This window comes from Streptococcus sp. LMAG:39, assembly GCF_008680485.1.
Classification (GTDB): Bacteria; Bacillota; Bacilli; order Lactobacillales; family Streptococcaceae; genus Streptococcus; species Streptococcus pasteurianus.
This window is the reverse complement of record NZ_NALE01000001.1, coordinates 1,529,226-1,586,896: the sequence shown is the minus strand read 5'-3', so window position 1 is coordinate 1,586,896 and position 57,671 is coordinate 1,529,226. Positions and strand designations below refer to the sequence as shown.

The window sequence follows — 57,671 nt, the reverse complement described above, 5'->3', positions numbered from 1 at the left end:
ATCAAAAATTGTACAAGTGCTATAAGTTATTATACCACCTTTACGCAACGTTTGACAAACGCTATCAAGTATTTGCAGTTGAATTTCTTGCAGAGCTGAGAAATCTTGATTTTCTTTATTGTACTTAATGTCCGGTTTACGGCGGATTAAGCCGATTCCTGAGCAAGGGGCATCTACCAAAATCTTATCAAAAGAATCTGGTGCAAAATGCTCATGAACGGTTGTGGCGTCCATTTTTTGTGTGCTGATTTTATCAGCGACACGCAGACGCTTGGCATTATCCATGACAAGCGTTAATTTATGGTCATATAAATCGAGCGCTGTGATGTGTCCTTCTTTTAAATACGAAGCCATATGAGTTGTCTTGCCACCTGGGGCAGCGCAGGCATCTAAAATGTCTTCATTTCCTTGAATATTGAGCGTTGGAGCAACTAGTTGACTAGATTCATCTTGAATTGTGATATTACCATTAGCAAAATAATCTGTCCCAGCAAAATGTCCTGATGTTTTCACCAAACCAACTGGCGATAAGATAGATTGCTCTGCACCAGTCGCAGCTTTAATATCAGCTAATTTATCAAGATTTGTCACACGAATACTTGCCTTATTGCGGACAAAAAGGCTTTGCATAATAGCTACCGCGCGTTCTTCGCCGAATTGATCAATTAATTTTTTGACTAACCAAACTGGCAATGAATAAAGAACAGAGTAACGTTTATTCTTACGTTTAATCGTTTCAGGATTTGGTAATTCTTCCTTGGTAAAACGTCTTAGAACAGCGTTGACAAATTTTTCTGCACCTTTTTTGTTACCACGATTTTTAGCAATGTTAACCGCGTCATTTACCACAGCGTGGGCAGGAATTTTATCAAGATACAAGAGCTGATAAAGGCTCAACATTAATAGGTAATAAACCCAAAAATCTAACTTATCACGGTCTTTAATGTAATGAGCAAGATACCATTCTAAGGTAATTTTTCGTGCAACTGTTCCATAAACGATTTCTGTCACTAAAGACTTATCTTTTGGCAATAATGTCGTATGGCTTAATTCTTGATTAAGAGCAATATTAGAATAAGCTCCGTCTTCAAAGACATTTTCAAGGACAAGAAGCGCTAAACCACGTGCCTGATTTTTCCAATCATTCGCCAATAAGGTCACCTACTTCGAGCTTACGTCCTACACCATTAAGGAAATCAACAATATTCATGCGTGGCTTCCCAGCTGGTTGCACTGTTTTAAGCGAAATTGCCCCGTCACCTGTTGCTACGACAAGTGATTTCTTACCTTTTTCGATAATTTCACCTGGTTTTCCGTGACCTTCAGCTAAAGTAGCTTCATAAATCTTGAAACGTTTGCCGTCAAGAAGGGTATGAGCTACTGGCCATGGGGACAAGCCACGAATGTGATTAAAGACATCACGTGCTGATTTATTCCAGTCAATGCGTTCTTCTTCTGGTGTAATATTTGGTGAGAAAGTGGCTTTACTTTCGTCTTGCGGTTCTGGTTTAATATTGCCTGCAATGTAATCTGGTAATGTTTTTAACAACAAATCACGTCCAATAACAGCCAATTTTTCAAACATTGTTCCAACATTATCATCGTCAGTAATCGGTGTTGAAGCCTTGGCAATCATATCACCAGCATCCATTTTCTTAACCATTTCCATGATTGTCACGCCAGCTTCTTCTTCTCCGTTAATGATTGCATAGTGAATTGGTGCACCGCCACGGTATTTGGGAAGAAGCGAAGCATGAACATTGACCGCAAAATCAACAGAATCAAGCAATTTGGTTGGTAAAAATTGACCAAACGCAGCTGTCACAATGCCATCAGCACCCAAAGTCATCAGCTCTGCCATTTCTTCTGAACCAGACATTTTTTCAGGTTGATAAACTGGTAAATTATGTGCTAATGCAACTTCCTTAACAGGTGTCATTTTGATTTCTTTTTTGCGTCCAACAGCACGGTCAGGTTGCGTTACCACCGCTAGGACGTCGTAGTTGCTATCATCTAGCAAACCTTTTAGAACAGCCGCTGAAAAATCAGGTGTTCCCATAAAAATTAATTTTGTCATTTCAGTTCCTCTCAAAGGATTTTCTTACTTAAATTTTCTCTATTATAGCATAGTCATCCGCTACATGAAATTTTGTGGCTCATAGTCAATGACTAAGCGTAAATCTTTATTTTCTGGTAATTGTGTCAGATCTAAAATCTGGTTCAAGACATTCTCTAAATTGTCCTCAAAGCGATATTTAACGATAATTTGATAATGATAAAGATTATGCGTTCTGGCAATCGGTTTTGGTGTCGGACCGAGAATTTTGATTTTATCTGATAATTGCTGGCGCAATAATTGCAAGAGTTCAAATGATTTACGGACAACGGTCTGCTCATCTTTATGTGATAAGGTCAATCCGACCGTGAAATAATAAGGCGGATAAGCTAATTGCCTACGGATTCCCATTTCATAAGCGTAAAATGCCTCGTAGTCTTGCTTTTGTGCTAGCTGAATAGCATAGTGCTGTGGATTGTAAGTCTGGATAAGAACCTCACCTTCTTTTTCTGCACGTCCTGCACGCCCTGCAACTTGTGTCAACAATTGGAATGTGCGTTCAGAAGAACGAAAATCAGGTAAATTTAAAGACGTATCCGCATTTAAAACTCCTACCAAAGTAACATTTGGGAAATCAAGTCCCTTAGCAATCATTTGTGTGCCAAGTAAAATATCGGCTTCATGGTTGCCAAACTTATCCAAAATACGTTGATGAGCCCCTTTTTGACGTGTGGTATCAACGTCCATTCGTAAAATACGAGCTTGTGAAAAAACTTCCACGAGTTCATCATAAGCCTTCTGTGTTCCTGTTCCATAATACCGAATACTACGGCTATGACAATTCGGACAAGTGTGTGGAATGGATTTTTCAAAACCACAATAATGACAATTCATGGTTTTGGTATCCATATGCAGCGTCAAGGAAATGTCGCAATTTGGACATTCATCAACATAGCCACAATCACGGCACATGATAAAACTAGAGTAACCACGACGATTGAGCATGAGCACGACTTGCTCATTTTTTTCTAAGCGGTCAGCAATTTTTTCTAAGAGATACGGAGTAAAGTTGCTAACCTCTTGCTGCCCGACATAATCGCGAAAATCGACAATTTCAACTTTTGGAATCTTTGCCATAGGATTAGCACGATGTGTCAATTGTAGGAATTGGTAAACACCTCGACTAGCCCGAGCACGGCTTTCGATACTTGGTGTTGCAGAGCCCATTAACAACACAGCTTTATGGTATTTAGCACGAAGCAAAGCCACATCACGCGCATGGTAGCGCGGATTGGATTCTTGCTTGTAAGTCGCCTCATGTTCCTCGTCAATGATAATGGCACCAATATTTTCAATAGGAACAAAAATGGCAGAGCGTGCCCCAACAACGACACGTGCTTGTCCAGACTTGATTTTTCGCCATTCGTCAAACTTTTCACCGTCTGACAAAGCAGAGTGCATGATAGCCACTTGCTTGCCGAAACGTGAAATAAAACGATTGGTCATTTGTGGTGTCAAAGAAATTTCAGGCACCAAGACAATGGCTGTTTTACCGAGTTTCAAAACCTTGTCAATGATATGCAGATAAACTTCAGTTTTTCCTGAACCTGTCACACCTTCCAGTAAAAACGGATTACTTTCCTGAGCAATTTGGCTAGTTACTTGTTCAACGACAGCCGCTTGTTCAGCATTTAAATCAAGAAAATCTGTTGTTGCTACATCAAAATAAGCGTCTGAACGTTTTTTCTCTCTTTCAAGGACAGTTATCAACTGATTATCCACAAAAAATTTGACAACATCACGTGAAAAAAGATGATGCAAATCTGACAGTCTTCCTTCTTCAGGATGCTCTAACAAATAATCACGTAATTCCAATCTTTTTTTAGCACGATTGGAGATGTCTGCGGCAGCCATTTTTTCAGCTTGAATGTAATAATATTTTTCCGTTTTGATATTTTTCTTATCTTTAGCTAAATAATCAACGGTAATTTTTCCTGCTTGAACCAAGCGAGCGACTTTTTTCGCTTCTTCCTCAGTGAATGACGAATAAAGTCGGCTCTCTTTCTCACCAAACAATGCCAAACGTTCTTCGCTAGATAAGCTTTCTGTAGGCGTTAAACGTTTATCATACTGCGAATTCAGCAGATTAGGAATCATCGATTTCAGAATGGAAATTTTATAAGAAAACACGGTATGACGCATCTGCTCTGCCAATTCTAGCTGTTCTACATTCAACACAGGCTCAAAATCCAAAACTTCACTAATAGCTTTTAAGTCAGTCACAGTATTATCAAAAGTATCAGAAAAACCGACAACAAAGCCTTGCAAAAGCCGATTACCACGTCCAAAAGGGACATGAACTCGTGAACCGATGGTCACTTGGTCTTCAACATCTTTCGGAATGATGTAAGAGAAAGGTTTATCTGTTTGCATAAGTGGGACATCAACGATGACCTGAGCAATTTTTACCATAAATTTCCTTTCTATCTAGTCCTTAGCTATCCATGAAAAAGAAGAATAATCATGATAGCGACCAATGTTTGTCTAGCTTATCACAATGATTTATTACAAGAAAAATCTAAGATAAAACACCTTAGATTTTTTCTCCTTCTTCTTTTTCTTTAGCGATTTGTTCTTTGATTTTACGTTCTTCTTCTTCTTTAACTAGACGTTCTGCTTCGATACGAGCAAGAACAGCTGTGCGTTTAGCTTCTGGGTCTGGGTGAATCACAACATTACCAGACTCAATTTCTTCAAGTGCTTGTAAAGTTGCTTTTACAGATTTGAATTCTTGAGTTGGTTTAGCACCTGCTTCAAGTTCGTGAGCACGTTTGGCTTGAAGAATGCAAAGTGAATATTTTGAAGGTACTTTATCAAGCAAAGTATCGATAGAAGGTTTTAACATCATAGTTTTTTCTCTTTTCTCTTTTTTAATCAATATCTTTAATCATGTCGTTATATCGTCCGATAACACGATCAACACGGAAATGTTCTGCCTCGATAATGCGCTTAACGCGTTCAGCTGCCAAAGGCACTTCATCGTTAACAACAGCATAATCATACTCACGCATCAAAGCGATCTCTTCTTTAGCACGTTCGATACGTTGGCGGATAACTTCCTCGCTATCTGTACCACGTCCTACCAAACGATCTTTTAATTCGTCCAAATCAGGTGGCGTTAAGAAAATAAACACCCCATCTGGAACTTTCTTCTTAACTTGAAGCGCTCCTTGCACTTCGATTTCAAGGAACACGTCAATCCCCTTATCAAGAGTTTCATTAACATAAGTCAGTGGTGTGCCATAGTAGTTTCCTACGTATTCAGCATATTCCAACATTTGACCATTTTTAATAAGCTCCTCAAATTCTTCACGAGTTCGGAAGAAATAATCAACGCCATCGACTTCTCCTGGCCGTTTTTGGCGTGTTGTCATAGAAACGGAATATTCAAATTTATGATCCGGTGTTGAAAAAATTTCTTGGCGAACTGTTCCCTTACCAACCCCAGAAGGTCCTGAGAAAACAATTAACAAACCACGTTCGGTCATGCCACTCTCCTTATTATAGACTACAAGTTAAGACTTGCTTTTTATCAATTAGACTACAAACTAGTGTATCAAAAACATAGCCATTTTTCAAGGAATTTTAAAAGCTTCCGTGGCTCTTTCCGCATAAAAAATGCTGTTTAAATCTTAGTTAGACATTCTACTTAAGTTCTAGTAATTTCAGCAACTATTTCTTAGTAAATAAATATCGATTAAAAAAGAAGCGCTAAGATTAGCACCTCCTTTAAAAATTGTTTTATTTTGCATAATCAACTGCACGAAGTTCACGAATAACGGTAACTTTAATGTTACCCGGGTAATCAAGATTACCTTCAATTTTTTCACGAACTTTGTGAGCTAAGATTGTTACCTCATCATCAGAAACTTTAGTTGGTTGCACCATGATACGAATTTCACGTCCTGCTTGCAAAGCATAGCTATTTTGGACACCTTCAAAGCTTGTGGCAATTTCTTCCAAATCACGAAGGCGTTTGATGTAATTTTCCATTGATTCGTTACGAGCACCTGGACGAGCTGAGCTAAGCGCATCTGCAGCTGCAACAATCACAGCGATAACACTTTCCGGTTCTACATCACCGTGGTGACTAGCAATGGCATTAACGACAATCGGATTTTCCTTGTATTTATGAGCAAGTTCCGTTCCGATTTCAACGTGGCTTCCCTCAACCTCACGGTCAACGGCTTTCCCCATATCATGCAAGAAACCGGCACGACGAGCAAGTGTTACGTTTTCTCCAAGTTCCCCTGCGAGAATACCTGCCATCTTACCAACTTCGACAGAATGACGTAAGACGTTTTGACCGTATGATGTTCTAAATTGCAGGCGTCCCATGATTTTAATCAAATCAGGGTGCAAGTTAAGGGCTCCAATTTCAAATGCAGCAGCCTCACCATATTCACGAATACGGTTATCCATTTCCAAACGATTTTTTTCAACCAATTCCTCGATACGAGCTGGGTGAATACGTCCGTCCTGAATCAAAGCTTCCAAAGTCATTCGAGCGATTTCACGACGAATCGGATCAAATCCTGAAAGAACAACAACTTCAGGGGTATCATCAATGATAACGTCAATTCCTGTCAAACTTTCAAGTGTGCGGATATTACGTCCTTCACGTCCAATGATACGACCTTTCATGCTATCGTCTGGTAAGTGAACTGTTGTAATAGTTTGTTCAGTAACATATTCACCTGCCATACGTTGCATAGCTTGCGCGAGAATATTTTTAGCAAGTTTGCTAGATTTATCTCGGACTTCACGTTCAGCATCTTTGATACGAGTAGCAATTTCGTGCGTCAAATTAGTTTCTGTTTCCGTTAAAATAATTTCACGCGCTTCAGCAATCGTCATGAGCGCTACACGTTCAAGTTCTGCTTTTTTCTGTTCTTCTAGTTCTCCGATTTGTTTTTCACGCTCATTAATGTGTCTAGATTTATCGGTTAGACTTTGTTCTTTACTATCCAACACTTTTTCCTTGCTGGTTAGGTTTTCATCCTTGCGGTCAAGAGAAGAAGCTCGTTCTGTCAAACGAGTTTCCATTTGTTTTAACTCTTGCCTTTCAGATTTAAATTCTTTTTCAATCTCTTCACGATATTTTCTAGCCTCTTCTTTTGCCTCGATTAGTAATTCTTTACGATATGATTTACTTTCTCGTTCGGCTGTTTTTCTGATTTGCTCAGCTTCTAACTCCGCTTGACCACGTAGATTAACAGCGTCTTGTTCTGCATTTAAAAGAGTGAGTTCTGCCGCTTCTTTCGCAGACTTAAGTCTAACTGAAATCAACGCATAACCAACTATCAAACCAATGAGGGCAAAAACAATCAAGATAATAATATTTGGCATGTTTTTACCTCAATAAAAATTTTAGATTTCATCTATAGAAAGCTACTTTTAAGTTTATCATAAAATAAGCTTTTTCACAATTTAAAATTGTAAAGCGTTTTACTAAAATTTGTGTTATGATATTTACAAGGAACAAAAAAGGAGTGTACTATGTCTAAAAAAGAAGTTACTGTGGAAAGTTTTGAACTTGACCACACTATCGTTAAAGCCCCTTACGTCCGCCTTATTTCAGAAGAAGCTGGACCTCTAGGCGATGTTATTTCAAACTTTGATATTCGTCTTGTGCAACCTAACGAAAATGCTATTCCAACAGCTGGTTTACATACTATCGAACACTTGCTTGCTAAACTTATTCGTGAACGAATTGACGGAATGATTGACTGCTCTCCGTTTGGTTGCCGTACTGGTTTCCATTTGATTATGTGGGGGAAATACAATACAACTGAAATCGCCAAAGTTATCAAATCAAGTTTAGAAGAAATTGCCAACGTAACATCATGGGAAGATGTTCCAGGAACAACCATTGAATCTTGCGGCAACTATAAAGACCATAGCCTTTTTACCGCTAAAGAATGGGCAAAATTAATCTTAAAAGACGGTATTTCAGACGACCCATTTGAACGTCATGTCATCTAAATATTAAAGTCAGCTTAGCTGGCTTTTTTAATAACAAAAGGCAAAGAGAAGCATTTCTCCTTGCCTTTTATTCATCGATTAATGAAACTGCATACCGCAATCAACAATGATTGTTTGACCTGTAATGTAATCGGAATCAGGTCCTGCTAAAAAGCTAACAGCTTTTGCAACGTCTTCTGGTTCTGACAAACGTTTTAAAGTGATGTCCTTTGCAAAAGTTTGCATTCCCCATTCATCATCTTTACCAGCATTTTTACCGACTTCATGCGCAATGTCAAACATCATTGGTGTTTTAACAATTCTAGGTGCGTAAGCATTTACTGTAATGCCATCCTTAGCTAAATCACGTGCTAAGGTTTGTGTGATGCCACGCACCGCAAATTTACTACCACCGTAAACAGTCAAGTTAGGATTACCAACAACACCTGCTTGTGAAGTTGCATTAATAATCTTACCACCGTGTCCTAATTTTTTGAACTCTGCCAAAGCTGCTTGGGCTCCCCAAATCGTACCTCCGACATTAATGGCAAAAGTACGTTCAAACACTTCCTCGGTAATCGTATCCAAAGGTGTCGTTGGAGCTACGCCAGCGTTATTAACCACAACTGATAAATCTCCAAAGTGTTCAACAACTTTTGCGAAAGCTTTTGCTACTTCGTCACGTTTTGACACATCTGCAACCACAGCAAAGGCATCTGTTGGAGAAATTTCCTGAACAGCCTTTTCAGCTGTTTCTTGATTGTAATCAAGGATTCCCACCTTAAAACCATCGTCATGCAGACGTTTTGCAATAGCAAAGCCAATTCCTTGGCCTGCACCTGTAACAATAGCGACTTTTACCATAATATCACCCCTTATCTTTAAGTTAACTTGATTATAGCGCTTACAATATTTTCTGTCAATTTTTTGAAACTTTTTTCAATCAGTTTTCATTACTTTTATTTATCAAATAAAAAATGCCCTCCGTAAGGAGAGAGCATTTTGTTTTTAATAATCAAGTGCATCCGAATTACCAGAAGCATTCCCAACAAAGTAACCTGTTTTACAGTTAATTGAGAAAAGGTATGTTCCGTCAGCCTTGAACATATTGTAGTAACCATTTCCATTAATGATATTAACTTTTTCAAGAATGTAATCATTTCCTGAGAAGTAACCACGTGATTGAGATGTTGCCACAATTTTATCAAGTACACCGTCCGCAAATGTCCAAGCAGAATTGCTTGAATCCGCAATCGCTGAATCACTATAAGGAACACGGCTCAAGCTACGTTGAAGTGTAGAAGCATCATAAGATGTGATACCATATCCACTAGCTCCAGAGACAGTTGGTGTTGTTGACGTATCAGATGATGATTGAGTTGCACTTTCTGTTTGGCTTGAGATACTTGCACTTGCTTCTTGACTGCTTGATGATGCCAAAGCAGCTAACTGATTCTTACCATCAGTAATCGCTGATTGCAACAATGTATCTAGATTAGCATTGCCTGTATTCAAAAGGTCACTTGATAAATTATCAAAGTTAGCATCAGATTTTACAGTTGCTGAAGCTTTTTCACCATTTACAATAACATTTGATTCAAATAAGGCATTGATTGTTTGGATAGCTGTAATTTGAGCTGCCAAAGTATCGTATTCTTTCTTAGCATCGTCATAGTAATCTGTGTCTTTCAAGTCATCAAGTTTTTCTTTTAATGATGAAATATTGTCAAATTCACTATTTTTCAATTTTGTTTTAGTATCATCTGTAAAGAAGGCTGCATAGGCATCGTCGAATGCCCTTTTCGCCTTTTTAGCTACTGCAGACGAACTAGATGATGTTGATTTCTTAGTTGTAGATGTTGATGAGCTAGCAACACTCGTGCTTGGTTCTTTAGTATAATTCAAACCGTAAGCCACAGCAAAAATAGCGACAACAAGAACCGCCAAGCCACCAATAATCACACGTTTATTTTTATAAGTTGGTTGCTCATCTGCCGTTTCAAGAGCAATAGCTTCACTGTTTTTGTCATCAGCAACCACAGCTGATGCAGCTTCTGGAGTTGGCTCTGAAACTGCTGAATCAGCATTTGGTATTTCAATACTAACATTTTCTTGCTGAATTGTTGAGTCGTTTTCAGATGCTACATCTTCTGATACTGGTACTTCTTGCGAAGTCTCTTGAGTGTCCTCAACTTTTTCTGCTTCAAAATCAACAGCTTTAGGCGTAGCTTCATTTTCTTTCAAAGCAGACTCACCAACAAGCCCGCTGTTGACCAATTCTGCACGTTGTTTCTTAATGAAATTGTCCAAAGCTTTGGTATCTAAATTGTCAAAGTCAGATAATTTAGCCTCAAACTTTTGTGATGTCACTTCGTCTCGGTGTTGTTTAATGTATTTATCCAAAACACCGTCAGACTCAGTCACTCCAGCTTTTAACTCAGAATCTTTCCGAACAGCTTCTCCAATGGTCATATTTTTTACATCTTCTAAATTAAGTCCTTTTTGTTCTTCAGAAGACGGCAATTCTTTCTTGTCTGACACGCTTGTTCACCTCTCTAAATCAGATTGTCTTTTTTATTAGGCTGTTTAACGCCGTATTTTACTTTTCTTGTGTTGGCGTGGTAACTAAACGTTTAACACGTTCGCCATAGAATTGGTACAAATCAACTCTTAGTGTACCGTTGTACAGTTTACGTTTTTTATCAGCCTGTGAACCATAGTTTTGTTCAAATTGTTCATCACTTGTTAGGATAAATTTACTCCATGTTTTTAGCGGAGCAAAAGTCTGTCCCATTTCATTATACAAGATGTCCACAGCTTTGTCATCCAGCAATCGTTCACCATAAGGGGGGTTAGACACGATAACACCGTTGATTTTATCAGTTTTTAAATCTTGAAGTCGCATTTGTTTCAATTTGATGACATCTGCAAGTCCAGCTTCCTCAGCATTCTTTTTCGCAATGTCAATCATGCGTCCGTCAATATCAAATCCAGAAATATCAAGTTCAATGTCATAATTAGCTTTTTCTTCAGCTTCATCACGAACTTGTTGAACCAAATCGGCGTCAACCCAATTCCATTCCTCAAAAGCAAAGTCACGATTAAAGCCTGGCGCAATGTTCATGCCAATCATAGCCGCCTCGATACAGAAGGTTCCCGAACCACATGTTGGGTCGATAAAAGGTTTATCTGGATACCAGTTTGACAACTCAATAATTGCTGCTGCCATATTTTCCTTAATCGGTGCCCCACCTTTTTCCACACGGTAACCGCGTTTGAAAAGACTTGCTCCTGTTGTATCAATCATAACTGTTGCTTTATCTTTTAAAATGGAAACTTCTATTCTAAACTCTGCCCCACTTTCTTGCAGTGGAATACCTTCTGGACGATGATAAACTTTTTGAAGTTTTTTAACAACAGCTTTTTTACTAATAGCTTGAACACTTGGCTCATTATGTAGTTTAGATTTCACACATTTTGCCTTTGAAATTGGAAACTTAGCACCAAGTGGTAAATAATTTTCCCAATTTAATTTGTAAACACCTTGAAATAACTCCTCAAAAGTACGAGCCGGAAATTCACCGACTACAATTTTAATACGGTCAGCTGCACGTAACCAAAGGTTGGTTGTCGCAATCGTTCTAACATCTCCTTGAAAGCGGACTTTTCCATTTTCGACTTGGCAGTCAATGCCTAAATCACGGATTTCACGCCCTACAACCGCTTCAAGTCCTGCTGCCGCTGTCGCTACTAAATTAAACGTTTTTTTCATTCATTAATTCCTATTTCATCAAATTCTTATCTATAAGTTTAACACGTTTTACTGGCTTTAAGCTAGTAAAAATCAATTAATTTTCAAACACCATTATTAGCCAATATCTAGTATTAAAATACAACCAAAAATAAAAGCTAGCCTAAGCTAGCTATATACCTATATGCAATTTTCTATAAGCCATGTTTTGTTCCAGAGATAACTAGGTCTTATCTCCTTCGATAATCATCTGTCTACTGTTTCCAGTCAGGATAGATTGTTCGGATTCCAACTATCCCATGCCCCTACCAAAGTTTGGGTTGCTAGCTTGAGGGGTTTACCGCGTTCCACTTCTTAGGTTTCCCTAAGAACTACGTCACTGTGGCACTTTCAGGGCTATTCAGACATATCCATAAAGAACTTAGCCTTTTTGCCCGCCGTAACATCAAAAAAGATGCCCCTAGGCTTATTGATTCACCTAGCACAAACACTACCGGCATCACAGCCAGTGCTAGCATGGACTTTCCTCATGGTATAAAAATACCACGCGATTATCCAAAAATTGCAATTTATAAACTCACTTTGACAAATTTCCAAAATAAGTTAAACACAAAATCAAAACAGCTTACTAACTGTCGTTAGTTAGGCTGTTTATTCAGTGATTTGTTTTCCAAATACTTCTTTTTCCAATCGGCTAATACGTTTCAAAATATCAATATTTGTTGCTGATTGAGCAACGCGTGTTTGTTGCTCTGCATTAACCGTATGTGAACCAACATAAGATGGTGTTGGCGCTGATTTTGGTTTTGAAGCGAGTTGTTGTTTTATTTTTTCATTTTCAGCGCGTAGTTCTTGAACCTGCGAAATATAACTTTCATAATCCTTGATGATGTCATCAAGGAATTCATCCACTTCTTTCTTATCATAGCCACGCATACTGGTTTTAAATTCTTGTTCAAAAATGTCCTTAGGACTGTAAATAATACTTGCCATTCTATCTCTCCAAACAAAACTATTCTAGTTAAAAGTAAGAATATGAAATCATCATATCAAGGTATATGTTACAGAAAATTTAATGAAAAATCAAGCATTTACCTTTATTTCATTATTAAAATTTTATTACCATTCTTCTAAGAATTCATTAAGACGGTCAAAGGTCAGAAAATTAATCGGATAGTCCTCTTTTTCTTGCATCACTTGTAACAAATATTTTAAATTTGTTTCATTTTCACTATCGTAAAAAAGATAGGCTCCTTCTGTATTATCTACTAAAAATTGATTATAGTTTTTAAATTGACTTGGATTTTCATAACTTTTATAAGTATACTTGACAAAATCAACCTGCTTAAATTCACCTAATTTTACTTGGTTAGCTTCATTCCAATTTTGACCATGATTTTCAAAAGCAAAAATCGTTGCTATGCTAAACTCATACTCTTCATGCAATTCCTTGGCAACTTGTAAAGCCCAATATTCAAAACCAAGATTTCCCATAAAAATCAGCCAATCAATTCCTTCTTCAAAATAACGAATCAAATCATGGCGGATAGCTTTTTTTATAACACTAATGCGCTCATCCTTATCTTGAAAGATTCCTAATTCAAAACTCTTATAACCCGTCACGAGAATTGCAGCCATATTCTGTTTCCTTTCTAAAAATATGTTATAATAAGATTGCTTATATTGACTTAAGCATGAATGTTAGGAGTTCTATGGTTAATTACCCTCATCATCTTATTCGAAAACAAGCAGTTCCTGCTTCTAAAAAAGTGAAAAAATCAACGGTTAACTTTGCTAATCGTGGGATGAGTTTTGAAGCAGCAATTAATGAAACCAATAATTATTACTTGTCTCGTAATATTGCTGTCATTCATAAAAAACCAACACCGATTCAAATTGTTAAAGTTGATTATCCGAAAAGAAGCCGTGCCAAAATTGTAGAAGCGTATTTTCGACAAGCTTCCACGACCGATTATTCTGGTGTCTATAAAGGACGCTATATCGACTTTGAAGCCAAAGAAACGCGGCAAAAGACATCTATGCCATTAAAAAATTTCCACGCTCACCAGATTGAGCACATGGCAAATGTTTTAAAACAAGACGGCATCTGCTTTGTTCTACTTCATTTTTCGACACTTAAGGAAACTTATTTTCTACCTGCTAGTGCTCTAGTAGATTTTTACCAAATCAATCTCGGCACCAAATCCATGCCACTTGATTATATCAGAAAAAATGGTTATGTAGTGACAACAAGTTCACTACCTCAAGTTCCTTATTTAGATATTATTGATCAAAAAATTTTAGGCGGTGATCACAATTAAAAAGAAAATAACAAGAAAACAAAAGAAAACTAATCCTACTACTTCTTCAAGAAAAACAACTGCTCTTAAAGTCTTAAAATATGGCTTGATTGCAGGACTAACACTTATCATTGCAGCTGTTTTGGCTGGTGGCTCTCTCTTTGCTTACTATGTAAGTAGTGCCCCAAAATTGTCTGAAAGCAAGTTATCATCTACTAACTCCAGTTTAATTTACGATTCAAGCGGCAATTTGATTGCGGACCTTGGTTCTGAAAAACGTGAAAGTGTTACGGCTGATAATATTCCTTTGAATTTGGTAAATGCCATTACTTCTATTGAAGATAAACGTTTCTTCAAACACCGTGGTATTGATGTTTACCGTATTCTTGGAGCTGCTTTTAACAACTTCACTAGCTCGAGCACCCAAGGTGGATCCACACTTGACCAACAGCTGATTAAATTGGCTTACTTCTCAACGAGTGAATCCGACCAGACCTTAAAACGTAAGGCTCAAGAAGCTTGGCTTGCTCTCCAAATGGAACGCAAATATACTAAGGAAGAAATTTTAACTTTCTACATTAACAAGGTATATATGGGAAATGGTAACTACGGTATGCTTACCGCTGCTAAATCTTACTACGGTAAAGATTTGAAAGATTTGTCCATTGCCCAACTTGCCTTACTTGCAGGAATTCCTCAAGCTCCTAGTCAATATGACCCTTATACTAATCCAGACGCAGCACAAAGTCGTCGTGATATCGTTTTGGCAGAAATGTACGAGGACGGTAACATTACAAAAGGCGAATACGATACTGCAGTAGCAACTCCTGTTACAGACGGCTTACAAACACTCACGGAGACTTCAAGTTATGATGCTTACCTTGATAATTATATTAAGGAAGTTATCGAAGAAGTCAGCGATAAGACAGGTCAAGATATTTATTCAGCAGGACTCAAAGTCTATACAAACGTTGATACTGATGTCCAACAATATCTCTGGAATGTTTACAATACTGATTATTATGTCTCTTATCCAGATTCTGATCTTCAAGTTGCCTCAACTATCATTGATGTGACAAACGGTAATGTTATTGCTCAACTTGGCTCACGTAACCAAGATACTTCTGTCTCACTTGGTACAAACCAATCTGTTCTAACAGATAGGGACTGGGGTTCTACAATGAAACCTATTACTGATTATGCACCTGCTATTGAAAATGGTATTTACACAAGTACCGCAGCTACGACAAACGATAGTAAATATTACTGGCCAGGCACTTCTACTCAGATTTACAACTGGGACCGTCAATACTATGGTACAATGACCATTCAAACAGCGATTCAACAATCACGTAACGTACCTGCCGTTAAGGCTCTTGAAGCTGTTGGGTTAGATGCTGCTAAAGAATTCCTTGAGGGGCTTGGTATCTATTACCCACAACTTTACTACTCAAATGCCATTTCAAGTTCTACTAGTGATTCTGATGAAAAATATGGCGCAAGTAGTGAAAAAATGGCTGCTGCCTATGCGGCATTTGCCAACGGTGGTATCTATTACGAACCTCAATATATTAATAAAATCGAGTTTAATGATGGTACTACTCAAACCTACAGTTCTTCTGGTACACGTGCCATGAAAGAAACAACAGCATATATGATGACATCAATGCTGAAAACTGTTTTAACCTACGGTACAGGTACTGAAGCTGCTATTTCTGGTGTTTACCAAGCTGGTAAGACTGGTACTTCTAACTATTCTGATGATGAATTAGAAGAAATTGAAGAATCAACTGGTATTTACAACAGCGTTGTTGGTACAATGGCTCCAGATGAACTCTTTGTTGGTTACACCACACAATACTCAATGGCAGTTTGGACAGGTTATAAGGATAGGATGACACCAATTTATGGTGATGGTTTGAATGTCGCAGCTGATGTTTATAAAGCAATGCAAAGCTATCTAAATGAAAAATATGGTAGTGGCAGTAAAGACTTCACCGTACCAAGTGGTGTTTATACTAGCGGTAGCTATGTTTACCTAAGTGGTTCAAGTAATAACTACACTTACTCATCAACATCAAGTTCCGTTTACAGTAACATCTACGGTTCAAGTTCAACTTCCTCTGAAGAAGAGTCATCAACCGCTGAATCTACTAGTGAAAATAGTTCTTCAACCGAATCATCAAACGAAGCTGACAACAATTTAGATAATAGTAGCACAGAATCTAGTAATGATTAGCACAAAAAACTCTCTCTGAACGACCTGCACTCTGATCGTTAGACACGACATCTAACGATTGGAGTGCTTTTTGTATGACATTAAGTTATGAAGATAAGGTTCAACTCTATGAGTTACGCCAAAATGGAGAGTCGATTAACTCCTTATCAGAAAAGTTTAGTATTGTTAAGGCTTATATCAAATATATGTTTCGACTGATTAATCGGTATGGAATAGGTATCGTCTAGAAAAGGAAAAATATCTATTACTCTCCAGACTTAAAGCAGGAAATGATTGCTAAAGTTTTGTTTAAAGGTCAATCCCAAAAGCAACTAGCTCTTGATTATGCCTTACTCAATTATAGTCAGCTGGCAAAGTGGCTGGCACAATATAAGAAAAATGGGGGTACTATTGTTGAGAAAACTAGAGGGAGCCCACCAAAGATGGGGCGAAGCAAGGCTCAAAGAGCGACAAAAATCATTCAAGAATTAATTGATCACTTTTCTCTAGAAACTTTGCTTAAAATTCTTGATTTATCCCGTTCAACTGATTACTATCAAGTCAAACGACTAGTTCAAGAAGATAAGGATACAGAACTAAATTCTTTCACCAATGATTTGTCTAGATTTTTGAGGACAGTACAAAAACTGGAGGGAGTATTTTATTCTTATATGCAAAATGACATCAGCCAAACAGCTGATGTCATTCTTTTTATTTACTTGCAAGAGCTCCCATTGGATCCCATGGTGCAAGGACGATTGGTTCTGCTTCATAAGCTGCGCGTTCTTCTGCTGTCAAAAATTCTTTACGTACAACGATTTGGTAAGTAAATTCATCCATCCAAGCGTCTGAAGCGACAAAGTAACCTTTGTTACCAACTTTATCTCCCCATGAATTTTCAACTTTCCATTTAAGAGATTTGCCATTTTCGTCCAAATCAACACCTGTAAGCACCATAGCGTGTGTCATCAGACTTTCGCTGTAATCAAGACGTCCTGCTTTGTCTTGAGTGAAATTGATGTCCATAGCTGTTTCAAAATCATAAACGTTTGTCGCCATGATACCTTTTTGACGGTCTGAGATTTGGCCAACATCAGAACCAAACCAAACAGTTTCACCAGCTTGCATTTGAGCGATAGCCAATTCTTTGAAACGTTCCATATCAAGGTTAAGGTAACGAACTTCACGGCTACCAACCACATTACCAAGCATTTCAACAGTGTAAGATTTGCCGTAAGGTTTATCGGCTGTTGGCGCATTGATAACTGATACGTATTCTGAAAGGTCTAAACCAACATATTTTTTGAAAAATTCTTGTGGTGTGATGTTTTTATCTGAATGATAATTGTTATCTTTGTCACGGTAAGCAAAGTCAATCGTGCGTGGTGGCAAACCAAGATTGATTGCTAAGAAATTAAAGACTTCTTGGAGAAGGGCTTCTTTTTTCGCTTGAACAGCTTTGTCATCAGCACCAGCTGCAATAGCTTCACGCAAAATTTGAGCGTCTTGACGCAATAATTTGTTAAGGTATTGGTTCAATTCGCGGCTGTTGCTTGATGAAATTGATTCTGGGTATGCTGCTTTTGGTACGACACCGTATTTTTCAAAAAGGGCAACAACCATATCCCATTGTCCACCGTCTTGTTGTGGCACATCAAGCAAGAATTTTACTTTACGACTACCGAGTTCTTGATCTGCTGTTGCGATAACTTGTTCTAAGAACCAGTTTGATTTTTCGTATTTATCCCAGAAGAATGTGTGGGCTTGAGAAAGCTCAAAATTTTCCAAGTTCAAATCTGAAATCATTTTATGACGGAAAGTATTGAGTGCTGCAAACATCCAGCAACGACCTGATGCTTTTTGGTTGGCAACCTTATCTTTTGTCAAATCAATTGAAAAAGCGTGATCGTTTTCCATTTCACTTTGACGTGTTTCAAGTGATTTTAACAATCCATTGTGAGTTACAGCATTTTCAACAGCACGTAATTTGCTATCAGCTTGAAAATCAGCAAAGAGTTTTTCGGTAAATGTTGATGATAATTCTGACATAATTCCTCCTATATTATCGGTTGACAGTCATGTAATGTTTTCTGACTTAACCATACTTAACTAATATCCATTATATCGCTTATTAAGGAGATTGCAAGAATTTTTGATAAAAAATTCTGACATTTTTAAAGGAATTACAAGAGTATGTAACCTTTTGTGACAACTACAATTTCAGACTACTGTTTTTCAAAGAAAAAAGACCCAGCGGGTCTTTTGTTTTATTTCCAGAAATCATCAAATACTGTGATTGGTAAGTGACGCTTGTGTTCTGTTTTACGCCACCAATTTTCAATTTTTTCTTTGGCTTCTGATGAAACTGTTTTACCTTCAAGATAGTCATCAATATCATTATATGTGACACCTAAAGCAACTTCGTCTGCAATTCCTGGGCGATTTTCTTCCAAGTCAGCTGTTGGAATTTTTTCATAGATTGCAGGATCTGCACCGAGTTCTGCTAACAATTGTTTTCCTTGACGTTTGTTTAAACGATAAAGAGGAATAACATCAGCACCACCGTCACCAAATTTAGTGAAGAAGCCTGTGATGTTTTCAGCAGCGTGGTCAGTACCAATAACAGCTCCGCTATTTGCTCCAGCAACGGCATATTGTGTGATCATACGTTGGCGTGCTTTGATATTTCCTTTATTGAAATCTGAAACATCAATGCCAGCTTTTTCAAGTTCACGAACCTGTCCGTCAACACCTTCTTTGATATTAACGACAAGGCTAACATCTGGCTGGATGAATTTAAGAGCACGTTGAGCATCCTCTTCGTCAGCTTGGACGCCATACGGTAAACGTACAGCAACAAATTTGTAGCTATCATCGCCAGTTTCAGCACGTAGTTCTTCTACGGCAATTTGTGCCAAACGTCCTGCCAAGCTTGAATCTTGTCCACCAGAAATCCCTAAAACATAACTTTTAAGGAAAGAATGTTTTTTTAAATAATCTTTAAGAAAATCAACTGATACGCGAATTTCTTCTTTAGGGTCAATACTTGGTTTAACCCCTAATTCAGCAATGATTTTTTCTTGTAACGTCATTTAACTTCTCCTTTTTGTTGTGCTTCTTTTCGGATACGGTCAATAAGGTTCATTTTGTTTTGCCAAACTTCTTGTGACAAATCAACTGGGTAATCTTGTGGATTAAGCAGGCGTTTATATTCATCCCAAAGTTTGTCAAATTCTTTACGAGCATATTCTTGAATCTCGGAAAGAGATGGTAAGTTATAAACTAATTTCCCTTTGTCGAAAATATCAACAAGAAGTGGCACAGCCTCAAAATCTCTTACTATTTTATTGATATAAGTGTATGTTGGGTGAAACATGTAAACTTCGTCAAGTTTATTAACATCAGTGTCTGTGAAAGTGATGTAGTCACCTTCTGTTTTATTTCTTTCACGACTAGTAATACGCCACACTTGTTTTTTACCTGGTGTAGAGACTTTTTCGGCGTTATTTGACAACTTAATAGTATCTTGCATGACACCATTTTCATCTTCCATAGATACAATCTTATAAACTGCACCAAGTGCTGGTTGGTCGTAAGCTGTGATTAATTTTGTTCCAACACCCCAGACATCAATTTTGGACTTTTGCATTTTAAGGTTGAGAATGGTATTTTCATCCAAGTCATTTGAAGCGTAAATCTTAGCATTTGGATAGCCGGCAGCATCTAACTGTTTACGAATTTTTTTAGACAAATAAGCCATATCTCCTGAGTCAATACGAACACCAAGGAAATTAATCTTATCACCTAATTCGTTGGCAACGCGAATAGCTGCTGGAACACCAAGACGAAGAGTATCGTATGTATCAACTAAGAAAACACAATCTTTGTGAGTACCGGCATAAGCCATGAATGCTTCGTAATCATCGCCATAAGCTTGAACTAAAGCGTGTGCATGTGTTCCTGATACTGGGATGTCAAACATTTTACCAGCGCGAACATTTGAAGTGGCATTTGCACCACCAATAATAGCTGCACGTGTTCCCCAAATAGCTGCATCCATTTCTTGGGCACGACGACTACCGAATTCTAGCAAGGGCTCGTCCTCAATGACAGAGCGAATACGAGCAGCTTTTGTCGCAATCAATGTTTGGAAATTAATAATGTTAAGCAAAGCTGTTTCAACCAATTGACATTGGGCAAGCGGTCCTTCGACTTGAACGATTGGTTCATTAGCAAAAACCAAATCACCTTCTTTAGCTGAACGAATGGTTAATTCCAATTTGAAGTCTTTCAAATAAGCAATAAAATCAGCTGGATAACCTAAATCTTCTAGATAAGCAATGTCTGTTTCTGTAAAACGAAGATTTTCAAGGTATTCAACCATACGTTGCAAACCAGCAAAAACGGCATAGCCATTGGCGAATGGTTCTTTACGGAAAAAGATTTCAAAAACTGCATTCTTATTGTGAATGCCTTGATTAAAGTAAACTTGCATCATATTGATTTGATACAAATCTGTATGGAGAGTTAAACTATCATCTTGATACATGTGGTATCCCCTTTTTAAGAAATATGAGCCTTGATTAGTCTTGTTAAGACATTACCAGCCTCACAAGAATTTTTTGTTATCTCCAGCTCAAAGTTAATTTATCCCCCATATTATAGCACAATTACGACAGACTGACTAAAACTTTGTGAGGTTTTGCTCAAAGATTTGAAAAAAAGCTGATTTTCTGAAAATATTTTCACATTTTCTCACAAATCTAACAACTAATAAAAAAGCCTAAGATTTTCATCTCAGACTTTAGTGATGTGATTATGTCATATTTTCAATATATTGGTAAACGCCTTGTCCAGCAATAGCTCCGTCGCCAACAGCTGTCGCGATTTGGCGAAGTTCTTTTTGGCGAACATCTCCAATGGCAAAAATGCCTGCTTTTGGTGTCATCATGCGTTCATCTGTTATCACCCAACCAGCTTCATCTGTGATGCCAAGATCAGCTACCATACTTGTTACTGGGTTAACCCCAACGTAGATAAAAATACCACCAAATTCGTGTTCGCTAAGCTCACCAGTTTTAACATTTTCAACGGTTACACCAGAGACTTTAATATCAGTTCCTTTGATTTCTTTGACCACAGAATCCCAGATAAAGTTGATTTTGTCGTTAGCAAAAGCACGATCTTGCAAAATCTTTTGAGCACGCAATTCATCACGGCGATGAATAATCGTTACAGATTTGGCAAATTGTGTGAGGTAAACAGCTTCTTCGACTGCCGAATCCCCACCACCGACAACTAATAAATCTTGATTACGGAAGAAAGCACCGTCACAGACAGCACAGTAAGAAACGCCGCGGCTTGTGTATTCTTCTTCACCAGGTACATCAAGAGTGCGGTATTTAGCACCAGTCGCTAAAATAATTGTTTTTGCTTCATAGCTGGTATCCTCAGTAATGACACGTTTCACATCACCAGCATCCTCGATAGATTTCACAATACCGTAAATATTTTCAACACCAAACTTTTCAAGTGGCGCATGCATATTCATCGACAATTCTGGTCCTGAAATATGGTCATATCCTGGGTAATTTTCGATTTCTGAGGTATTATTCATTTGTCCACCAGGGGCTCCTTGTTCAATAATACCAACTTTCAAATTAGATCTAGCGGCATAAAGCCCTGCAGTCATACCAGCAGGACCTGAGCCGATAATTAATGTATCGTACATTTATTCACCTCAATATCTCGATTATTTCTTCATTGTAGCAATCAGGTATTAAAATTGCAATTATTACGCTTTGAACATTAATAAAATCGCCATAAATGCAAAGGACAAAACTGGGATAGTCATAATTGACATCATTAACACATCATATAAAAAAGCTTGGCGTTCTTTGACTGTTTTGTCCAACTTACGAACAGCACGCCAAAAATTCCAAATGATACCAACTAAAAAAACAAAAGCAATAGCTAATAGAAGTCCTTTGATATAAAGACTAAAAATTTCTAAAAACATACGTCACCTATACTTAAATCAATTTTTGCTTTATCACTCTAAAAAGAGCTGAAAAAGTCTCCCAGCTCTCATTATAACAAAAGTTAGTGGTTAAATATACGTTTTTGTATAGTTTGCGAAGAATTCTTTGGTTCTAGCTTCTTTTGGATGATTGAAAACATCATCTGGTTTACCAGCTTCAAGAATATGCCCCTTATCAAGGAATAAAACCTTGTCTGCCACTTGATAAACAAAGTTCATGTCATGGCTAACCAAAATCATTGTTTGCCCTGCTTTAGCGGCATCCGCAATTGATTTTTCAACTTCTCCAACAAGCTCTGGGTCAAGTGCTGATGTGGGTTCATCAAGCAAGAGGATATCTGGTTTCATTGCCAAAGCACGCGCCAAAGCCACCCGCTGTTTTTGCCCACCTGATAAATGACGTGGGTAATAGTTTTCACGGTCAGACAAACCAACCTTAGCTAATTCTTCTTTCGCAATTTTTGTCGCTTCACTATCTGGAAGCTTCTTGACAATTTTTAAGCCTTCTTTGACATTTTCAAGGGCTGTTCGGCGTTCAAAGAGATTAAATTGTTGGAAAACCATAGCTAATTTACGACGTAAAACAAGGACATCTTCCTTAGAAATCGTTTGAAAATCAACTTTGAAATCACCAATAGCAATACTACCAAAATCAGGTTTTTCTAAAAAATTTAGACTACGCAAGAAGGTTGATTTTCCTGCACCTGAAGCACCGACAAGAGCTAGAACTTCTCCCTTTTGAATATCAACATCCAAACCAGCTAAAACTTTTTGCCCTGAAAATTCTTTGGTTAAATTTGTAATTTTAATCATTAGCGAATATCTCCTGTCACTTCTTTTTGACTTGATTGAGGCGTATCGATATCCATTCGTTTTTCGATGAGACGACCGATTTGTTCAATAATAATACTGATTACCCAGTAAACAAGCGCAACTGAAATGTAACGTTCAAAATAACGATAATCCGAACCTCCTAAAATCTGCGCTTGGGCAAACATTTCAACAATACCTGCGTTAAATGCCAATGATGTTCCCTTCGTCAAGCCAATCAAGCTGTTAATCAACGTCGGCGTTGCAATGACAGCTGCATTTGGAATAATTACGCGACGGTAAACTTGAAAGGAGGTCATTCCCAAGCTACGCGCAGCTTCAATTTCTCCGATATTAACAGCTTGAATCGCAGCTCGAATGGTTTCGCTAGTGTATGCCGCTTCATTGAAAGCAAATGCAGTTACCGCAAAAACAGATGCTGGAATAGCATTGATATTCCAATCAAAACCGTATCTTATTTTGAGAAATTTCAAGAAAAGTGGGATACCGTAGTAAGTCAACATGAGTTGAACAAGGATAGGTGTTCCACGTAAAAAGCTAACAAAAACAGCTTGAATCGGATACAAAACCTTTGTGCGATTGATTTTCACGATAGCAAATAGTAAAGCTAACAACAAGCCAAATATCGCACCTGCTATTGTTAAGCCAAGCGTTGTTGGTAAACGTTCTATTAAAGACGGAATGGCATCAAAAACCGCTCGCCAACTGAATAATTGACCTTCTGGAATTTTTTCAACCAACTTATCATACCAAGACAAGCCAGCTGCTAATGTTGTTAAAGTCATATGAACTCCTTTTCTATTATCCTACACTATAACGATAGCCCTATCACCAATCCTTTTCTTTTTCATTTTTAATTGATTGTTGAAACGAAGTCGCCACCAAAATATTGCTCGCTTAATTCAGCCAATGTGCCATCGTCTTTTAATTCTTTGATACGTTTATTGACAAATTTTTGTAGTTTGGTTCCTTCATCTGTATCCGCAAACAATAGGTACTCTAAACCATCTGTCGCGCCGCCAATATCATCTGTTACATTGGTCACTGTCAAATTGAAGCCTTGGTCCTCAACGAGATAATTCGATGAAATCGCATCATACAAAATAAAGTCGATTGTCCCATTTTCAATATGTTGCACACGTGTTGTCAATCCTGTTGAGCTAGAAGCGTAATTAATCTTAATCGGCTCTTTATCAGAATTTTCATCGTTCCATTTTTCTAAAACTTGAGCATAGTTAGAACCTGAAATCACTTCAGTTGATTTTCCAGATAAATCATCAAGACTATCATAACTTGTCCCTTCAGCACTTGTTATGGCATAGTTTGATTTAGAAATTGGGTCTGAGAAAAGGTACTTTTCAGCACGTTCTTCATTATAGTTAAAGTCATTTGCCGCAATTTGGTAACGGTCTGCATCTACTCCTGTTAAAATAGAATCAAACGCCGTTGTCACAAATTCAACTTTATATTTCTTGGAATCCTTAAAAATGGCTTTCACCACATCAATATCATAACCTTTAAAGGTGTCATTTTCTTTGTAAGTAAATGGTGCTGTATCTGAGTCTGTTGCCACTTTGATGACTGTTTTACCACTTGATTGTGATTGATTGGAACAAGCCGCCAGAGCTAGTGTCAGCATAACCAAGAAACCAAACGATAGTAATCTCCTCTTTTTCATTTGTCTTCCTCTTTTCTAATAATTCCTTTCCAGTCTATCAAACTTAGCCACACTTTCCCAATACATTTTTTCTATGGACTTGATAAGAAAAAACTATCAGGAAATAAATCACATTTCTTGACAAAGCTAACCAAGCGCTACTTGCTTAAAATAAAAATCCCGAAGTTATTTCGGGATTCTGTTTTCTAGAAAGTTTGTTTTCTTGCTTTACGTTCAGCACGTCCTTTGGCACGATTAGCGGCACGGCGTTCACGTTTGCGTTTTTCATCAACTTTCCATTGAATTTTTTTCTTGTAGCCTGGTTTAATTTTTTTCTTTTTCTTTTTAACCAGACCGATCATTTCAGTATCTAATTTTTGGTAAGATTTTTCGCGGTTAGCTCGACGGTCACGGTCGTAAGTATCTTGAAATTCACCGTTTTTAAGCATTTTAGGGACAAATTTAATCCCCATTTTTTCAAGTTCACGAATATCAGAATCGTCACTTGGTTTGTAAAGCGTAATCGCAATACCATTTAAATCATTACGTCCTGTACGTCCAACACGGTGCACAAAGAATGATAAATCTTGCGGAATAGCATCATTGATAACATGACTAACTCCTTCAATATCAATCCCACGCGCTGCCAAATCTGTCGCCACAATGTATTCGTATGACAGTTTTTTGATTTGGTTCATGGTGCGTTTACGTTCACGTGGAGGAATATCGCCGTGAATTTTTGCCACTTTCAATCCATTTGACACAAGATAGCTATGCAATTCATCTGCACGTTCTTTTGTGTTTACAAAAATCATGGCAAGATATGGATTTAGGGCTTTAGTGATTTCCAAGATTTGCGCATTTTTATCACGTCCCTTAGTTGAAACCAACCAATTATCGATTGTATCTGCGATAACAGTAGTTGTCTTGATTTTTTCCATGACTGGATTTGTCAAATATTTTTTCAAGAAGGGTTGCAATTTTTGTGGAATAGTCGCTGAGAAAACCAAAATTTGAACATCTTTTGGCAATGTCCCTGCAATCTTATCCACTGTATCAAGGAATCCCATATCAAGCGTCATATCAGCTTCATCAACAACAAAGGTATGAGCTTTATAAATTTCCAAATCACCTGATTTGACCAAATCATAGATACGACCAGGTGTACCAATGACGATGTGTGGCTGAGATGATTTCAATTTTTCAATTTGACGTAGTTTATCTGTACCACCAACGTAGTTTACCACACGAATTTCTGTTTCAGATTTTTCAGCAATTTGTTTGGTTGCTTGATAAATTTGCGTTGCCAACTCACGGCTTGGTGCTGTGATAACCACCTGAACATTATTACTGTTTTCATCTAATTTCTCAAAAATCGGCAACAAGAAAGTGTGTGTTTTTCCTGAACCAGTTTTAGATTCTCCAACCAAATCACGACCAGAACGCACAACAGGAATTAACTTTTGTTGTACTTCTGTCGGATTTGTGAATTTAAGCTCTGCAAGCGCCTCACGAATGTAGGGCTTAAAATTAAAATCATTAAAAGACATGCTTTACCTCAATTTCTTATCTCATCAAGTTTCACTTGAAAAGTTCTCTATATTTACTTATCGTTTAATCCCCAGCCAAAAACGACTAAGCGAATTTTTTCGTTCTCTTTTATTATATCATTAAAAGGGGGATTAAAGCAAAGTACACTGCGATTTAGAATCAAAAACGAGCTGAAAACCCAGCTCGTTCATTTATTAAAATGTGTAAAGTGCAATCAAGGTCAAAATACTTGCAATAGCCCCAACACTCCACAAAAAAGCATCAACTTTCCATTCTGACCATTTTTCTGATTTTCCTGTCAAACCACCAAGTTCCAAATGATGATGGAATGGTGTCATGCGGAAAATACGACGCCCTTCACCATATTTTTTCTTCGTGTATTTGAAATATGACACTTGAAGCATGACTGAACTTGTTTCAAAGACATAAACGATACCAATGATTAACAAAGTCCATTCTTGGCGAAGCGCAATGGAAATCGCTGCAAGCATTGCTCCTAAAGCCAAACTTCCCACATCACCCATAAAGATTTTGGCAGGTTTATGGTTAAAAACAAAGAAGCCAAACAAAGCACCAATCATTGTCACGATAATCAACAAGACATCAAATTGTCGTTGAGCAAAGGCGATGATACCATAGGCAACCAAGCTGATAGCAACTGAAATAGAAGCCAAACCGTCAATACCGTCTGTCAAATTAACGGCGTTTGAAAAACCAACAACCCAGAAAAGAACAAAGAAAACGTAAAGAATACCAAGATGAAGGTCAAAACCAAAGATATTTAAATCATCTGTTCCGCTTGGACGGACATGAACGAAGTAGAAAATCAAACCACCAATAATTTGCAAGCTCATTTTTTGCCAAGGTGTCAATCCTTCATTAATTTGTTTAAAGATCTTCAAAAAATCATCAAGAAAACCAATAATACCATAAATGAGAACCACCAAAAGAATGCCTGCCGTTGCTCCCATTGAAGCACCGTTTTGCTTTTCGATTAACAAGCTAAAAATGAGACTAACAAGGATTCCAACTGTTAGAAAAACTGTTCCTCCCATGGTTGGAGTACCAGCTTTAGCCAAATGTTGTTTGACATCCTCGTGCATTTGTTGCCCGCCGATCTTCTTGAGTTGGTAAATACGAATAAAGTGGGGCATGGCAAATACTGTCAACGCAAAAGCGACAATACCTGCGATTAAACTTAAAAACATCTTAGTTTATTCTCCTAGAGTAATTGTAATTTTTTTAACACCGTCGATATCTGTTTCGGATTCGACACTTTGTTTCGTGACTGTTCCCGAATCAGAACCTTTAAAGGTTATCTTAATTCCAGTCCATTTAGCAAATTTTTCAACATTTTCTTTCGTCCAACCATACATATCTGGTACTGTTTCAAGATTACCCGTCCAAAGTAAGATTTGCTCGTTGGCAGAAAGATTGCTACCGACTTTCTTAGACATTTTCTTAATCTTGCTACCCGAACCAACAACAACTGGTTGTACAAGGTTATCACGAAGTTCTTGGGCTGTATCCCCTGGGTTTTCACCGATATAATCTTTTAGTGTATATTCGGTTTCTTTATCAGTTCCCGTTACTGCTGTACTAGTCAAAGTATCTTTAATCATCATCGCTCTTTCAAGCACAGGATTGATAACATCTTGCCAATACATAGCTCTGAATTGTTCAGATGGTTGTTGAAGCGTTACATACATAATAAATTCTGGATCATCTGATGGCACAATCGCAACAACTGAGTAAATGTAATCATTATCTCCTGTTAAGTACCCACCACCGTCTTCAGCCGAAGCGGCAATTTGGGCAGTACCAGATTTAACGGCGACGGAATAGTCACCAACTTGGATATATGGTTGACCTGTTGTGCCGTTATACAATGTACCATATTGTGAATCAGTACCAACGGTTACCATGTAATCAAGTGTTTGGTCAGCAGCATCTTCTGAAACAGGATTACCAACAACTTCTGATGTCGCTACACGTGTCGAATTAGTATTTGAATCGTAGATCTGACTAATGAATTGCGGCTCTAGCATGACACCACCATTAGAGATAGCTGTAAAGGCACGCAACATTTGTACTTGTGTGACACCAATACCTTGACCAAATGAACTCATGGCTACCGTTACTTCATTGTCAGAAGGTAGCAAACCGCTATCTTCATTTAGCATACCAAAACGTGTTGGATAACCAAATTTAAAACGCGAAAGATAAGTAAGCCACTTGTCATTACCCATTTTTTGTTCAAGGCTAGTCATGGCAACGTTACTTGACCAAGCAAAACCTTGGGCATAAGTTAAGTACTGAACCGAAGTCATTCCTTCATTAACATTCCAGTCATTGATTGTCGTATCAGCAACTGTGATACCATTGATTGTTGAAATAACCTCATTAGGATTGAAAACACCATCATCAATCGCTGAAGCAAGGGTCATAACTTTCATGGTTGACCCTGGTTCGTAATAGTTCTGATAGAGTAGGGTGTTCCAAGTTTTTAGATTGTCCTCACTATAGCCATCCAAGGTTTGCGCATTGTAAGTTGGACGTTGTGTCGTAGCTAAAATTTCACCTGTTTTTGCATTAACAACTGTGGCACTAGCATATGTTCCTTGGGCTTCATTTTGGAAGATATCCATTTGAGATTCCAAGTAAGATTGCAATGGTTCAGAAAGTGTTGTGTAAACATCTTTCCCATCGATAGCTTGTTTAACTGTTGTTTCGGTACCAAGTAACAGATTACCATTTTTATCTTTTTGATAAATCACTTTACCGTCTGTCCCTGACAAAATATCATCTAAAGCTGCTTCAAGACCTGATGTACCTACAAGACTCGATGTACCATCTTTGTTCTCTTTTAGTTGTGTCAAACCAAGGAATTGTGAAGCAAAAACACCATTTGGATACATGCGTCCAGGTGTTGAAGTGAAACCAATTCCTTTAATGCCAGCTTCGTCCATAGCTGTTTCAATAGCTAATTTTGTACTATATGACAACCCAGAACCTGAACTTCCAAAAGAAACTTGGAAAAGCCCATCTTGTTTAAGCTGACTGAGCACTTCATTTTTGTCAATTCCAAGCTTTTCATTTAAAATCTCTGCCACTTTCTCATACTGAGATTTTTTGACATATAGTTTTTCGCCTGTTGATGAAACATAAGATGTTGAAATAATAGCATAGATACTGTAGGTTGTTGAATCCTCTGCAAGAGCAACACCATTACGGTCATAAATCGTACCACGTTTAGCCTGAACAGTCACTTCTTTCTGATAAACTTCTGACGCTTCTGTTGACAAATTGTGTCCGAACTTTGTATCTGTCCCAATAATAATAGCAAAATTGATAACAAACACAAAGAAAAGGAAGACTGCCAGAATCATCAAATTCTGACCAACACGCTCACGGTTTTTGTTGGGCGTTCGTCTATCCTTTACCACATAGTCTAAAAAACGGTTTATTAATTTCTTCATAGACTATTTTTACTCCACCTGTTTAATATTATCCTGTTGGCTGGTCAAGCCTGCATTTCCTGCTATTTGTTCAATACGGTCACGACTTGTCAATTCGTTAACCTCTTGTTTAGCATTATCATAATCTGTCTGCATATCACTTATCTGACTATTGAGATTTGTGATTTCTTGTTGCACTTGTAGATTACGACTCTGTAGGTAAATAATACTAACAGCCATAGTAATAGCCGTCAAAATAATAGCACCATAAAAAACTTTTTCAATTCTCGAAAATTTTCTAATCCGTCTTTTAAGAGCATTAGAAATAGCTTCGTTACGATGTTTATCTGTCATAATTATTTACGAACCTTTCTAGCCACACGGAGCTTGGCTGAGTGAGAACGATTATTGACTTCTAACTCTTCTTCGCTTGGTAAAATAGGTTTTCGATTAACCAAAGTAAGCTTAGGTTGCATATCCTCAGGAATAAAAGGCAACCCTTTCGGCACATCTACAGTAGAAGCCTCTTTGAATAATTGTTTTGTCAAACGGTCTTCCAAAGAATGGAAAGTAATCACTGAAATACGCCCATCAACTGCCAATAGCTCAATAGCTTGTTGAATAGACTCATCTGCCGCACCGAGTTCATCATTAACTTCAATACGAATGGCTTGGAAAATCTGCTTCGCAGGATGTCCTTTTTTCTTGAGTTCCTTAGCAGGCTTAGCAGATTTAATGATTTCTGCTAATTCTGTCGTTGTCTCAATCGGCTTAACTGTTCTCGCTTGCTCAATTTTACGTGCAATTTGTTTTGAGAATTTGTCCTCGCCATACTTGAAAAAAATACGAACCAAGTCATGATAATCATAAGTATTAACCACGTCATAAGCTGACAAGTCTTGGTCACGATTCATACGCATATCGAGCGAAGCATCTTTTTTATAAGAAAAACCACGCTCACGTTCATCTAATTGCGGACTAGATACTCCAAGGTCATATAAAATACCGTCAATCTCAGTTACTCCATGCATGGCTAAATTTGAAACAAGATTACGGAAATTGTCCTTGATAAAAGTAACTTGTCCTTTTTCAATATAGTCTTTTAAACGAATTTGTGCATTATCAATAGCCGTCTGGTCTTGGTCAAACGCGTAAAGATGACCAGTCGGTCCAAGCTTAGAAAGTAAGTACTCACTGTGCCCTGCCCCACCAAGCGTTGCATCTACATAGATGCCATCAGGCTTGATATCAAGCATATCAACGGTTTCATGTAGAAGCACTGTAATATGATGAAAATCTGTTGTCATACCTTTCATTATATCATAAATTACAAGATTCTTCCTTAAAACCTCTACAAGAAATACAAAAACCAAAAGCTGATAATATCAAGCTTTTGGTGATATTTTTTATTGTAAAGGCTGCCATCTGCATAAGGACAAGCAGTAAGCAAAAATCAATTATTCTCGAATTTGTCCTTTACCATTAATGTAAAATTTTGTACTTGTCAAAGCTTCCAAGCCCATTGGACCACGCGCATGCATTTTTTGCGTTGAAATACCAATTTCTGCACCCAATCCAAAGACAAAACCATCTGTGAAGCGTGTTGAGGCATTGACATAAACCGCAGCCGCATCCACTTCATCTTGGAAACGTTCCGCGTGTTCAAGCTCTTTGGTGATAATCGCTTCTGAATGATGAGTCGTGTAACGATTCACCCAATCAATAGCGTCATCAACAGAATCAACCACTTTGACAGACATGACATAATCTAAAAATTCTGTACCGTAATCCTCGTCTGTTGCGGCTACTGCATTTTTGAAAATAGCTAGCGCTTTATCATCTGCACGAAATTCAACAGCATGAACTTTCGCAATTGCTTCTTCTAACTGTGGTAAGAATGTTTTTGCTACCGCTTTGTGAACAAGCAAGCTTTCTGCAGCATTACAAACACTTGGACGTTGCGTTTTAGCATTAATCACAATCTTCGTTGCTATATCAAGGTCAGCCGAATCATCAACGTAAATGTGAACATTTCCGACACCTGTTTCAATAACAGGAACTTTTGATTTTTCTTTGACCGTTTGAATTAAACGAGCTCCGCCACGTGGAATAAGAACATCAACATAATCAACAGCTTGCATTAATTCTTCAGCCACGGCATGGCTAGTATCCTCAACAAGCTGAATGACGTTTTCATTTACACCTGCTTTAGCAAGAGTTTTTCGGATAACCGTCACAAGGGCTGTATTAGAATGAATGGCATCGCGACCACCACGCAAAATAATAGCATTACTTGTTTTAAAAGCAAGGCTGAAAGCATCAACAGATACATTTGGACGGCTTTCAAAAATCATGGCAATCACGCCAAGTGGTACACGTTTTTGAACGATTTTCAAGCCATCAAGATTGGTATAACCACGGACAACCTGACCAATCGGGTCTTGCAAATCCGCAACTTGACGGACGCCCTCAACAATCCCCTCAATACGCTTAGCATCTAGGCGCAAACGGTCAACCATAACAGGCGAAATACCATTTTTTTGTGCTTGGTCAACATCACGTGCATTTTCAGCCAAAATATAGTCTGTCTCTGCAAGCAAAGCATCCTCAACTTGTCCTAAAATCTGATTTTTTTCAGCAGTTCCAAGCTTTACCAGACTTCGGCTAGCTACTTTAGCATTTTTACCTAATTCATCAATATAGCCCATCTTTGGTCCTCCTTTTAGTTCACTTGTGAAAACCACGTTCCAATATTAGCACCTTCTAAAACTTTTAAAATATCACGCGGATTTGTACCGTTCATCAAAATCATCTGACTGTTATTGTCAAAAATCATTTGAGCACTCTTAATCTTGCTGAGCATGCCTCCCGTGCCAAATTTACTTCCAGCACCGCCCGCTGATTTAATGATTTCGTCCGTAATTTCAGTAACGTGTTCGCGAAGTTTGGCATCATCATAGATATTTGGATTTTTATCGTAAAGTCCGTCAATATCTGATAACATAATTAACAAATCTGCTTTGGTTACCTTGGCTACAATCGCTGAAAGTCGGTCATTATCACCAAATTTTGTCGTATGGTCCATTTCATCAACGCTAATAGCATCGTTTTCGTTAACAATTGGCACAATTCCCATTGTTAATAACATTTCAAAGGCATTAGTGAAATTTTCTAAGCTTTCAGGATATTCAATAACATCACGTGTAATCAACAGCTGACTAACTTCTGTCTGATAGTGCGAAAAGATTTGAGAATAAAGGCTCATCATAGCAACCTGCCCAACACTTGACACCGCCTGTTGACGTGCAATTTCTGTCGGACGTTTGTCCATATTTAACACATTGAGCCCAAAACCCATGGCACCAGATGACACCAAAATAACATCTTTTCCTTTATTCATCAAGCTAGAGATAACAAAAGCTAGTTGGTCAATTTTTTCAAGATTAATTTTGCCATTTGGCATGACAAGCGAGCTTGTCCCAATTTTTATAACAATTCGATTAACAGTTTCAAAATTTCGTTTCATATGCCTATTATACACTAAAAAAACAGTCCGAGGAACTGTTTTTATTAGCTTTATTACGAAATCAATGGGATTTTTAACACAATACCCTTTAGGAAATTTTTTTATAACTTTTTCCAAAATGTGTGGTAAATCACTATTTGAGAAGCGATTCCTATCAAAACAGCCAGTATTGCAAACAAAACATTCGCCAACAGAACATCTTTGAGTAGAGCTCCGAGTAAAAATGTGCTTGCCCCTAGACTTCCACCTACTACTAAAGCGATTAGGATAATAGCGAGGGTCAGCCATTGTCCTGCGTGACGGTTAAAAAGTTGGGTCACATCTTGCCATTTTAAATCAAGAAATTTAAAATCACGGCGATACATAAGTTGTCCCTGAAGCAAAATACTCGCAAGAAGTCCTAGGATAAAGAAAATGACCAAGACTAGCGATGCTTTTAAAACAAACAAGCCCACTAATAAATAAACGATAGCTGGAACAAGTGCTTGGAGTCCTACCAGCGTTAAAAATTTTTGAACAAGAAAATCCTTGAAATTGATTGGTAGAGCTTTAAAGATAGTCAGATTTTCTTTCTCCAATGAAATCCCTACCCCAACAAATGAGCTTGGCGTGCTACAAAAACTTCCCAAAACAATTCCGATAAGCATTGCCACACCAAAATAATCATTCGGTACTTCAGCCAAGCTAACTCCACTTGTCACACTCGGTGTAATAAAAATCACCACATAAATCAAAGGCAATAAATAAGTTTGTGTCAGCAAGGTCGCATTTTGTAATGTTGACACATGGTGACGAATCATCATCGTTTTCAACGATTTACCTTTCAACGCTTTTTGAGATGCTGACGATGCTTTTTGTTTCGGCTTAGATTTAGGCTTAACATAAAGAACTTCTTTGTAATACGTTGGCATCAACCATTTGACAACCCCAACTGTTAAAATCATCAACACTAACAAAGGTAGCCAAAAATTAAGAACAGTCGCTGATTGAAATGGTGCTTTTACCACGTCATAAAAACCACGAAAATATGGTAAAACAGTATGGTCTGCAAGGGCAACATTATCATCATAAGTCATGTTCTGACTGTTGATAACATTCATGTAAAGAATGGCACCAACTGCTCCAATCGTTGAAATAGACATGAGAACAGTCGAGACGATTTTTCGGTGCTGACTTCGAAGAATGATTTTTCCCACAAAACTATTAAGATAAAGTGCCAACAAAATCACAGCCGCAAACAGAACGAAAAAGAGGATAATTGTCAACGGAATCGCTAGTACAAGCCCTGCTATTTGCCAGTAAGCGATAAAAAACAAGGACAAAAGTGGCATTAAAAATGTAACGCCCATACCAAAACTGGAAATCACTTTTGCCATATAAAGTTCACTCGATTTAATCGGCAAATGTGCATAAAGCCGAACATCATCGCTCTCATAAAAAATGCTATACATGGCTGAAAAAGCATTTAGAGTTGCCATGATAAAGAAAATCGCTATGTAAAAAGAGAAATACCCTGGGAAATAACGAAAATCAATGTTAGCATACATAAAAATGTAAATAACCGCAAACAAAAGGCTGAGGAGAATTTGCTGGCGCATCACACTCTTATAAGCCGAAAAACCTTTGCTTGGTTTGCGTTCTTGTTTTCGCTTTGCCGCCGTGACAGACTGTGGGCTAGAATAGAGGATATTAATCTTGATTAACTCCCAAACTGTTGACCAATTCATACGCCTAGCCCTCCTCTTGCGCTTTACGCCCTGCTAATTCAAGATAGATTGTTTCTAAATCTTTATCAGGATGATTAGCTTTCAATTCATCTAAGGTGCCGATAAAAATCAACTTGCCATCTTTTAAAATTCCAATACGGTCACAAAGTTGCTCCGCAACAGCAAGAACATGTGTTGAGAAAAGAACCGTATTGCCACCACGCGCGTGCTCTTTCATCATTTCTTTCAAATCAAAAGATGCCTGTGGGTCAAGTCCTGTCAAAGGTTCATCTAAAATCCAAATATCTGGATTTGATATCAGAGCACCAATAAGAATCACTTTTTGACGCATACCGTGTGAAAAACTATCAATCAAATCATTGATATTCTCCGCAATATCAAACAAATGTGACAATCGTTCAATCCGTTCATCAGTGAGCTTATCATCAACGTCATAAATTTTAGCTAAAAAATGCCAGTATTCTATCGCCGTCAAATTCAGGAAAATATCAGGTGAATCAGGCACATAACCAATGCGTTTTTTGATATCATCACGGTGCTCAGAAAGAGGTAACTCATCAACATATACCTCACCATAGCTCGCTTCAATGATTGACGTTAAAATGCTAATCGTCGTTGTTTTTCCTGCACCATTATGCCCAATCAAGCCAAAAATTTCGCCATTAGCAATGGTCATATTGACATCACTTAGCGCTTCCTTATCACCATACAACTTTGAAACATGATCAAATCGAATCATACCTAGCTCCTTCTCTACTCTCCTAATAATGGTTTTATCCATTGTGAAACTTCTTTGCTCTTTCGGTAATCCGCAGCAAATTCCTGTGTCAACTGTTTCAATAATTTTGCCCCTTTTGGTAGCGAAAAATCATGCCTTGTACTATACAGACTTAACTGACGGTCAAGATGAAGAGCACTCAACCCAGCATCTCCAGACCTAATCACCTCATTTGACGCAGAAAGTAAGATTTTTGACAAATCGTTATCTTGACGAATAGTCATATCTTCATAAGCATTCCTAATTGCCTTATATAATTCACTGCACTTCTCTTCCATAAAATCCCCCTAACATTTTCATTTGTACTATTAAAGTGATACAAAAAATATTTTTACTCTATCTTACCTTTTCAGCTATCATTTGTCAAATAATTATAAAAACCCTCCTTAAAAACAAGGCGGGTTCAGTCAGTTATTAATTACAATGATTCATAAAGATTTACAGCGTTATCAACTGTGAAGCCGTATTCTTCAAAGATTTTGGCGCCTGGTGCAGATGCGCCCCAAGTATCGATTGTAAGAGTTTTACCTTGGAGACCAACGTATTTGCCCCAACCAAAGCTCGAACCAGCTTCGATAGCCAAACGTTTCGTGACGTTAGCTGGAAGAATGCTTTCTTTATAAGCAGCGTCTTGTTCGTCAAAGATGTTTTGTGCTGGCATTGAAACCACACGAACATGAACACCTTTTGCTTCCAAAGTAGCTTGCGTATCAAGCGCCAATTTCACTTCAGAACCTGTTGCAATAAGGATACCGTCAAGGTCACCTTTTGCTTCTGAAAGGATATAAGCACCTTTATTAACACCTTCTGCTGCCAATTCTTTTGTCCCTTCAAGGACAGGAAGATTTTGACGTGTCAAGATGAGCATTGTTGGACGATCAGTTTCAGCAAGAGCACGTTTCCATGCAGCATTTGTTTCGTTACCGTCAGCAGGGCGGATAACGTTAAGGTTAGGCATAGAACGAACGCTAGCCAATTGTTCAACTGGTTCGTGAGTTGGTCCGTCTTCACCGACAGCGATTGAATCATGCGTCATGACATAAACCGTTGGTAATTGTTGAAGAGCAGCCATACGAACAGCTGGAAGAAGGTAGTTTGAGAATACGAAGAATGTACCACCGTAAACACGAGTACCACCATGAAGGGCAATACCGTTCATGGCAGCTGCCATGGCAAATTCACGCACACCAAACCAAATATTACGACCAAGGTAGTTGTCTGGTTGGAAATCAGATTCTACTTTGACCATTGTATTGTTTGATGCAGAAAGGTCAGCTGAACCACCCCAGAATGATGGCACTTGTGCTGAGATTTGTTGGATAGCTTGTTGACTTGATGAACGGCTAGCAAGGCTTGTACCGATTTCGAAATCTTCAAGTGTCACGTCAACTGGTTTGTTAGCGAATGCTGCTTTGTATTCAGCGGCTAATTCTGGATAAGCAGCTTCGTATTCACGGAATTTAGTATCCCATGCATTTTCAGCAGCTTCACCACGGAATTTGATACCAACTTCAAAGCGTTTAGCCACCTCTTCTGGTACTGTGAATTCTGGATATTCCCAACCGTAAGATTTTTTAGCGTAAGCAATGCCATCAACGCCAAGAGGGGCACCGTGAACAGCTGATGTTCCTTGTTTTTCAGCACCGAAACCAATGATTGTTTTCACTTCGATAATAGATGGTTTTTCAGTTTCAGCTTTTGCTTCTTCGATAGCTTTAGCAATCGCTTCGAGGTCATTACCATCTTCAACCAGAATGTGTTGCCAACCGTAAGCTTCAAATTTACCTTTGATATCTTCTGTGAAAGCTTTTGATGTTGGACCGTCAAGTGAAATGTCGTTTGAATCGTAAAGAAGGACTAATTTGCCAAGTTTAAGATGTCCAGCAAGGCTGGCAGCTTCTTGACTGACACCTTCCATCAAGCAACCGTCACCATGCAAAGCATAAGTGTAGTGGTCAACGATATTAAATCCTGGTTTGTTAAATTTAGCTGCTAAGTGAGCTTCTGCCATTGCCATACCAACAGCATTGGCAATCCCTTGCCCAAGAGGTCCAGTTGTAGCTTCAACACCGTCTGTATGATTGACTTCTGGGTGACCTGGTGTTTTTGAACCCCATTGACGGAAATTCTTCAAATCATCAATGCTAACATTGTAACCTGATAGATGAAGAAGGCTGTATAAAAGGGCAGAACCATGTCCTGCAGATAGTACAAAACGATCTCGGTTAGACCAAGAACGGCTTGTCTTCGGATTAACATTCATTACATGATTCCAAAGAACATAAGCCATAGGTGCAGCTCCCATTGGAAGACCAGGGTGACCTGAATTAGCTGCCTGAATGGCATCAATTGAGAGCGTACGGACAGTATTGACTGCCAACTGATCAATAGCATCAAATGTCATGAGTGAAACCTTTCTGTTTTTAAGGACTTATAGTATTATTGTTCGGATTCTATTATATCATAAATAATTAGAGTTTTTAAAACAAATTATTATTCGACTTTATTTTTAAACGTTTCCCAGTCTTTAGTAAAGTTTTTTATACCGCTTGTCGTCAAAGGGTGTTTGGTCATTTTATCAAAAACAGTATCTGGAATGGTAGCAATATGAGCACCTCGTTTCGCAACGTTCTCAACATGAACTGTATTACGAATACTTGCTGCAATAATTTCCGTATCAAAGCCATAAAAATCAATGATTTCTCGCAAATCTGAAATCAATTGGTAAGCATCTGTGCCGATGTCTTCCAGACGTCCAACAAATGGACTGATAAAGGTTGCACCAGCTTTGATAGCCATAAGCCCTTGAGATACCGTAAAAATAAGAGTGACGTTGGTTTTAATGTTTTCTTTTGAAAGCACATTGACTGCTTTCAACCCTTCCATTGTCATCGGAATTTTGACCACAATATTATCTGCCCATTTAGCAATATCACGCGCTTCAGTAATCATTTCTTCAGCTGTTACGCCTGTGACTTCTGCCGATACGGGACCGTCAACAATCTGGCAAATTTCCTTGATAACCGTCTCAAAATCACGCCCTTCACGGGAAATAATCGTTGGATTAGTCGTGACACCGTCCACGACACCTAGTTCATTAATCGTTTTAATCGCCGAAACATCAGCTGTATCTAAGAAAAATTTCATTGTATTCCCCCTCTTACAATTCAGAATCTGTTCGTTTATCAAGAATAATACTTGTTACAATTACAATAAATACAAAAGCGAGGATTGCTGTAATAAGTGCACCTGATCCCAATTGTCCAATTTTTCCTAAGATATCGCCTGGAATTAGATAATCTGTATCAGCAAATGTTGAAGCTGCCATTTTAAGGGAACCAAGTAATGGTAAAATAGCCAATGGTAACCAACTTATAAGTAAACTATTAACAGCAGAGCCAAGAACAGCTCCTCTTCTACCACCAGTAGAATTTCCGTAAATACCTGCTGCAGCTCCACAGAAGAAGTGTCCAACTACACCTGGAATAATAACCGTAGTATGAAGAGCAATCATTATAAACATTGAAATTGTGCCAACAATAAAACTAGTAAAAAAGCCAATCAATACTGCATTTGGTGCATAAGAAAAGATAATTGGCACATCCAATGCTGGTTTAGAATTTGGTACCCATTTTTTAGCAATACCTTGAAATGCTGGAACGATTTCTGCTAGTACCATACGAACACCTTGTAGAACAACTACAAATCCTGCCGTAAATGTTCCTGCTTGAATAATTGCATAAACAATCGCACTTGTTCCATCACTCAATTCTTTTTCTACATAACCTGTGCCAGCTGCCAGTGCCAAGATGACATAAACTACACTCATTAATAACATAATAGATACTGTTGAATCACGTAGAAAACTAAATGATTGTGGAACATCCATATCCTCTGTAGATTTTGATTTATCACCAAACCATTTTCCAATCCAACCAGCTATAGCATAACCAATATTTCCTGTATGTCCCATGGCAACATTATCATTACCAGTAATTTTTTTCATAAAAGGTTGACAAAGAGCAGGAGTGATTGTCAGTAACGTTCCTTCAAATAACCCTCCAAGTATGATAACTATAGGATTCGCTTTGATACCAGCACTTATCAAAATAACAGCTGTAATACAAGAAACATACATCATAGCTTGACCTGTTAAAAATAAATATTTAAAACGTGTAAAGCGTGCCAATAGAATATTAACAATCATTCCAACCAACATAATTAAAGCTGTTTGACTTCCATAATCTTGTAAAGCAATCGCAACAACAGCTTCATTACTAGGAACAACACCTTGAGTATTTAGAGCTACTTGAAACATTTTTGCAAAAGGAGCCAAGGCATTCTGTAAAATCCCTGAACCACCTGTTAAAACAAGAAATCCAACTATTGTTTTAATTGTCCCTGACATTACATCAGAGAATTTTTTCTTTTGTAAAAGTAAACCAATTAAAGCAATGATAGCTACTAAAATGGCAGGTTGAGTAACTATAGAAACAAATATATTTAAAACACTTTTCATAATAGAATCCTCTTCTCTACTTTTTGATTACCGATGTGTAATAGCATTTTTATCTAGTATATTAATTACTTGTTGTTTTATTTCATCAGCATCAATGATAGAATTTAACGAAATAATCTTTTCCTCTGGTAGGTTAGATAAAGCAGGAACCAAAGTCTTTTCAGCAAAGAAGTAATCAGCCATGTCTCCACTAACACTTCCTGAATCTGTATGCTCAACTGTAAAATCTTCTACATCAACTCCTAATTCTTGTAGGGCTGACTCAATATTCATTTGAACCATAAAACTTGTTCCTAAACCACTTTGGCATACTGCAAAAATTTTCATAATTATTACACTCCTTCTAGCAATGAGCTAATTTCTTCAATATTTGATGATTGAAGCAATACTTGTAAATTTTCCTTCTTAGATAGAATTTTTGTTAATTTCATCAATGCTTCTAGATGTTGACTACTATCACTAGCAGCCAAACAAATAAAAATAGATACTGGATGGTTAGGGTCATCTAAAAGATTTACTGGATATTTTAACTTCAGAAAAGATATACCAGTTTCAATAACTCCCTCCTCCGGTCGGGCATGTGGTAAAGCCAAATATTCTCCAATGTTAATAAATGGTCCATATTCTTTTACCTTATCTATCATCGCCTGAATATAGCTCTCTTTAATTTTTCCTTTTGTTAGTAAAGGTTGAGCCGTTAATCTTATTGCCTCTTCCCAACTCATTTTTTGAGAACTTAACTGGATATTTTCTTTATCTAATAACTCCATAATTTCTCCTCGTACTATTGTTTTAAATAATTCTTAATTTCCAATTGACTGCCTGTCATTAATAATTCAATAAACTGCTCATCAATTAGATGCTGAATGAGATTTTGAATTTGTGGACGTATTTTAAATGCTGTTTGAGAATTAATCACAAGAGCAATTACAATATTTACCTTTGCAATACCTTTAGACCAATTCAAAATAGGTTCCGAAAGACGTACAATGAAGATTTTATCTTGAACATTCTCATTGGTGAAGTGCGGTAAAACAACACCTTGTGCGATTTCAATATTTCCCATCGCTTCACGTTCTAGGAATTTACTTTCTATCTCTTGCTGACTTAGGGTTTGACTGTCAATTTGAGATGCTAAATATCCATAAACTTCTTGCCGATTATTGAAATTTTGGTTAGAAACGTATTGATATAAATCAGTTACCATAATTAATCTCCCTTATTGCATTTTGGATATTCTTTTTATCTTCATCTGTTAATAAGGCACTTACAAGGATTGTCTTTACGTTTAACATTTCTTGCAAACTAACACTCGTGATAACTAATTGAATATCTGGATAATTTTGTAACATTTCTTTGATATTTTGAGAAGATACTACTTTAACAATATCAAGATTTTGAAAAGCCGTTTCAATTTTCACTTTAAGCAGTTCTGAAATGCCAATTCCAGATGAACACATCACAACCGCTTTTATGGGAGTTGGGTTTAATTCTTTGAAACGAACAAAATATAACGTCAAAAAGCCAATTTCATCAGCACTTAACATTGAAAAACCAAATTGTTCTGTCATCTCCAGAGAAACTTTCTCTGTCTGATTAAAAATATCAGTATAACGGTCTTTAATATCATGCAACATATTATTTTTGATATAAATTTTATTATCTAATCTTCTTAACAATGGACTGATATGGTTTGCCAAATCAATAAACATAGGAGATTGTTCATTTATTGATTCTGACTTTGTCATTTCCATCTTTTTAAAATAAAATTTTGTTACAGAAACAACACGCGTTGAAAATTCAATTTTTTGCTGATGTGTACTAAGTTGAAATCTTGACGAATACAAGTATTGATAGAGATAATTAATTTCTAAATCATCAATCCTCCTCCCTAAACGATTCCCAATATCATTTATAATCTTTTTACTTTCTTTGAGAATTGAGTCATCGTAATCTGTCATCTTGATATCCACTACTTCTGCATTAGCGATTTTACGACTAGAAATTTTTAACCGTTCAAGCATAATGTAAAGATGAGAAAAAATATTAACATTGTATGGGTATGGTAACCTTGCCTGTAAATCCGTCTCAATTTGGTCAATTTCTTCCAAAATAATTTTGGCAAGCTCTAAATCAAAATGACTTTGGTTAGTAGTATTAGACAAATTGTCAATATCAATCATGCTAAACGTCGGTACCAAATCCGCTAATGCTCTACGAATATCCAATTCTGAACCTGTTATAAAAATATAGCCTGTCCGAGTTGAGATTTTTAAATGAAAGGGATTGAGTCGCTTTTGAATCTCGATTTTATCTTTCATAATAACGGAATCACTGACATAATACTCTTGTGCTACGTCATATATAAGTAATTTTTTAGGTGATATCGTTAACAATCTCTCCAAAATTTGAATTTGCCTACTAGCTGGTGTAAAATCATTTTGCTTAGAATTTATTAAAGTATCATAATTTTTAAGTCTATTAAGTTTAAAACCACGTCCTCTCTTTTTTATGATAAGTTCATCAGGAAAATAGTTTTGATTTATTTCCTTTACAAGACGATAAACCGTTTTTTCAGATAAATTCAATTGTTCGGATAAAGATTTTGCCGTGATATAATCTGAATTCTGATGCAATACTGCTAGCAATCCATCAAATTGTAATTGTTTTTTATTCATCTTCATTTTCCTTTCACACTTATTATTGTATGCGTTTTCTAATTATCACAAACTCCTTTTAGTGTCCACTTTAAAATGGACATTTTTCCTTCTCATTGTACACAAAAATCCCAGTCATTACTGACTGGGATTCCTATCTTACGAATTTGGGTCGTCAAGGCTTCTGCCATGCAAACCACGTTCGCGTTGGAGTTGTTTTAGTTTTTCTGGTGTCACATCATTTCCTTCTTCATCAACAAGTTTAATCCCTGCGATATGGTGAAGAAGTGAGCGACGATACCCTTCAATGTACTCTTTGCGAAGCTCAGCTTGTTCAACTTTTTCAGCACCTGTCAAACCAACTGTTTTTTTCTTACGCGCAAGTTCATTAATGCGTTGAATCTTTTTTTCATTCATGAGTAAGACTCACCAAACGTATAAAATCCATAAATTCTACACGCTTTTTCCTTTCTTATAATTTACCAAATCAGAAAATCAATTAGCTACTACGCCTCTAAAATGACAATGCTAACTTAGCAGTCATTAGCAAAATTTTAACCAACTGTGTCAGGAGTGGCAAGCGAAATGCCACTTCTTATTTGGTATTCAATTTGTTAAATGCTGCTACGCTGCTAGCTTTTGCAGTCAATTCAGCAAGGATAGCCAAGCGATTATTTTTAACAGCTTCATTATCCACCATTACCATTGTATTGTCAAAGAATTTGTCGATAACTGGGCTTAAAGCAAATAATTGTGCCAATTTATCATTAGCGCTACCTGACAAGTTCAATTCTGCTGCAGCTTGTGCCAAAGCTTTTTCTTCATCATTTTCAAACAAGCTTGCATCCACAGTCACGTCAGCTGGTGTTTTTTCAGCAAGGTTGAATACACGTGAAAGACTTTCAACGGCGGCTTTATAATCAGCAGCTTTGCTTGCTTCAACAAGAGCATCAGCAGCTTCAATCATTTCAGCCACAACAAAGTTTGAACCAGCAAGAACAGCTTCTTTAATATCTTTAGAAACTGATTTGCTCATCATTTTTTCAACACGCGCACGGATGAAATCCATAACTTCTGCTTTGTGTTCATAAGTCAAGCTATCAAATGACAAGGCGTAAAGGTTGTCAATCAATTCATCCATTGGAATTTTCAAACCAAAGGCATCCATGATACGAACAACACCAGCTGTTGCACGACGAAGAGCATATGGGTCATTTGAACCTGATGGAATCAAGCCAACTGAGAAGAATGACAAGATAGTATCCAATTTATCAGCAAGTGCCAAAAGAGCACCAACTTTAGTTTCTGGAAGGTCACCGTCAGCTGAATTTGGAAGGTAGTGTTCACGAATAGCTGTTGCTACTGCGGCATCTTCGCCTGCAAGAAGGGCATATTTTTCACCCATGATACCTTGCAATTCATCAAATTCACCAACCATACCAGTCAATAAGTCGAATTTATAAATTTCAGCAGCACGAGCAAGAGCTTTGCTTTCTTCGGCAGAAGCCCCAGCTTTTTCGGCAAGGTAAGCTGCAATTACTTTGCTGCGTTTCATGTGTTCAGAAAGTGAACCGATTTTTTCGTGGAATGTAACGTTGTCAAGTTTTGCCACAAGGTCAGCAATTTTAAGTTTTTGGTCTTCACGCCAGAAGAATTCACCGTCTTCCAAACGAGCCACGAGCACTTTTTCATTACCTTTAATGACATTTTCAAGGTACTCAGCATTACCGTTACGAACTGAGATGAAGTTTGGCATTAATTTACCAGCTTGGTCACGGACAACAAAGTAACGTTGATGGTTTTTCATTGATGTGACAAGCACTTCTTCTGGTACTTCAAGATATTTCGTATCAAAGCTTCCCATAAAAGCAGTTGGGTATTCAACCAAGTTAAGGACTTCGTTAAGCAATTCGTCATCGATTTCAACTTGGACGTTTTGTACTTTTTCAATGTCTTTGATTTGGTTAACAATCATGTCTTGACGTTCTTTAGCGTCGGCGATAACAAAGACTCTACGCAAATCTTCTTCGTATGAATCAGCGCTAGCAATTTCTGTTTCATGACCAAGGAAACGGTGTCCACGGCTAACACGACCTGAATGAATATCCAAGAAATCAAGATCAAGAGCTTCATCATCAAGAAGAACAGTCAATGTGTGAACAGGACGAATGTATTCAAATGTATTATTTGCCCAGTGCATGTTTACTGGGAAAGTCATTGCTGACAAGATTTCTGGAATGTCAATAAGCACTTCTTTGGCAGCTTTTCCTGCTTCGTGTTTTGTAACGTAAACATACTCTTCGCCTTTAACTTCGCGGAATTCAATATCGTCAGTTGTCAACCCTTTACCACGGACAAATCCTTGAGCCGCTTTTGTGAAGTTACCGTCAGTGTCCAATGCGATTTTCTTAGAAGGACCTTTAAAATCTTCTGTTAAATCAGTTTGCGCATCAGCAAGACCACTCACACGAACAGCCAAACGACGTGGTGTAGAGAAAGTTTGAATGCCTTCAAATGCCAAACGTTTTTCGTTCAAAAATGCTGCCATACGATCGCCAAGTTGTTTTTCACTTGGAGTAACCACGTAAGCTGGTAATTCTTCTAAACCAAGTTCTACAAGTAAATTTTTAGCCATTATTCAACATCCTCCTTCAATAATTTTTTACGTGTTGCTTCATCAAGCAATGGGTAACCAAGGCGTTTACGTTCTGCCACAAATGTTTTGGCAACGACACGAGCCAAGTTACGAATACGAGCGATGTAACCAGCACGTTCTGTTACAGAAACCGCACCACGCGCATCAAGCAAGTTGAAAGTGTGTGAACATTTCAAAACGTAGTCATAAGCTGGGTGTACGAGGTGTTCATCCAAGCAACGTTTTGCTTCTGCTTCAAATTTTTCAAAGTTTTCAAGAAGCATATCTTGATTAGAAATTTCAAATGAATATTTTGAGTGTTCAAATTCTGGTTGAAGGAAGATTTCACCATATTTAACACCTGGTGCCCATTCAATATCATAGACAGAATCCACTTCTTGAATGTAAGATGCCAAACGTTCAAGACCGTAAGTAACTTCTGATGTTACAGGACCTGTTTGCAAACCACCAACTTGTTGGAAGTAAGTAAATTGAGTGATTTCCATACCGTCAAGCCAAACTTCCCAACCAAGGCCAGCTGAACCAGTTGATGGGTTCTCCCAGTTATCTTCAACGAAACGAATGTCGTGTTCTAGGGGATTAATTCCTAATCTTTCCAATGATTCAAGGTAAAGTTCTTGAATGTTTGATGGTGATGGCTTCATAACCACTTGGAATTGGTGGTGTTGGTAAAGACGGTTAGGATTTTCACCGTAACGACCGTCAGCTGGACGACGTGATGGTTCCACATAAGCCGCATTCCATGGTTCTGGACCAATGGCACGAAGGAAAGTGTAGGGACTCATTGTACCAGCACCTTTTTCATTGTCATAAGCTTGCATCAACATACAACCTTGGTCATTCCAAAATTGTTGCAAAGTCAAAATAATTTCTTGAAACGTCAATTTTTTAGACATGTATCTACTCCTTATTTTAGTAACTAATTTTGCGACGTATCTTGGAGGCTAACGTTTTTCCATAATAAAAAACCGCCAACACACCCATATGATACCTCATAAGGGGCGTTAAAACGCGGTTCCACCCTATCTTATTACTTCATTTATCTGATTTTAACTTAGACTTGCTAAGCGAAAGCGCCAGCGACCCACTTCAGTTTCATCCGACTTCCACCACCTCGGACTCGCTAAGAAACACCATGAGACTTTCTCTCTTTAAAGAGTATTTTAGCACAAATGACTTTTAGTGTCTAGGTTCAAACAAAAAACTAATAGCTGAAATCTCGTTTTCACTCATTTCATCATTCAAAATTCAAAGACGAGATAAAAAACAGTTTTCATCTAGCAAAAACTAAAAGCCCAAGATTCCTCATCTCAGGCTCGCATGTTTAGGCATTCCAGACTTTTTCGCCACCTAAATAAGTTGCTCGCAAATCAAAGTCCTTATCAAGAACAATAAAATCAGCTTTATGTCCTTCTTTAATTTTTCCGCACTTATCATCAATACCAACAGAAATAGCTGGTATCAAACTAGCCATGCTAATTGCTTGTGCTTTTGAAGCTACACCCCAATTAACAACATTTTTGACAGCATCTTTCAATTGGAGAATTGATCCTGCCAGACTACCGCTAGATTTCAAACGAGCTGTCCCTTTTTCAACAATAACAGGATATTCACCCAGCATATAATCACCATCTTCAAGACCACCTGCACTCATACAATCAGTGATCAAAACAACATGATCATATTGTTTTTGATTCATCAAAATTTCACAAGCTGATGGATGAACATGATGACCATCACAGATTAACTCTGCATAAGTATTTGGAAGTTCATAAACTGCACCAACCATACCAGGTTCACGATGATTAAGTCCACGCATACCATTATAAGCATGAACCCAAATTGAAGCTCCAGCTTCTACGGCATTTGCAGCCTGATCATAAGTAGCGTCAGAATGTCCTAACGCAACAAAAACATTTTTTTTATGTGCGTAATTAATAAATTCAGTCACTTCATCACGTTCAGGTGCTAAAGCAACTTTTTTTAGCAATCCTTTTGAACTTTCTAACCACTGATCTAACTCAGCGATTGATGGGTTACGCATGTAAGAAGGGTTTTGCGCACCTTTATATTTTTCAGTAAAATATGGACCTTCAAAGAAAAGTCCTTGGATACGTGCTCCACTTTCTTGACCTACAAAACTAGCTGCAGTACGACAAATATTATCTAAAGTTTCAAATGATGCTGTCAATCCAGTTGGTAAAAAACTAGTAACCCCAGCTCCCAAAAGTGCCTGACTCATTGTTTCCAAAGACTCTTGACTATTATCCATAACATCTGCACCAGCAAAACCATGAATATGAGTATCAACTAAACCAGGAGCAATACTGTAACCAGTATAATCAATGATTTCAGCATCACTTGGTACTTCAGTCTGCCAGCTCCCAAAAGTATCTCCTTCGATAGCTAGGTAACCAGCTTTTTTCACTTGATATGGATAATAAAATTCATCTGCTTTAATATACTTTGTCATTTAAAAACGCCTCCATTCATTTATATTATATGCTAAATGTTCATTTTTGTAAATGGTATATACCGTTTTAATTCTTATCTAAAATTTCTAATTACTTTAGCAGTAGAGCCTATTCTCATTTCAAACAATCATTCTATTATTTGAACAATTAGTTGCTAACACATACATTTAATAAACCGATAAAATCATCCAACATCTAATTATAGTTGACCTCTTAAGCTTAAAAGTCCCCCAAACTTTTTTTGCATAAGATTGGGGAACTTTATAATCATGTAACAAATTCTGCTTTAGTTAGCTGTTTAATTAAGCTAGGAAACTAATTAGATATTAGCGACCGGAAATCATGTTTCCCCTAGTCTTAGAACTAGGATAGAAACTAACAAATGACTACTCATCATCCTCGCTATCGTCAGATAATAAATCATTCACACGATGAATATTTTCCTTACCATAATGGATGATATCAACTTCAGAACCTAACAAAACACCGTTTAGAAAACCAATAACCATCGGCATATTCATACCTGCATAAAGTTCGAAATGGTATCCCTCCATCAATAAACGTGACACCACGTTACAAGGTGTACCTCCTAATAAATCTGCGAAAACAATGTAATCATCTAAGTTCTCAACAACTGAAAGAAATTTTTCTTTGAAGTCTTCCGCACCTTCTGAAGGTAGTAAAGGTACAGGATAGATATTTGTTTGGGGTCCCATAATCATCTCAGTACTATTTTTCAATTCTTCACAAAAAGTACCATGACTTACTAAAATTAAATTTTTTGCCATATTTTGCCTACTAAACTCCTAGAATTCCAAAGAAAGCCATAGCAAGTGCGAAAACAACAATAACTAAAATAGCTTTCGTAGAAGTCATTCCTTTACGTCCTAATAACCAGAAGATACCTGCTGTGAACAATGCTGGTACTAAACGTGGGAAAATTTGATTAAACAAATCTTGAATGTCAATTACTTTATCACCAATTTTTGGTGCTGCAGTAAATTGGAAGTTAATCATTGTTGCAATAAGAGCACCTACCATGAATACCCCCATAACAGAGGCAGCTTCAACAAGAGAAGAAAGTTTATCTCGCATTGTTGTTACAAGTTTTGTTCCTTCTTTGTAAGCAATCTCTAACTGTTTCCAACGAAAAACATTAATCAAGGTAGTAACACCAATCCATAGGAAAACTCCTAACGGGTTACCATTCATCGCCAGAGATGCTGCAATCGATCCCATAATAGCTGGAACTAAAGAACCAAATACTGAATCTCCAATTGGTGCAAATGGTCCCATAAGACCAGTTTTTACACCATTAACCGCATCCTTAGCTTCTATGCCTTCATTCTCTTCTAAAGCAAGATCAATACCTGTAATAATAGTGTGGAAGAAGTTGGAAGTATTGAAAAACTGAGCATGAGTTTTCATCATTTCTTTCAATTCAGGGGTACCGTCGCCATACATTTTACGTAATTGAGGTAGGATGATGAAAAGGTAGCTTGAACCTTGCATACGTTCATAGTTCCAACCTAACTGAAACGTAAACAAACTACGTTTATTAATTTGTTTAAAGTCTTCTTTGGTTAATTTATAATTAGATTTCGTCATCTTCTATTTCCCCACTTTCTGAAACCTCTGTGTGCTGTGACTTCTCTGCTGATGAACCAGCATTTTGACCATTCTTATAGTGAATTGTCGCAAGAGCTGCCCCGATAATCGCAATACCAATCATAGGGAGACCTTTAAAAGGCGCAGCATCAAAGTCTTTGACAACAGTTGCAATAGCTGTCCCTGCACTAGTTAAATTAGTGTAAATAGTTGTCAACATAGCTGTAACGGCAAATCCAAGAGCAAGGTAATGAAGATTTCTTTTGACTGGTAAATAACGAAGTAAGATAGCAAACCCAAGAGCCGGAAGCATCTTACCAGCAAGAGTCAAACCATCAGCTAACCATTGTACTTCACCAATTCCTTTTACAATAGCATCAACTGCTCCACCACCTAATGTCAAAGCAAGAAGTACTGGTAAAGCACGTGATAGCCCCCAAGGAATTGCCCCCAAAAGGTAATTACGTTCAATTCCTGCGTAGTCAAATTTTTCAATATTTTTATCAATACAGTGTGCAAAGTAAGTTGTTGAGAAACGACCAAGGACGTCCGTGTAAACCATTAAAGCTGCCACCGGAACTGCAATAGTTGAAATAGCTAACTCAGGTTTTATTCCTTGGGCTACCGAAAAGGCTGTTGCAAGAACCGCTCCTGATGTAGCATCAATACGTGAAGCCCCACCAAAAGTACCAACTCCAAGTACCATTAATTGCAAGCTACCACCTATCCACAGTCCCGTCGTCATATCACCCATAATTAATCCGGAGATAAAACCTGCAAAGACAGGTGACCCTGCAGAAGAATTAATTGTCAGCTCATCACAAATTTGATATGCCGAATACAAAGTCAATAATAAAATTTGCCACCATTCAATCATGATGTTGTCCTCCTAAAATTTTAGCTATATAGCTGATAACTTATCTCACTTTTTCCAGCAAAGATAAGAAGTCTACTGGTGTATCACCTGGTACCATTTGCGCAATTAGTTTTGTCCCTTTCGCATTGATAGCATCAAAATCTTTTATATCATCACTAACAACATTAATTGATCGTGTTACAGAACGCGTTTCAGAACTCTGTGACATATTTCCCACATTAAGTTCAGGAATAACAACCCCCCGCTCAATTAATCCCAAAAAACGATCTGGTTTACGAGCAACAATCATCAAACGTTGTGAATCATATTTTCCTGCTAAAATATTATTCGCCGCTTTCTCTACTGTTAAAATGGATAATTTGACTCCTGCAGGTGTAGCTAACTTAAGTGCCGTTTTTTCAAGGCTACTATCTACAATTTCATCATCCACTACCATAATTCGACTAATATTCAATTTGGTAGTCCACAAATTTGCAACTTGACCATGAATAAGTCTTCCATCAATACGTGCTGCAATAATTGTCATAAATTTTCTCCTTCTATTTTTTTGAAATTAGGCTCCATGCAAAGATTTAGAGTTTCTTGGTAATATCCCTCTGTTTCAAAAATAGTAATCGTATTTTCGCCACAAACCATCATTCCCCTAGGAATATAAAGTGACAATGTTGGTCCAATATTCCAAAATCTACCAAGATTATAGCCGTTAATGAAGGCAACTCCTTTTCCGAATCCAGACATATCCATATAAGTATCTTCTGGATTTAAACAATGAAATTTAAATTCATAAAAACTTGGTACTCCTTCTCGCCAAGGGCTAGAATACTTAAGGTTCTTAATAGAATTCATAGATAAAGGATAAGTTTCCCATTGATTAACAAAATGTAAATCAAGCATCACACCACGACCGATTCCTTTATGTTGACTTGGTGCTGTTAATTTGTGTCCATAATTTACCCGCCCCATATTTTCAACTAAAATATCAAGTTGACTCTCTTCTGAAGTGAAGTTAACTTGAATATCATCTCCGATTTCTTCCTGGTACTGGGTAACAATATGGTTGCCATTTAAGAAAACTTGTGCTCTATCTCTTGTATCAATAAGTCTCACTTTTTCAGTGTTTCCCTGATAACCATTTAACTTAGTTCGATAAAAAATATAACCAGTTGACTGATTTAAAGCTTCCATATTCTGAGGATAAAAACTCGTATGACACTCACCGATATCTTCAAGAACTGAAACTAAATTCGTTTTAGCTGAAAGAGCAATATCCTTTATAGCCATAGTTGGCTTTACTAAAGGTGTAGCATAATGCAACTCTGGGTATTTATTTTTTAAACGATGTTGCAATATGTAGAATTTTTTCGTTGGATTACCTGCTTCATCTAATATAGCATCGTAATCATATGAAGTAACCTGTGGTAAATCTGTCTGTTTCCGAGCGGAACAGCCATTCATAAAACCAAAATTGGTACCACCGTGAAACATGTAAAGATTGATGCTTCCTATTTCAATAGCTTCCATGACAGCATCAGCTAGCTCCTCAGGGTCACGTTTAATCACGGGTTCCCCCCAACGATTAAACCAGCCATCCCAAAACTCCATACACATCAGAGGCCACTTTTTACCATATTGCTGGAAAAACATTTCCATAGAAGCAAAATTCTCTTTTGCTTTAGAACCAAAATTTCCTGTTACTAAAACATCATCTTCAATAAGGCTTCCTGCACGTAGAGCCGTATGCCAAGGGCCATCTGAGGTAAAGAAGGGTTCTTCCAAGCCTAGTTCAAGCATCATCTGCTTAAGTTCTCTTAAATAAACCTTATCTTCACCATAAGAACCATATTCATTTTCAACTTGAAACATCAGAATATTTCCTCCTTGATCAAGTTGATGCTTAATCAATCTAGGAATTAATGCTTCATAATAACGTTTCACTACCTGTAAAAAGCCTTTATCTTGTGAACGAACTCTAACTCCTTTCTCCAGTAGCCATGCCGGTAAACCACCAAATTCCCATTCAGCACAAATGTATGGTGAAGGTCTAACAATAGCATATAGTCCTAACTCCTGTGCAATCGTTAAAAATCTTTCTAGGTCTAAAATACCAGTAAAATCAAATTCTCCCTCACGTGGTTCGTGTAAATTCCAAGGTACATATGTTTCAACTGTATTGAATCCCAAAGCCTTTAAATTATAAAGTGACTGATACCAGTCATCTGGATGAATTCGAAAATAGTGAATAGAACCAGATAAGATCTTAAATGGCTTACCGTCAAGAAAGAACGATTCTTTAATTTGAAAACGCTTCATTTTTTCTCCCTTTATAACCGCCTTCTATCTATATAAATAATAACATTATTAAGTGGTTATATCAAGTGTTTTTTATTATTTTTTATAAATTATATATGTCTTTTTGACTATCTTTTTATATCTTCTTAAATGTCCGCAAAGCCTTATTTTATAGGCTCTACGGGCATTTTGCTTTTGTGGTAAACCTCACATATCTAGGTCTATCTTCTTATATTTTCGCTATCAAGCATGGTTAAAATCGTGGTAAATACTTCTTATGCGATTAGACGCTGAACCTCTGATTTTGCGGTATCTATGGACGCATGAGCATACCAGTTCATTGTGATACTGATATTTGAATGTCCCATGATATACTGTAAATCTTTTGGGTTCATGTTCTTACTTGCCAATCTTGTGCAGAATGTATGGCGTAGCGTATGCGGTGTGATATGTGGCAAGGGATTGTCCTTGTGTTGCTTGTTGTATTTCTTTACCATACGGACAAAAAGCATATTGTAATCAATCGCAACTTTTGGCTTGCCTTTCTGATTGACAAATAGAAAGTTGCCCCGTCCGTCTATCATAAACGGTTCTGCCTTTGGGCGTTTCTTCATAACCCGTTGAAATGCTTGTATCGTTTCTCTGCTTAATGGCACTTGCCTTGTTCCGCTTTTTGTCTTAGGCGTTTCAATGTAATAGCCCTGTTCCTTGCTCTTTAGTAACTGGTGGTCGATAACTACAACCTCATGGATAAAATCAACGTCCATAATTGTCAGTCCGCACAGTTCCGAGATACGAAGTCCTGTCTTTAACAGTATCAGCACATCATCATAATACTTGTGATACACATTGTCCGTCTTGATAAATGAGAGTAAGGCTTGTTCCTGTTCCTCTGTCAATGCGACTTTCTCTTTGGTATCATTTTCTAGGACTTCACTTAACTTGAAATCAAAAGGGTTTTTCCTTACACAATCGTCTTGTATGGCGATATAGAATGACGCTTTTAACGAGCGTTTATAGTTGTTAATGGTGTTATAGGAAAAGCCTTTGTCTTTCATGCGTAATGCCCATTCTTTAGCGTCAGAGGGTTTTATCGTATCAATGCTCCTAGCACCTAACTTGTCCTCTTTCAATAACCGCATGAGTTGTTCCCGTTGTTTCTGTGTGCTTTTCTTCACATTTGCCCTCTGTGCGTTCTGTTTGGCATAAAGTTGGCAAAGCGTCATTTTCTTGCCTGTGCTGTCGATACCGTCCTCAATATCCCGTCTTATCTGCTGTTCCAGTTCTCGAAGTGAGGGTTTTTCCCGCTTTCCCTTTGGTGTCGGGTCTGTTGGTGTCAATCTCCAAGCATACACATATTTTGTGTTTCCAAATGCGTCTACATATTTATATAAGTATTTTCCGTCTGTTCGTTGGCTCTCTCCAGTATGCAGGATACGACCTTTGTTATCCCGTCTTTTTTCTTTCATGGTGTCTGCTCCTTTCCTTGTTGGAAAGAGCCTTGATATGACTTGTTTTCATCATAACACATACAAGGCTCATTTGCACTAGATAGCGTCCAATTTATCAATGACCTGTTCAAACTGTCGGCGTTTAATCTGTATGCGGTTGCCATTCATAATGAGCCAGCCAGCGTCCTTGTTTTCCTCTGCCAAGCGTCTTAACTTGTTTTCTCCGATACGGAAATACTTTGACGCTTCTTCAATGGTAAGGGTGTATTTTTCCCATACGGGAATATCGTTGCTGTTCATCAGATACCCCCTTTCCCATGTTTCGTGTCATACTGGATATAGGGGATAAGGTCGGTGCGGTCAATCCTCTGTAAATGAGCAGTTAGTTTACTGGAAAGGGAGTTGCTGTATCTTGCCTTATCCAGCATAGTTCCCACTTTTTCCAGTCCACCTAATGCGTCATGTTCTTCCAAGAAGTAAAAACTTTTGACCGCTGAAATCACGCCACCCTCTGTGAGCCATTGCTGTGTTTCTTCAAGGGAATTATGCTGTTTTGGTACTTGCAGTTTCAAGACTTCCACAGCCCCTAAAAAGCGTTCCCAAAACCGACACGTTTTCCATCTGCTCTTATTGCTTTCATTTCTGTTTGGTACGACAAAGCGTAGGTTGTTTGCCAATAGACCGAAAGCCAGTTCTCCAAGTTCCAGCGGTCTGTCCTTGAATGTCATGGCAAAGGCATGAGCCTTTTCGTCACGCAGTTGCATTTCTGTCCGTTTCCAGCTCCCCACTTCATCAAGCGACTTATTATACTTGGAACAGACTTCCTTATCCTTGTCATAAAAGCGGTAGGACAATCCCGATTTTCCAGCTCCGATATAGACAGTCTTTGCGGTGTCGAAATCATCAAACTTGCTTTCGTCAAACTTATAACCCTCACTGTTTGAGATAAATTCCTCTTTTTCGCATTTCTTCTTTATCTGCTCAATGGTAAAGAATGGCTTTTCGTTCTTATCGTCAATGGCAATATCAAGTCTTGTGAAATGGAAATTATCCAGTCCGTATCTTCGCTCGCAACGTCGGAACATATCCCCAAAGGTATAATTCCTACTGTCGAGAATACGGAAAATATCATCACAACCTCTGCCAGTCATAACAAGATAACAGCCTAGCCCCTGTGGGTTGTCCTCTGTCTTTCTTGCGTCCCCCGATACATAAATATCTCCAATCTGCCAGCGTGCTTGATAAGTCTTGAATTTTATCGTTGCTGGATAAACATTGAAAATGTCAGTCGGTAAACCTAAAATGTGCATGATGATATCTTCTGCGGTTGTAGTATCAAATACAATGCTGATGTAATCAATCTTAACGGATAAATTTTTGTGTGTAGTTATAGTGCATTTCTCCTTTCGTATGCCCCGTTTTTTTGCGGGGTAAAAATCGTGTTTTTTCCTTTATTTATCACAGTTTCTAGGTACTATGACATGTATACGCAGGGCGGTGTTACATATACGCCCTTTATAAACGCCTAAAGGCGTTCCCTTTCTTCCTGTGTCTGATCCGTTCTTGACGCTCACGAGCCTTGTAAGGCTCGTGGCTAAACGGAACAGCCCCAGTCAGAAACCTTATTTTCGGTCTGATAGTCCATGCTTATTCATGCTATCAAAATGAAAATACATCTTTCCTATGCTTACTCAAGCGTGTGATTGACCCTAGCGTGCTTAATCACTCAATCTACCACGATAATAACTCCATTAGAATTACTTGTCAAGATATTTTTCTTGACTTTTTACAACAAAATAAGTATGATAGGCTTATAAAGGAACGTAAAAGACGGGAAAGGAGAAGCTATACTAAGTTATGGAACGTTATATAAAGAAAATGAGTTTTTTGGGAGAGAACATACAGACCATAAGAAAACACAGAGGAATGAAACAACAGGAACTGGCAGACAAAATCGGTATCAATATGCAGAGCCTTTCCAAGATTGAACGTGGCGTGAATTATCCTACCTTTGATACGTTAGAGAAGATAATGGACGTGTTGGGAGTAACACCCAATGAATTATTGTCGGGAGAATGGAAGTATATCGACCACACCGAGCCCTATATCATGGATATTATCAAACGGGAACAAGACTTTAATGTTTCCTTAGATTATCTGTCTGAAAATGAGTTTTTCAATGATGAAAAAGAATGCAGATTTTACAAGGCATATAAACTCATACAGTATATCCATAACTACATTACCAATGAGGTTACGGAGTTGGAAGAACTTATGGAAATCAAGCAGTTGATACAACGTCAAAAACTGGAACGAATGATAAAAGTACATAAGGAAATGCGAGGGTTAGACCGATACAGAGAACAGCCCAAAGAGTATAAATACCATGACCCTTATGATGATTGGATATTCCGTCAGCTTGCAGATATAGACAACAGAAACAACATTCCCGACACTTCGCCACAATTAGATTTTAATGAGGGAGATTATGAAGATTATCTAAAGGCGAAATGGAACAGAGGTCTTTAATTTCCTCTTGCATGGAAGATACAGCAAAGAAAAAGCTTTTTCTTTTCTGTTGTGGGGTAATCAAGAGGAAGAAAGAAAAAGTGTGCATTTTTGTTCCATAGAAAAATGCTAAGGGTATGCTGATTTTTATTGTGGCGGATATATGGAACTGTTATAATGTGGATATGAAGAAAGCGACAAATTTGAATTTTCTTAATTGAAATAAACTAGACATATATGTCTAATCCTTATAAATACGGCATTTCTCACTTTATGTCGTGTTGTTTACAGATGAAATGAGCTAATCTATCGATGAAAGGAGGAAGCGAATAGAACAGCAAAAAGTTGGGAGTTTTCTAAAAGAGCTTCGTAAAGAACAAAATCTTACCCAAGAACAATTAGGCGTGTCTGGAAGAAGCGTATCTCGATGGGAAACAGGTATAAATATGCCAGATATTAGCCTTTTAGTAGAAATTGCAGAGTTTTATGATGTAAGTATTTCTGAAATTATCGATGGAGAAAGGAAAAGTGAGAAAATGAATGAAGAAGTGAAAAAAACAGCATTAAAGTTATCAGATTACACAGAAACTATAAACAAGACTATAAGAAAAAGACTATTTTTCTTAACAATTATTGCATTTATAGGAATGTTAGCATTTGTAACGATTGAGGCATTGGGATTAGATACACCTAACAGCATATACGAAAATATTGC

54 protein-coding genes and 1 other RNA gene (2 of these 55 cut by a window edge) are annotated in these 57,671 nt (G+C 37.6%); 6 read left to right on the top strand and 49 right to left on the bottom strand.

Going from position 1 to position 57,671, the window contains the following annotated elements:
* From rsmB to CCC20_RS08110, 6 genes are all read right to left on the bottom strand, one after another.
* A protein-coding gene (rsmB, locus tag CCC20_RS08135; RefSeq protein ID WP_069789205.1) for a 16S rRNA (cytosine(967)-C(5))-methyltransferase RsmB crosses the window boundary here: on the bottom strand, positions 1-1,152 show its 5' portion. It extends 171 nt beyond the left edge of the window; only the first 1,152 of its 1,323 coding nucleotides appear in the window; its start codon is at positions 1,150-1,152; its stop codon lies beyond the left edge, outside the window.
* Positions 1,142-2,077 carry a methionyl-tRNA formyltransferase gene (gene fmt, locus CCC20_RS08130; RefSeq protein ID WP_069789206.1) on the bottom strand — a complete coding sequence of 312 codons (936 nt, stop codon included), beginning with the start codon at positions 2,075-2,077 and terminating at the stop codon, positions 1,142-1,144. The genes rsmB and fmt overlap by 11 nt, the downstream gene beginning before the upstream one ends.
* Before the next feature lie 60 nt (positions 2,078-2,137).
* The gene (locus CCC20_RS08125) at positions 2,138-4,528 is read right to left on the bottom strand and encodes a primosomal protein N' (RefSeq protein WP_069789207.1); all 2,391 of its coding nucleotides are present in this window, start codon (positions 4,526-4,528) and stop codon (positions 2,138-2,140) included.
* A gap of 121 nt (positions 4,529-4,649) precedes the next feature.
* A complete protein-coding gene (gene rpoZ / locus CCC20_RS08120) occupies positions 4,650-4,964 on the bottom strand; it encodes a DNA-directed RNA polymerase subunit omega (RefSeq protein ID WP_013851522.1) in 315 nt (104 codons plus the stop codon).
* 22 nt (positions 4,965-4,986) lie between these two features.
* Positions 4,987-5,604 (bottom strand): guanylate kinase, encoded by a 618-nt coding sequence (gmk, locus tag CCC20_RS08115; protein ID WP_003063524.1) that lies wholly within the window; start codon positions 5,602-5,604, stop codon positions 4,987-4,989.
* A gap of 253 nt (positions 5,605-5,857) precedes the next feature.
* Positions 5,858-7,465, bottom strand: a complete 1,608-nt coding sequence (locus tag CCC20_RS08110; RefSeq protein ID WP_003063523.1) for a ribonuclease Y — start codon at positions 7,463-7,465, stop codon at positions 5,858-5,860.
* A gap of 150 nt (positions 7,466-7,615) precedes the next feature.
* Between CCC20_RS08110 and CCC20_RS08105 the strand changes: the two genes are divergently transcribed.
* A complete protein-coding gene (locus CCC20_RS08105; RefSeq protein ID WP_013851521.1) occupies positions 7,616-8,101 on the top strand; it encodes an S-ribosylhomocysteine lyase in 486 nt (161 codons plus the stop codon).
* A gap of 78 nt (positions 8,102-8,179) precedes the next feature.
* Here CCC20_RS08105 and CCC20_RS08100 read toward each other — a convergent pair whose 3' ends face one another.
* The 6 genes from CCC20_RS08100 to CCC20_RS08075 all read right to left on the bottom strand — a co-directional run bounded on the left by CCC20_RS08100 (position 8,180) and on the right by CCC20_RS08075 (position 13,469).
* A complete protein-coding gene (locus tag CCC20_RS08100; protein WP_069789208.1) occupies positions 8,180-8,944 on the bottom strand; it encodes a (S)-acetoin forming diacetyl reductase in 765 nt (254 codons plus the stop codon).
* 144 nt (positions 8,945-9,088) lie between these two features.
* Positions 9,089-10,621, bottom strand: a complete 1,533-nt coding sequence (locus tag CCC20_RS08095) for a cell division site-positioning protein MapZ family protein (RefSeq protein WP_003063520.1) — start codon at positions 10,619-10,621, stop codon at positions 9,089-9,091.
* 58 nt (positions 10,622-10,679) lie between these two features.
* Positions 10,680-11,852 carry a THUMP domain-containing class I SAM-dependent RNA methyltransferase gene (locus tag CCC20_RS08090; RefSeq protein WP_003063519.1) on the bottom strand — a complete coding sequence of 391 codons (1,173 nt, stop codon included), beginning with the start codon at positions 11,850-11,852 and terminating at the stop codon, positions 10,680-10,682.
* A 171-nt stretch (positions 11,853-12,023) separates the two neighbouring features.
* Positions 12,024-12,394: RNase P RNA component class B (gene rnpB / locus CCC20_RS08085), an RNA gene on the bottom strand.
* A gap of 88 nt (positions 12,395-12,482) precedes the next feature.
* The gene (gene gpsB, locus CCC20_RS08080; RefSeq protein ID WP_003063518.1) at positions 12,483-12,824 is read right to left on the bottom strand and encodes a cell division regulator GpsB; all 342 of its coding nucleotides are present in this window, start codon (positions 12,822-12,824) and stop codon (positions 12,483-12,485) included.
* A gap of 126 nt (positions 12,825-12,950) precedes the next feature.
* Positions 12,951-13,469, bottom strand: coding sequence for an SLOG family protein (locus CCC20_RS08075; RefSeq protein WP_003063517.1), 519 nt, complete (start codon positions 13,467-13,469; stop codon positions 12,951-12,953).
* A 74-nt stretch (positions 13,470-13,543) separates the two neighbouring features.
* On the opposite strand from CCC20_RS08075, the gene recU reads away from it, so the two are divergent.
* The 3 genes from recU (at position 13,544) to CCC20_RS08060 (ending at position 17,179) form a co-directional block, all read left to right on the top strand.
* Positions 13,544-14,152 carry a Holliday junction resolvase RecU gene (gene recU, locus CCC20_RS08070; RefSeq protein WP_003063516.1) on the top strand — a complete coding sequence of 203 codons (609 nt, stop codon included), beginning with the start codon at positions 13,544-13,546 and terminating at the stop codon, positions 14,150-14,152.
* A complete protein-coding gene (pbp1a, locus tag CCC20_RS08065) occupies positions 14,139-16,370 on the top strand; it encodes a penicillin-binding protein PBP1A (protein WP_003063515.1) in 2,232 nt (743 codons plus the stop codon). Before recU ends, pbp1a begins: the two co-directional genes overlap by 14 nt.
* A gap of 269 nt (positions 16,371-16,639) precedes the next feature.
* On the top strand, positions 16,640-17,179 hold the full coding sequence (locus tag CCC20_RS08060; RefSeq protein ID WP_201787089.1) for a hypothetical protein: 540 nt from the start codon (positions 16,640-16,642) through the stop codon (positions 17,177-17,179).
* On the opposite strand, the gene pepC is transcribed toward CCC20_RS08060, so the two are convergent.
* From pepC to CCC20_RS07875, 37 genes are all read right to left on the bottom strand, one after another.
* The gene (gene pepC / locus CCC20_RS08055; RefSeq protein WP_003063513.1) at positions 17,061-18,398 is read right to left on the bottom strand and encodes an aminopeptidase C; all 1,338 of its coding nucleotides are present in this window, start codon (positions 18,396-18,398) and stop codon (positions 17,061-17,063) included. The two genes, CCC20_RS08060 and pepC, sit on opposite strands and share 119 nt — an antisense overlap.
* A 218-nt stretch (positions 18,399-18,616) precedes the next feature.
* On the bottom strand, positions 18,617-19,441 hold the full coding sequence (gene nadE, locus CCC20_RS08050) for an NAD(+) synthase (protein ID WP_003063511.1): 825 nt from the start codon (positions 19,439-19,441) through the stop codon (positions 18,617-18,619).
* Positions 19,438-20,898, bottom strand: coding sequence for a nicotinate phosphoribosyltransferase (locus CCC20_RS08045; RefSeq protein WP_003063509.1), 1,461 nt, complete (start codon positions 20,896-20,898; stop codon positions 19,438-19,440). The genes nadE and CCC20_RS08045 overlap by 4 nt, the downstream gene beginning before the upstream one ends.
* A gap of 267 nt (positions 20,899-21,165) precedes the next feature.
* Positions 21,166-22,080 (bottom strand): thioredoxin-disulfide reductase, encoded by a 915-nt coding sequence (gene trxB, locus CCC20_RS08040; protein ID WP_003063507.1) that lies wholly within the window; start codon positions 22,078-22,080, stop codon positions 21,166-21,168.
* A gap of 63 nt (positions 22,081-22,143) precedes the next feature.
* Entirely contained in the window at positions 22,144-22,368 is a 225-nt protein-coding gene (locus tag CCC20_RS08035; RefSeq protein WP_013851515.1) for a DUF4059 family protein, read from the bottom strand.
* Positions 22,369-22,458: 90 nt separating this feature from the next.
* Complete coding sequence (locus tag CCC20_RS08030) at positions 22,459-23,202, bottom strand: amino acid ABC transporter ATP-binding protein (RefSeq protein ID WP_058692756.1); 744 nt, start codon at positions 23,200-23,202, stop codon at positions 22,459-22,461.
* Entirely contained in the window at positions 23,202-24,005 is an 804-nt protein-coding gene (locus tag CCC20_RS08025) for an amino acid ABC transporter permease (protein ID WP_003063501.1), read from the bottom strand. Before CCC20_RS08025 ends, CCC20_RS08030 begins: the two co-directional genes overlap by 1 nt.
* Before the next feature lie 68 nt (positions 24,006-24,073).
* A complete protein-coding gene (locus tag CCC20_RS08020; RefSeq protein WP_058692755.1) occupies positions 24,074-24,898 on the bottom strand; it encodes a transporter substrate-binding domain-containing protein in 825 nt (274 codons plus the stop codon).
* 185 nt (positions 24,899-25,083) lie between these two features.
* Positions 25,084-26,427, bottom strand: a complete 1,344-nt coding sequence (locus tag CCC20_RS08015) for a DEAD/DEAH box helicase (protein ID WP_003063497.1) — start codon at positions 26,425-26,427, stop codon at positions 25,084-25,086.
* Positions 26,428-26,622: 195 nt separating this feature from the next.
* Entirely contained in the window at positions 26,623-27,636 is a 1,014-nt protein-coding gene (gene mraY, locus CCC20_RS08010; protein WP_003063495.1) for a phospho-N-acetylmuramoyl-pentapeptide-transferase, read from the bottom strand.
* 6 nt (positions 27,637-27,642) lie between these two features.
* On the bottom strand, positions 27,643-29,907 hold the full coding sequence (gene pbp2x / locus CCC20_RS08005; RefSeq protein WP_048791213.1) for a penicillin-binding protein PBP2X: 2,265 nt from the start codon (positions 29,905-29,907) through the stop codon (positions 27,643-27,645).
* 9 nt (positions 29,908-29,916) lie between these two features.
* Positions 29,917-30,240: a cell division protein FtsL gene (gene ftsL / locus CCC20_RS08000; protein WP_003063491.1), complete on the bottom strand. Its 324-nt coding sequence runs from the start codon at positions 30,238-30,240 to the stop codon at positions 29,917-29,919.
* A gap of 2 nt (positions 30,241-30,242) precedes the next feature.
* On the bottom strand, positions 30,243-31,193 hold the full coding sequence (gene rsmH, locus CCC20_RS07995; protein WP_287179920.1) for a 16S rRNA (cytosine(1402)-N(4))-methyltransferase RsmH: 951 nt from the start codon (positions 31,191-31,193) through the stop codon (positions 30,243-30,245).
* Between the two features lie 150 nt (positions 31,194-31,343).
* Positions 31,344-32,594 (bottom strand): glutamate-5-semialdehyde dehydrogenase, encoded by a 1,251-nt coding sequence (locus tag CCC20_RS07990; RefSeq protein ID WP_041974196.1) that lies wholly within the window; start codon positions 32,592-32,594, stop codon positions 31,344-31,346.
* A gap of 14 nt (positions 32,595-32,608) precedes the next feature.
* Positions 32,609-33,412 carry a glutamate 5-kinase gene (proB, locus tag CCC20_RS07985; RefSeq protein ID WP_041974199.1) on the bottom strand — a complete coding sequence of 268 codons (804 nt, stop codon included), beginning with the start codon at positions 33,410-33,412 and terminating at the stop codon, positions 32,609-32,611.
* 101 nt (positions 33,413-33,513) lie between these two features.
* Positions 33,514-35,139 carry a hypothetical protein gene (locus CCC20_RS07980; RefSeq protein WP_013851507.1) on the bottom strand — a complete coding sequence of 542 codons (1,626 nt, stop codon included), beginning with the start codon at positions 35,137-35,139 and terminating at the stop codon, positions 33,514-33,516.
* A gap of 4 nt (positions 35,140-35,143) precedes the next feature.
* Entirely contained in the window at positions 35,144-35,878 is a 735-nt protein-coding gene (locus tag CCC20_RS07975; RefSeq protein ID WP_003063479.1) for an ABC transporter ATP-binding protein, read from the bottom strand.
* Positions 35,879-35,892: 14 nt separating this feature from the next.
* Positions 35,893-36,195 carry a bacteriocin immunity protein gene (locus CCC20_RS07970; protein ID WP_003063477.1) on the bottom strand — a complete coding sequence of 101 codons (303 nt, stop codon included), beginning with the start codon at positions 36,193-36,195 and terminating at the stop codon, positions 35,893-35,895.
* A gap of 140 nt (positions 36,196-36,335) precedes the next feature.
* Positions 36,336-38,321, bottom strand: a complete 1,986-nt coding sequence (gene tkt, locus CCC20_RS07965; RefSeq protein ID WP_003063475.1) for a transketolase — start codon at positions 38,319-38,321, stop codon at positions 36,336-36,338.
* An 89-nt stretch (positions 38,322-38,410) separates the two neighbouring features.
* On the bottom strand, positions 38,411-39,064 hold the full coding sequence (gene fsa, locus CCC20_RS07960; protein ID WP_003063474.1) for a fructose-6-phosphate aldolase: 654 nt from the start codon (positions 39,062-39,064) through the stop codon (positions 38,411-38,413).
* Between the two features lie 13 nt (positions 39,065-39,077).
* Entirely contained in the window at positions 39,078-40,436 is a 1,359-nt protein-coding gene (ulaA, locus tag CCC20_RS07955; RefSeq protein WP_287179914.1) for a PTS ascorbate transporter subunit IIC, read from the bottom strand.
* A 27-nt stretch (positions 40,437-40,463) separates the two neighbouring features.
* Complete coding sequence (locus CCC20_RS07950; protein ID WP_003063470.1) at positions 40,464-40,763, bottom strand: PTS sugar transporter subunit IIB; 300 nt, start codon at positions 40,761-40,763, stop codon at positions 40,464-40,466.
* 5 nt (positions 40,764-40,768) lie between these two features.
* The gene (locus CCC20_RS07945) at positions 40,769-41,206 is read right to left on the bottom strand and encodes a PTS sugar transporter subunit IIA (protein WP_003063468.1); all 438 of its coding nucleotides are present in this window, start codon (positions 41,204-41,206) and stop codon (positions 40,769-40,771) included.
* 14 nt (positions 41,207-41,220) lie between these two features.
* Positions 41,221-41,643 (bottom strand): PTS sugar transporter subunit IIA, encoded by a 423-nt coding sequence (locus tag CCC20_RS07940; protein WP_003063466.1) that lies wholly within the window; start codon positions 41,641-41,643, stop codon positions 41,221-41,223.
* On the bottom strand, positions 41,633-43,114 hold the full coding sequence (locus tag CCC20_RS07935) for a BglG family transcription antiterminator (RefSeq protein WP_058692753.1): 1,482 nt from the start codon (positions 43,112-43,114) through the stop codon (positions 41,633-41,635). The genes CCC20_RS07940 and CCC20_RS07935 overlap by 11 nt, the downstream gene beginning before the upstream one ends.
* A gap of 138 nt (positions 43,115-43,252) precedes the next feature.
* The gene (locus tag CCC20_RS07930) at positions 43,253-43,510 is read right to left on the bottom strand and encodes a DUF896 family protein (protein WP_003063463.1); all 258 of its coding nucleotides are present in this window, start codon (positions 43,508-43,510) and stop codon (positions 43,253-43,255) included.
* 178 nt (positions 43,511-43,688) lie between these two features.
* Positions 43,689-45,728 carry a glycine--tRNA ligase subunit beta gene (gene glyS, locus CCC20_RS07925; RefSeq protein ID WP_058692752.1) on the bottom strand — a complete coding sequence of 680 codons (2,040 nt, stop codon included), beginning with the start codon at positions 45,726-45,728 and terminating at the stop codon, positions 43,689-43,691.
* Complete coding sequence (gene glyQ, locus CCC20_RS07920; protein WP_058692751.1) at positions 45,728-46,645, bottom strand: glycine--tRNA ligase subunit alpha; 918 nt, start codon at positions 46,643-46,645, stop codon at positions 45,728-45,730. The genes glyS and glyQ overlap by 1 nt, the downstream gene beginning before the upstream one ends.
* A 428-nt stretch (positions 46,646-47,073) precedes the next feature.
* Positions 47,074-48,222: an N-acetylglucosamine-6-phosphate deacetylase gene (gene nagA / locus CCC20_RS07915; RefSeq protein WP_003063458.1), complete on the bottom strand. Its 1,149-nt coding sequence runs from the start codon at positions 48,220-48,222 to the stop codon at positions 47,074-47,076.
* 387 nt (positions 48,223-48,609) lie between these two features.
* A complete protein-coding gene (locus CCC20_RS07910; RefSeq protein WP_003063456.1) occupies positions 48,610-49,011 on the bottom strand; it encodes a PTS sugar transporter subunit IIA in 402 nt (133 codons plus the stop codon).
* Between the two features lie 10 nt (positions 49,012-49,021).
* Entirely contained in the window at positions 49,022-49,831 is an 810-nt protein-coding gene (locus CCC20_RS07905; RefSeq protein WP_003063454.1) for a PTS system mannose/fructose/sorbose family transporter subunit IID, read from the bottom strand.
* Entirely contained in the window at positions 49,818-50,708 is an 891-nt protein-coding gene (locus CCC20_RS07900; RefSeq protein ID WP_003063453.1) for a PTS mannose/fructose/sorbose/N-acetylgalactosamine transporter subunit IIC, read from the bottom strand. The genes CCC20_RS07905 and CCC20_RS07900 overlap by 14 nt, the downstream gene beginning before the upstream one ends.
* A 40-nt stretch (positions 50,709-50,748) precedes the next feature.
* On the bottom strand, positions 50,749-51,234 hold the full coding sequence (locus CCC20_RS07895) for a PTS sugar transporter subunit IIB (protein ID WP_003063451.1): 486 nt from the start codon (positions 51,232-51,234) through the stop codon (positions 50,749-50,751).
* Positions 51,231-53,018 carry a glycoside hydrolase family 35 protein gene (locus CCC20_RS07890; protein WP_058692750.1) on the bottom strand — a complete coding sequence of 596 codons (1,788 nt, stop codon included), beginning with the start codon at positions 53,016-53,018 and terminating at the stop codon, positions 51,231-51,233. The genes CCC20_RS07895 and CCC20_RS07890 overlap by 4 nt, the downstream gene beginning before the upstream one ends.
* Before the next feature lie 254 nt (positions 53,019-53,272).
* Positions 53,273-54,466, bottom strand: a complete 1,194-nt coding sequence (locus tag CCC20_RS07885; protein ID WP_287179898.1) for a site-specific integrase — start codon at positions 54,464-54,466, stop codon at positions 53,273-53,275.
* A 78-nt stretch (positions 54,467-54,544) separates the two neighbouring features.
* The gene (locus CCC20_RS07880) at positions 54,545-54,748 is read right to left on the bottom strand and encodes an excisionase (protein WP_059026980.1); all 204 of its coding nucleotides are present in this window, start codon (positions 54,746-54,748) and stop codon (positions 54,545-54,547) included.
* Entirely contained in the window at positions 54,748-55,809 is a 1,062-nt protein-coding gene (locus CCC20_RS07875; protein ID WP_278336205.1) for a replication initiation factor domain-containing protein, read from the bottom strand. Before CCC20_RS07875 ends, CCC20_RS07880 begins: the two co-directional genes overlap by 1 nt.
* A 496-nt stretch (positions 55,810-56,305) precedes the next feature.
* On the opposite strand from CCC20_RS07875, the gene CCC20_RS07870 reads away from it, so the two are divergent.
* Both CCC20_RS07870 and CCC20_RS07865 read left to right on the top strand, forming a co-directional pair.
* Positions 56,306-56,977: a helix-turn-helix domain-containing protein gene (locus CCC20_RS07870; protein WP_044906876.1), complete on the top strand. Its 672-nt coding sequence runs from the start codon at positions 56,306-56,308 to the stop codon at positions 56,975-56,977.
* Between the two features lie 383 nt (positions 56,978-57,360).
* A protein-coding gene (locus tag CCC20_RS07865; RefSeq protein ID WP_233109324.1) for a helix-turn-helix domain-containing protein crosses the window boundary here: on the top strand, positions 57,361-57,671 show its 5' portion. The gene runs 118 nt beyond the window's last position; 311 of the gene's 429 nt are visible here — the first part of the coding sequence; its start codon is at positions 57,361-57,363; the stop codon falls past the right edge of the window.

Coding starts and splice junctions, on each gene's coding strand:
- CCC20_RS08060 (WP_201787089.1), top strand. CDS start 16,640: ATGATTGCTAAAGTTTTGTTTAAAGGTCAATCCCAAAAGCAACTAGCT.
- CCC20_RS08090 (WP_003063519.1), bottom strand. CDS start 11,852: ATGAAAAAAACGTTTAATTTAGTAGCGACAGCGGCAGCAGGACTTGAA.
- glyQ (WP_058692751.1), bottom strand. CDS start 46,645: ATGTCTAAAAAATTGACGTTTCAAGAAATTATTTTGACTTTGCAACAA.
- CCC20_RS07975 (WP_003063479.1), bottom strand. CDS start 35,878: ATGATTCGATTTGATCATGTTTCAAAGTTGTATGGTGATAAGGAAGCG.
- nagA (WP_003063458.1), bottom strand. CDS start 48,222: ATGACAAAGTATATTAAAGCAGATGAATTTTATTATCCATATCAAGTG.
- CCC20_RS08020 (WP_058692755.1), bottom strand. CDS start 24,898: ATGAAAAAGAGGAGATTACTATCGTTTGGTTTCTTGGTTATGCTGACA.
- CCC20_RS07905 (WP_003063454.1), bottom strand. CDS start 49,831: ATGACGAAATCTAATTATAAATTAACCAAAGAAGACTTTAAACAAATT.
- CCC20_RS07940 (WP_003063466.1), bottom strand. CDS start 41,643: ATGGTAACTGATTTATATCAATACGTTTCTAACCAAAATTTCAATAAT.
- rpoZ (WP_013851522.1), bottom strand. CDS start 4,964: ATGATGTTAAAACCTTCTATCGATACTTTGCTTGATAAAGTACCTTCA.
- CCC20_RS08015 (WP_003063497.1), bottom strand. CDS start 26,427: ATGTCTTTTAATGATTTTAATTTTAAGCCCTACATTCGTGAGGCGCTT.
- trxB (WP_003063507.1), bottom strand. CDS start 22,080: ATGTACGATACATTAATTATCGGCTCAGGTCCTGCTGGTATGACTGCA.
- CCC20_RS07870 (WP_044906876.1), top strand. CDS start 56,306: ATGGAACGTTATATAAAGAAAATGAGTTTTTTGGGAGAGAACATACAG.
- tkt (WP_003063475.1), bottom strand. CDS start 38,321: ATGACATTTGATGCTATTGATCAGTTGGCAGTCAATACTGTCCGTACG.
- CCC20_RS07970 (WP_003063477.1), bottom strand. CDS start 36,195: ATGGAAGAGAAGTGCAGTGAATTATATAAGGCAATTAGGAATGCTTAT.
- rsmH (WP_287179920.1), bottom strand. CDS start 31,193: ATGACAACAGATTTTCATCATATTACAGTGCTTCTACATGAAACCGTT.
- CCC20_RS07880 (WP_059026980.1), bottom strand. CDS start 54,748: ATGAACAGCAACGATATTCCCGTATGGGAAAAATACACCCTTACCATT.
- CCC20_RS07945 (WP_003063468.1), bottom strand. CDS start 41,206: ATGGAGTTATTAGATAAAGAAAATATCCAGTTAAGTTCTCAAAAAATG.
- gmk (WP_003063524.1), bottom strand. CDS start 5,604: ATGACCGAACGTGGTTTGTTAATTGTTTTCTCAGGACCTTCTGGGGTT.
- CCC20_RS07890 (WP_058692750.1), bottom strand. CDS start 53,018: ATGAAGCGTTTTCAAATTAAAGAATCGTTCTTTCTTGACGGTAAGCCA.
- pepC (WP_003063513.1), bottom strand. CDS start 18,398: ATGTCAGAATTATCATCAACATTTACCGAAAAACTCTTTGCTGATTTT.
- recU (WP_003063516.1), top strand. CDS start 13,544: ATGGTTAATTACCCTCATCATCTTATTCGAAAACAAGCAGTTCCTGCT.
- CCC20_RS07900 (WP_003063453.1), bottom strand. CDS start 50,708: ATGATTGAATGGTGGCAAATTTTATTATTGACTTTGTATTCGGCATAT.
- CCC20_RS07950 (WP_003063470.1), bottom strand. CDS start 40,763: ATGAAAATTTTTGCAGTATGCCAAAGTGGTTTAGGAACAAGTTTTATG.
- CCC20_RS08110 (WP_003063523.1), bottom strand. CDS start 7,465: ATGCCAAATATTATTATCTTGATTGTTTTTGCCCTCATTGGTTTGATA.
- CCC20_RS07980 (WP_013851507.1), bottom strand. CDS start 35,139: ATGAATTGGTCAACAGTTTGGGAGTTAATCAAGATTAATATCCTCTAT.
- ftsL (WP_003063491.1), bottom strand. CDS start 30,240: ATGACAGATAAACATCGTAACGAAGCTATTTCTAATGCTCTTAAAAGA.
- nadE (WP_003063511.1), bottom strand. CDS start 19,441: ATGACGTTACAAGAAAAAATCATTGCTGAATTAGGGGTTAAACCAAGT.
- CCC20_RS08035 (WP_013851515.1), bottom strand. CDS start 22,368: ATGTTTTTAGAAATTTTTAGTCTTTATATCAAAGGACTTCTATTAGCT.
- gpsB (WP_003063518.1), bottom strand. CDS start 12,824: ATGGCAAGTATTATTTACAGTCCTAAGGACATTTTTGAACAAGAATTT.
- CCC20_RS07885 (WP_287179898.1), bottom strand. CDS start 54,466: ATGAAAGAAAAAAGACGGGATAACAAAGGTCGTATCCTGCATACTGGA.
- CCC20_RS08125 (WP_069789207.1), bottom strand. CDS start 4,528: ATGGTAAAAATTGCTCAGGTCATCGTTGATGTCCCACTTATGCAAACA.
- CCC20_RS07895 (WP_003063451.1), bottom strand. CDS start 51,234: ATGACAATTATTGCAGCACGTATTGATGGAAGACTTATTCATGGTCAA.
- ulaA (WP_287179914.1), bottom strand. CDS start 40,436: ATGAAAAGTGTTTTAAATATATTTGTTTCTATAGTTACTCAACCTGCC.
- mraY (WP_003063495.1), bottom strand. CDS start 27,636: ATGTTTTTAAGTTTAATCGCAGGTATTGTCGCTTTTGCGTTGACAGTA.
- CCC20_RS08105 (WP_013851521.1), top strand. CDS start 7,616: ATGTCTAAAAAAGAAGTTACTGTGGAAAGTTTTGAACTTGACCACACT.
- CCC20_RS07930 (WP_003063463.1), bottom strand. CDS start 43,510: ATGAATGAAAAAAAGATTCAACGCATTAATGAACTTGCGCGTAAGAAA.
- fsa (WP_003063474.1), bottom strand. CDS start 39,064: ATGAAATTTTTCTTAGATACAGCTGATGTTTCGGCGATTAAAACGATT.
- CCC20_RS08075 (WP_003063517.1), bottom strand. CDS start 13,469: ATGGCTGCAATTCTCGTGACGGGTTATAAGAGTTTTGAATTAGGAATC.
- CCC20_RS08030 (WP_058692756.1), bottom strand. CDS start 23,202: ATGATTAAAATTACAAATTTAACCAAAGAATTTTCAGGGCAAAAAGTT.
- pbp2x (WP_048791213.1), bottom strand. CDS start 29,907: ATGAAGAAATTAATAAACCGTTTTTTAGACTATGTGGTAAAGGATAGA.
- CCC20_RS07910 (WP_003063456.1), bottom strand. CDS start 49,011: ATGGCAAAAAATTTAATTTTAGTAAGTCATGGTACTTTTTGTGAAGAA.
- CCC20_RS08045 (WP_003063509.1), bottom strand. CDS start 20,898: ATGTATCAAGATGATAGTTTAACTCTCCATACAGATTTGTATCAAATC.
- glyS (WP_058692752.1), bottom strand. CDS start 45,728: ATGGCTAAAAATTTACTTGTAGAACTTGGTTTAGAAGAATTACCAGCT.
- fmt (WP_069789206.1), bottom strand. CDS start 2,077: ATGACAAAATTAATTTTTATGGGAACACCTGATTTTTCAGCGGCTGTT.
- CCC20_RS08100 (WP_069789208.1), bottom strand. CDS start 8,944: ATGGTAAAAGTCGCTATTGTTACAGGTGCAGGCCAAGGAATTGGCTTT.
- proB (WP_041974199.1), bottom strand. CDS start 33,412: ATGAAACGAAATTTTGAAACTGTTAATCGAATTGTTATAAAAATTGGG.
- CCC20_RS07935 (WP_058692753.1), bottom strand. CDS start 43,114: ATGAATAAAAAACAATTACAATTTGATGGATTGCTAGCAGTATTGCAT.
- CCC20_RS08025 (WP_003063501.1), bottom strand. CDS start 24,005: ATGACTTTAACAACATTAGCAGCTGGCTTGTCTTGGTATGATAAGTTG.
- CCC20_RS07990 (WP_041974196.1), bottom strand. CDS start 32,594: ATGGGCTATATTGATGAATTAGGTAAAAATGCTAAAGTAGCTAGCCGA.